Annotated in this window: 55 protein-coding genes (1 of these 55 cut by a window edge); 14 read left to right on the top strand and 41 right to left on the bottom strand. The window is 59.6% G+C overall.

Going from position 1 to position 55,933, the window contains the following annotated elements:
* From ACK5JN_RS07855 to ACK5JN_RS07845, 3 genes are all read left to right on the top strand, one after another.
* Positions 1-998, top strand: the 3' portion of a protein-coding gene (locus ACK5JN_RS07855; protein ID WP_416869642.1) for an NADH:flavin oxidoreductase/NADH oxidase. Its footprint begins 118 nt before the window's first position; 998 of the gene's 1,116 nt are visible here — the last part of the coding sequence; the start codon falls outside the window, past its left edge; the stop codon is at positions 996-998.
* Positions 995-1,324, top strand: a complete 330-nt coding sequence (locus tag ACK5JN_RS07850) for an NIPSNAP family protein (RefSeq protein WP_416869641.1) — start codon at positions 995-997, stop codon at positions 1,322-1,324. The genes ACK5JN_RS07855 and ACK5JN_RS07850 overlap by 4 nt, the downstream gene beginning before the upstream one ends.
* Before the next feature lie 184 nt (positions 1,325-1,508).
* Entirely contained in the window at positions 1,509-2,408 is a 900-nt protein-coding gene (locus tag ACK5JN_RS07845) for a helix-turn-helix domain-containing protein (protein WP_416869640.1), read from the top strand.
* A gap of 17 nt (positions 2,409-2,425) precedes the next feature.
* On the opposite strand, the gene ACK5JN_RS07840 is transcribed toward ACK5JN_RS07845, so the two are convergent.
* From ACK5JN_RS07840 to ACK5JN_RS07780, 13 genes are all read right to left on the bottom strand, one after another.
* The gene (locus tag ACK5JN_RS07840; protein ID WP_416869639.1) at positions 2,426-3,241 is read right to left on the bottom strand and encodes an SDR family NAD(P)-dependent oxidoreductase; all 816 of its coding nucleotides are present in this window, start codon (positions 3,239-3,241) and stop codon (positions 2,426-2,428) included.
* A gap of 145 nt (positions 3,242-3,386) precedes the next feature.
* Positions 3,387-4,376 carry an ABC transporter permease gene (locus ACK5JN_RS07835; protein WP_416869638.1) on the bottom strand — a complete coding sequence of 330 codons (990 nt, stop codon included), beginning with the start codon at positions 4,374-4,376 and terminating at the stop codon, positions 3,387-3,389.
* A gap of 2 nt (positions 4,377-4,378) precedes the next feature.
* Complete coding sequence (locus ACK5JN_RS07830; protein ID WP_416869637.1) at positions 4,379-5,308, bottom strand: ABC transporter permease; 930 nt, start codon at positions 5,306-5,308, stop codon at positions 4,379-4,381.
* The gene (locus ACK5JN_RS07825; protein ID WP_416869636.1) at positions 5,286-6,926 is read right to left on the bottom strand and encodes a dipeptide ABC transporter ATP-binding protein; all 1,641 of its coding nucleotides are present in this window, start codon (positions 6,924-6,926) and stop codon (positions 5,286-5,288) included. The genes ACK5JN_RS07830 and ACK5JN_RS07825 overlap by 23 nt, the downstream gene beginning before the upstream one ends.
* A gap of 9 nt (positions 6,927-6,935) precedes the next feature.
* Positions 6,936-8,690: an ABC transporter substrate-binding protein gene (locus ACK5JN_RS07820; protein WP_416869635.1), complete on the bottom strand. Its 1,755-nt coding sequence runs from the start codon at positions 8,688-8,690 to the stop codon at positions 6,936-6,938.
* A gap of 21 nt (positions 8,691-8,711) precedes the next feature.
* The gene (locus tag ACK5JN_RS07815; protein ID WP_416869634.1) at positions 8,712-9,920 is read right to left on the bottom strand and encodes a GNAT family N-acetyltransferase; all 1,209 of its coding nucleotides are present in this window, start codon (positions 9,918-9,920) and stop codon (positions 8,712-8,714) included.
* A gap of 10 nt (positions 9,921-9,930) precedes the next feature.
* Positions 9,931-11,151 carry an acyl-CoA dehydrogenase family protein gene (locus ACK5JN_RS07810; RefSeq protein WP_416869633.1) on the bottom strand — a complete coding sequence of 407 codons (1,221 nt, stop codon included), beginning with the start codon at positions 11,149-11,151 and terminating at the stop codon, positions 9,931-9,933.
* 27 nt (positions 11,152-11,178) lie between these two features.
* Positions 11,179-12,330 carry an LLM class flavin-dependent oxidoreductase gene (locus tag ACK5JN_RS07805; RefSeq protein WP_416869632.1) on the bottom strand — a complete coding sequence of 384 codons (1,152 nt, stop codon included), beginning with the start codon at positions 12,328-12,330 and terminating at the stop codon, positions 11,179-11,181.
* A complete protein-coding gene (locus ACK5JN_RS07800; RefSeq protein WP_416869631.1) occupies positions 12,327-13,733 on the bottom strand; it encodes an LLM class flavin-dependent oxidoreductase in 1,407 nt (468 codons plus the stop codon). Before ACK5JN_RS07800 ends, ACK5JN_RS07805 begins: the two co-directional genes overlap by 4 nt.
* Before the next feature lie 21 nt (positions 13,734-13,754).
* Positions 13,755-15,395 (bottom strand): dipeptide ABC transporter ATP-binding protein, encoded by a 1,641-nt coding sequence (locus tag ACK5JN_RS07795; RefSeq protein ID WP_416869630.1) that lies wholly within the window; start codon positions 15,393-15,395, stop codon positions 13,755-13,757.
* Positions 15,396-15,407: 12 nt separating this feature from the next.
* Positions 15,408-16,244 carry an ABC transporter permease gene (locus ACK5JN_RS07790; protein ID WP_416869629.1) on the bottom strand — a complete coding sequence of 279 codons (837 nt, stop codon included), beginning with the start codon at positions 16,242-16,244 and terminating at the stop codon, positions 15,408-15,410.
* 2 nt (positions 16,245-16,246) lie between these two features.
* A complete protein-coding gene (locus tag ACK5JN_RS07785; RefSeq protein WP_416869628.1) occupies positions 16,247-17,200 on the bottom strand; it encodes an ABC transporter permease in 954 nt (317 codons plus the stop codon).
* The gene (locus ACK5JN_RS07780) at positions 17,197-18,819 is read right to left on the bottom strand and encodes an ABC transporter substrate-binding protein (RefSeq protein WP_416869627.1); all 1,623 of its coding nucleotides are present in this window, start codon (positions 18,817-18,819) and stop codon (positions 17,197-17,199) included. The genes ACK5JN_RS07785 and ACK5JN_RS07780 overlap by 4 nt, the downstream gene beginning before the upstream one ends.
* A gap of 233 nt (positions 18,820-19,052) precedes the next feature.
* Here ACK5JN_RS07780 and ACK5JN_RS07775 point away from each other — a divergent pair, with 233 nt between their 5' ends.
* Both ACK5JN_RS07775 and ACK5JN_RS07770 read left to right on the top strand, forming a co-directional pair.
* Entirely contained in the window at positions 19,053-20,420 is a 1,368-nt protein-coding gene (locus ACK5JN_RS07775) for an LLM class flavin-dependent oxidoreductase (RefSeq protein WP_416869626.1), read from the top strand.
* Positions 20,421-20,696: 276 nt separating this feature from the next.
* Positions 20,697-20,936: a hypothetical protein gene (locus tag ACK5JN_RS07770; protein ID WP_416869625.1), complete on the top strand. Its 240-nt coding sequence runs from the start codon at positions 20,697-20,699 to the stop codon at positions 20,934-20,936.
* Here the strand turns inward: ACK5JN_RS07770 and ACK5JN_RS07765 are convergent.
* The 3 genes from ACK5JN_RS07765 to ACK5JN_RS07755 form a co-directional block, all read right to left on the bottom strand.
* Complete coding sequence (locus tag ACK5JN_RS07765; RefSeq protein WP_416869624.1) at positions 20,933-22,498, bottom strand: EAL domain-containing protein; 1,566 nt, start codon at positions 22,496-22,498, stop codon at positions 20,933-20,935. The two genes, ACK5JN_RS07770 and ACK5JN_RS07765, sit on opposite strands and share 4 nt — an antisense overlap.
* Before the next feature lie 179 nt (positions 22,499-22,677).
* The gene (locus tag ACK5JN_RS07760; RefSeq protein WP_416869623.1) at positions 22,678-23,454 is read right to left on the bottom strand and encodes an SDR family NAD(P)-dependent oxidoreductase; all 777 of its coding nucleotides are present in this window, start codon (positions 23,452-23,454) and stop codon (positions 22,678-22,680) included.
* Positions 23,432-25,216 (bottom strand): sodium:solute symporter family transporter, encoded by a 1,785-nt coding sequence (locus tag ACK5JN_RS07755; RefSeq protein ID WP_416869622.1) that lies wholly within the window; start codon positions 25,214-25,216, stop codon positions 23,432-23,434. The genes ACK5JN_RS07760 and ACK5JN_RS07755 overlap by 23 nt, the downstream gene beginning before the upstream one ends.
* Before the next feature lie 316 nt (positions 25,217-25,532).
* Between ACK5JN_RS07755 and ACK5JN_RS07750 the strand changes: the two genes are divergently transcribed.
* Positions 25,533-26,228 carry a FadR/GntR family transcriptional regulator gene (locus tag ACK5JN_RS07750; protein ID WP_416869621.1) on the top strand — a complete coding sequence of 232 codons (696 nt, stop codon included), beginning with the start codon at positions 25,533-25,535 and terminating at the stop codon, positions 26,226-26,228.
* On the opposite strand, the gene ACK5JN_RS07745 is transcribed toward ACK5JN_RS07750, so the two are convergent.
* The 22 genes from ACK5JN_RS07745 to ACK5JN_RS07640 form a co-directional block, all read right to left on the bottom strand.
* The gene (locus ACK5JN_RS07745) at positions 26,229-28,316 is read right to left on the bottom strand and encodes a heparinase II/III domain-containing protein (RefSeq protein WP_416869620.1); all 2,088 of its coding nucleotides are present in this window, start codon (positions 28,314-28,316) and stop codon (positions 26,229-26,231) included.
* A gap of 175 nt (positions 28,317-28,491) precedes the next feature.
* The gene (locus ACK5JN_RS07740; protein WP_416869619.1) at positions 28,492-29,778 is read right to left on the bottom strand and encodes a TRAP transporter large permease; all 1,287 of its coding nucleotides are present in this window, start codon (positions 29,776-29,778) and stop codon (positions 28,492-28,494) included.
* Between the two features lie 28 nt (positions 29,779-29,806).
* Complete coding sequence (locus ACK5JN_RS07735) at positions 29,807-30,316, bottom strand: TRAP transporter small permease (protein ID WP_416869618.1); 510 nt, start codon at positions 30,314-30,316, stop codon at positions 29,807-29,809.
* A 61-nt stretch (positions 30,317-30,377) separates the two neighbouring features.
* Entirely contained in the window at positions 30,378-31,355 is a 978-nt protein-coding gene (locus tag ACK5JN_RS07730) for a TRAP transporter substrate-binding protein (RefSeq protein WP_416869617.1), read from the bottom strand.
* A gap of 355 nt (positions 31,356-31,710) precedes the next feature.
* Positions 31,711-33,234, bottom strand: coding sequence for a diguanylate cyclase (locus ACK5JN_RS07725; protein ID WP_416869616.1), 1,524 nt, complete (start codon positions 33,232-33,234; stop codon positions 31,711-31,713).
* 590 nt (positions 33,235-33,824) lie between these two features.
* Positions 33,825-34,154, bottom strand: coding sequence for a DMT family transporter (locus ACK5JN_RS07720; protein ID WP_416869615.1), 330 nt, complete (start codon positions 34,152-34,154; stop codon positions 33,825-33,827).
* 17 nt (positions 34,155-34,171) lie between these two features.
* Positions 34,172-34,582, bottom strand: a complete 411-nt coding sequence (locus tag ACK5JN_RS07715) for a DMT family transporter (protein WP_416869614.1) — start codon at positions 34,580-34,582, stop codon at positions 34,172-34,174.
* Positions 34,583-34,601: 19 nt separating this feature from the next.
* The gene (locus tag ACK5JN_RS07710) at positions 34,602-35,282 is read right to left on the bottom strand and encodes a hypothetical protein (RefSeq protein WP_416869716.1); all 681 of its coding nucleotides are present in this window, start codon (positions 35,280-35,282) and stop codon (positions 34,602-34,604) included.
* Between the two features lie 11 nt (positions 35,283-35,293).
* The gene (locus ACK5JN_RS07705) at positions 35,294-35,914 is read right to left on the bottom strand and encodes a phosphate propanoyltransferase (protein WP_416869613.1); all 621 of its coding nucleotides are present in this window, start codon (positions 35,912-35,914) and stop codon (positions 35,294-35,296) included.
* Complete coding sequence (locus tag ACK5JN_RS07700; RefSeq protein WP_416869612.1) at positions 35,911-36,324, bottom strand: BMC domain-containing protein; 414 nt, start codon at positions 36,322-36,324, stop codon at positions 35,911-35,913. Before ACK5JN_RS07700 ends, ACK5JN_RS07705 begins: the two co-directional genes overlap by 4 nt.
* A gap of 11 nt (positions 36,325-36,335) precedes the next feature.
* Positions 36,336-37,283: a choline TMA-lyase-activating enzyme gene (gene cutD / locus ACK5JN_RS07695; RefSeq protein WP_416869611.1), complete on the bottom strand. Its 948-nt coding sequence runs from the start codon at positions 37,281-37,283 to the stop codon at positions 36,336-36,338.
* A gap of 51 nt (positions 37,284-37,334) precedes the next feature.
* Positions 37,335-40,721 carry a choline trimethylamine-lyase gene (cutC, locus tag ACK5JN_RS07690; RefSeq protein ID WP_416869610.1) on the bottom strand — a complete coding sequence of 1,129 codons (3,387 nt, stop codon included), beginning with the start codon at positions 40,719-40,721 and terminating at the stop codon, positions 37,335-37,337.
* 25 nt (positions 40,722-40,746) lie between these two features.
* Positions 40,747-41,901, bottom strand: coding sequence for a 1-propanol dehydrogenase PduQ (locus tag ACK5JN_RS07685; RefSeq protein ID WP_416869609.1), 1,155 nt, complete (start codon positions 41,899-41,901; stop codon positions 40,747-40,749).
* Between the two features lie 15 nt (positions 41,902-41,916).
* The gene (locus tag ACK5JN_RS07680; protein ID WP_416869608.1) at positions 41,917-42,174 is read right to left on the bottom strand and encodes a EutN/CcmL family microcompartment protein; all 258 of its coding nucleotides are present in this window, start codon (positions 42,172-42,174) and stop codon (positions 41,917-41,919) included.
* A 26-nt stretch (positions 42,175-42,200) separates the two neighbouring features.
* On the bottom strand, positions 42,201-43,793 hold the full coding sequence (locus ACK5JN_RS07675) for an acetaldehyde dehydrogenase (acetylating) (protein ID WP_416869607.1): 1,593 nt from the start codon (positions 43,791-43,793) through the stop codon (positions 42,201-42,203).
* 53 nt (positions 43,794-43,846) lie between these two features.
* Positions 43,847-44,125 (bottom strand): BMC domain-containing protein, encoded by a 279-nt coding sequence (locus ACK5JN_RS07670; RefSeq protein WP_015585230.1) that lies wholly within the window; start codon positions 44,123-44,125, stop codon positions 43,847-43,849.
* Positions 44,126-44,139: 14 nt separating this feature from the next.
* Positions 44,140-44,424 (bottom strand): BMC domain-containing protein, encoded by a 285-nt coding sequence (locus ACK5JN_RS07665; protein ID WP_006821084.1) that lies wholly within the window; start codon positions 44,422-44,424, stop codon positions 44,140-44,142.
* A gap of 16 nt (positions 44,425-44,440) precedes the next feature.
* Positions 44,441-44,719: a BMC domain-containing protein gene (locus ACK5JN_RS07660; protein ID WP_001540796.1), complete on the bottom strand. Its 279-nt coding sequence runs from the start codon at positions 44,717-44,719 to the stop codon at positions 44,441-44,443.
* Positions 44,720-45,267: 548 nt separating this feature from the next.
* Positions 45,268-45,786, bottom strand: coding sequence for a FidL-like protein (locus ACK5JN_RS07655; RefSeq protein WP_416869606.1), 519 nt, complete (start codon positions 45,784-45,786; stop codon positions 45,268-45,270).
* A complete protein-coding gene (locus ACK5JN_RS07650) occupies positions 45,786-46,574 on the bottom strand; it encodes a winged helix-turn-helix domain-containing protein (RefSeq protein ID WP_416869605.1) in 789 nt (262 codons plus the stop codon). The genes ACK5JN_RS07655 and ACK5JN_RS07650 overlap by 1 nt, the downstream gene beginning before the upstream one ends.
* A gap of 19 nt (positions 46,575-46,593) precedes the next feature.
* Positions 46,594-47,160, bottom strand: coding sequence for a TetR/AcrR family transcriptional regulator (locus tag ACK5JN_RS07645; protein ID WP_416869604.1), 567 nt, complete (start codon positions 47,158-47,160; stop codon positions 46,594-46,596).
* Positions 47,161-47,348: 188 nt separating this feature from the next.
* Positions 47,349-47,753: a Spy/CpxP family protein refolding chaperone gene (locus ACK5JN_RS07640; RefSeq protein WP_416869603.1), complete on the bottom strand. Its 405-nt coding sequence runs from the start codon at positions 47,751-47,753 to the stop codon at positions 47,349-47,351.
* Positions 47,754-48,165: 412 nt separating this feature from the next.
* Here ACK5JN_RS07640 and ACK5JN_RS07635 point away from each other — a divergent pair, with 412 nt between their 5' ends.
* The 4 genes from ACK5JN_RS07635 to ACK5JN_RS07620 are packed head-to-tail and all read left to right on the top strand — an operon-like array spanning position 48,166 to position 51,265.
* Positions 48,166-48,993, top strand: coding sequence for an ABC transporter substrate-binding protein (locus ACK5JN_RS07635; protein WP_416869602.1), 828 nt, complete (start codon positions 48,166-48,168; stop codon positions 48,991-48,993).
* A gap of 1 nt (position 48,994) precedes the next feature.
* Positions 48,995-49,813 carry an amino acid ABC transporter ATP-binding protein gene (locus ACK5JN_RS07630; protein ID WP_416869601.1) on the top strand — a complete coding sequence of 273 codons (819 nt, stop codon included), beginning with the start codon at positions 48,995-48,997 and terminating at the stop codon, positions 49,811-49,813.
* Complete coding sequence (locus ACK5JN_RS07625; RefSeq protein WP_416869715.1) at positions 49,813-50,595, top strand: amino acid ABC transporter permease; 783 nt, start codon at positions 49,813-49,815, stop codon at positions 50,593-50,595. Before ACK5JN_RS07630 ends, ACK5JN_RS07625 begins: the two co-directional genes overlap by 1 nt.
* A complete protein-coding gene (locus tag ACK5JN_RS07620; protein WP_416869600.1) occupies positions 50,585-51,265 on the top strand; it encodes an amino acid ABC transporter permease in 681 nt (226 codons plus the stop codon). Before ACK5JN_RS07625 ends, ACK5JN_RS07620 begins: the two co-directional genes overlap by 11 nt.
* A 48-nt stretch (positions 51,266-51,313) precedes the next feature.
* Here the strand turns inward: ACK5JN_RS07620 and ACK5JN_RS07615 are convergent, their stop codons facing one another.
* Positions 51,314-51,541, bottom strand: a complete 228-nt coding sequence (locus ACK5JN_RS07615; protein WP_416869599.1) for a YccJ family protein — start codon at positions 51,539-51,541, stop codon at positions 51,314-51,316.
* A gap of 16 nt (positions 51,542-51,557) precedes the next feature.
* Positions 51,558-52,163, bottom strand: a complete 606-nt coding sequence (gene wrbA / locus ACK5JN_RS07610) for an NAD(P)H:quinone oxidoreductase (protein WP_416869598.1) — start codon at positions 52,161-52,163, stop codon at positions 51,558-51,560.
* A gap of 287 nt (positions 52,164-52,450) precedes the next feature.
* Here wrbA and ACK5JN_RS07605 point away from each other — a divergent pair, with 287 nt between their 5' ends.
* The 3 genes from ACK5JN_RS07605 (at position 52,451) to rutR (ending at position 53,934) form a co-directional block, all read left to right on the top strand.
* Positions 52,451-52,753, top strand: a complete 303-nt coding sequence (locus ACK5JN_RS07605) for a hypothetical protein (RefSeq protein ID WP_416869597.1) — start codon at positions 52,451-52,453, stop codon at positions 52,751-52,753.
* Positions 52,754-53,000: 247 nt separating this feature from the next.
* Positions 53,001-53,177 carry a general stress protein gene (locus ACK5JN_RS07600; RefSeq protein ID WP_416869596.1) on the top strand — a complete coding sequence of 59 codons (177 nt, stop codon included), beginning with the start codon at positions 53,001-53,003 and terminating at the stop codon, positions 53,175-53,177.
* Between the two features lie 118 nt (positions 53,178-53,295).
* Positions 53,296-53,934: an HTH-type transcriptional regulator RutR gene (rutR, locus tag ACK5JN_RS07595; protein ID WP_416869595.1), complete on the top strand. Its 639-nt coding sequence runs from the start codon at positions 53,296-53,298 to the stop codon at positions 53,932-53,934.
* On the opposite strand, the gene ACK5JN_RS07590 is transcribed toward rutR, so the two are convergent.
* On the bottom strand, positions 53,931-54,326 hold the full coding sequence (locus tag ACK5JN_RS07590) for a lysozyme inhibitor LprI family protein (protein ID WP_416869594.1): 396 nt from the start codon (positions 54,324-54,326) through the stop codon (positions 53,931-53,933). The two genes, rutR and ACK5JN_RS07590, sit on opposite strands and share 4 nt — an antisense overlap.
* Positions 54,327-54,524: 198 nt before the next feature.
* Between ACK5JN_RS07590 and ACK5JN_RS07585 the strand changes: the two genes are divergently transcribed.
* Positions 54,525-55,865: an MATE family efflux transporter gene (locus ACK5JN_RS07585; protein ID WP_416869593.1), complete on the top strand. Its 1,341-nt coding sequence runs from the start codon at positions 54,525-54,527 to the stop codon at positions 55,863-55,865.
* The last annotated feature ends 68 nt before the right edge of the window (positions 55,866-55,933 follow it).

Here is a 55,933-nt window from a genome sequence, read left to right as displayed (position 1 = left end):
CGCAGCATATTGGCGGCCTGGCCATCTCCGGGGCCGGGATGGTGATTTGTGAAGCGAACGGCGTGACGGCGGACGGGCGCATTACGCCGCACTGTCTCGGGCTGTGGAACCGCGAACAGGCGCAGGCGCTGCAAACGCTGCTGGCCGATATCCGCACCTACAGCAACACGCCGATTGGCGTCCAGCTCAACCACGCCGGGCGTAAGGCGGGCACTAATGCGCCGTGGCGCAATCAGGGCGCCTCGCTGGCCGATGACGAGGGCGGCTGGCCGACGGTGGCGCCTTCGGCTATCGCTTACAAGCCCGGCTGGCGCGTCCCGCAGGTGCTGGACGAAGCCGGAATGGCGCGCATTACTCAGGGCTTCGTTGACGCCGCACAGCGGGCTTTGAACGCCGGGGTGGATTTTATCGAACTGCACGCGGCGAATGGCTATCTGCTGAACCAGTTCCTCTCGCCGCTTAGCAACCAGCGCGAGGATGAGTACGGCGGCAGCCCGCAAAACCGTATGCGCTTTCCCTTGCAGGTCGCCCGCGCGCTGCGGGAGGTGTGGCCGAAAACCCGCCCGCTGGGGGTACGCTTTAACGGCGGCGAATTTGCCGACGGCGGGCTGTCGCTCGACGAAGCGGTACAGTTTGCCCGCGAACTGCACGCGCTGGGCTATGATTACCTCCACGTTTCCGGCGGCTATAACATCTATAATCAGACGCCCAACGCCGACCAGCCGGGCTATATGGTGCCGTTTGCCGAAGCGGTGAAAAAGGCGCTGCCGGAGGCGGTGGTGATTACCGTCGGGCTGGTTTATGAAGCGCCACAGGCGGAGGCGATCGTGCGCGAAGGGCGGGCGGATCTGGTGGCGATTGGCCGCGGGATGCTTGACGACCCCAACTGGCCGATTCACGCGGCGATTGCGCTGGGCGAAAGCGCGCCGTGGCCAAAACCGTACGACCGTTTTGGGCCGCTGGGCTGGCCGACGCACCGTGCGCAGGAGGCCAAATGATCCATCTGCCGATTATTGACCATCGTATTTACACCATTCGCCTGCGTAAAATGAACGACTTTATTGAGGTGTTCGACCGCCTGGCGATGCCGGTTTTGCGCGAGACGCTGGGCAACCCGCTGGGGTTTTACACCAGCTTCGTCGGGCCGCAGAATCAGTTTGTGCATCTGTGGGGCTATGAGAGCCTGGCGGAGTACGAGCGTCGCAGCCAGCTGCGCGACGCGCATCCGGATTTCGCCGCCTATCTGCAAGCGTCAGAGCCGTATATTGTCGCTCAGGAGACGCGGCTGATTCGCGCGACGGCGATGCCGTCGCGGGCGGAATAGTTTAGTGCGGCGATAACCCACACCCCGGCCCTCTCCCTGGAAGGGAGAGGGAGAAAACCCGCGCCGCTCTGTTTCCCTGGATGTTGGGTGGCAGGGAGACAAACCGCGCCGAACTGTCCCCTCGCCCCTTTGGGGAGAGGGCCGGGGTGAGGGGAAAACCGCGCATCACACTCACGGAGGCACCATGAACCTGACCAACAGCATCCCGGTGTTCAAGCTCTACGGCGAAAGCTGGCACTGGCCGACGCCGGATCTCCTGCACTGCGAATCGATCCAGAGCCGCAGCAGCCTCTACGACTGGAGCATTCGCGCCCATCAGCATACCGATCTGGTCCAGATCCTTTACGTCCAGCAGGGGCAGGGCGAGATTGAAATTGAAGGCGTCCGCCAGCCGTTCGCCGAGGCCTGCGTGCAGATTATCCCGGCGCTGTGCGTCCACGGCTTTCGCTTCTCGCCGGGCACACAGGGCTTTTCGCTGTCGCTGGCCGCGCCGCTGGTGGCGCAGTTTGAACAGCAGTTTGGCCGCTCGCTACAGGTGCTTAATCGGCCTTTCCGCGTGCCGGTAGGCGAGGCGGGCGGGCAAGTCCACACCCTGTTTCAGACGCTACAGCAGGAGTATCAGGCCGAGAATGAAGCGCGCGATATGATGCTGCATTCGCTGCTCAGCGCGCTGATGGTGTGGCTCAATCGGCAGGCCGCGCTACCGGCGGCGGTGAGTGATAAAGTGGAGCGCAAACGCGCCGCGATTCGCCGCTTTAATCAGCTGGTGGAAAATCACTACCGCGAACACTTCCCACTGGCCCATTACGCCAGCCAGATTGGTATGTCCGGGGTGCATCTCAATACCCTGTGCCGCGAGTTTCACGGCTGTAGCGCACTCAGCGTGCTGCACCAGCGGCTGCTGCTGGAGGCCAAACGCAGCCTGCTGTACACCAGCATGACCGTCAGCCAGATCTCCGACTATCTTGGTTTCAGCGATGCCACCTATTTTTCGCGTTTTTTCCGCCGCAGCACCGGCTTTTCGCCGCGTGATTTCCGCGATAAACCGACGCAAGCCTGCGCCGAGCCTGCCCACGCGCTATAGCCGGGCAGGCTCGTTGCCTAACGGGTAAAGCCTGGACGCGGCAGCTTGCCCATCAGCATGGTCGGCAGACCGCCGTCGACGCCAATCTCCGCCCCGTTGATGTAGCTCGATTTCTCGCTCAGCAGGAACAGCACCGCGTTGGCGATATCCTCCGGTTTACCGATGCGCTGGCTGGCGGTAAACGCCTCGCGACTCTCGCGCACGCCCGGCTGAGCGTAGTACTCGGCGGTCAACGCGGTTTCAATCATCCCCGGCGCGACCAGATTGCTGCGAATACCATCCTGCCCCCATTCCACGGCGATCTGCTGCGACAGCAGGCCGACGGCGGCTTTGCCGGGGCTATAGGCTCCGCTCCACGGCTGGGGAATACGCCCGGAAATCGAACCGATGTGCACGATGCTGCCGCGTTTTGCCGCGCGCATATCGTGGGCAAATTCGCGCGCGCACAGCAGATAGCCGGTCAGGTTGACGTTGAGCTGTGCCTGCCACTGCTCGAGGCTGATCTCCGCCAGCCCCGCGGGGCGTAAAATGCCCGCTGCATTGACCAGCCCAGCGCACGGTCCGAGCAGCGTCCGCACGCTCAGCGCCGCTTCCTTAACCTGCTCTTCGCGACTGACGTCGCAGGCCACCGCCACGCGTTTACCCGGCAGGTGTTCCAGCTTCAGGCGCACCGCGTCGCAGCGCTGCGGGTTGCTGTCGAGCAGGGCGACGTTGGCGCCTTGCTGCGCCAGCGCGGTGGCGATGGCTTCGCCAATACCGCTCGCCGCGCCGGTAACGGCAAATACCTGGCCGCGCAGGCCCAGCCAGTCCGGGGATGCTTGTCGTTCTGTCATGGTTATCTCCACGTTTTATAGGGTACGGATGCCCTGACATTGTTTGATGCGCGGCGGGGAAAAGGAAGGCACGAACGGAAAGCAGACGGGGACTTTTGGATGTGATTTTGCCGCCCCGCGCTGGCCACGGGGCGGCGGCGAAGCGCTAATGGCTGCGCAAAAACAGACGGTGAATAACGTCGGTCAGCAAATTGCAGACGATAAACACGCAGGCGGCGAAAACGGTGGTGCCGATCACCACCGGGAAATCGCCGTCCAGCGCCGCGTCAATCGCCAGCCGCCCGACGCCGTCGAGACCAAACATTTTCTCCGTGACAATGGCCCCGCCCATAATCGCCGCCAGCTCGAGGCCGGTCAGCATCAGTACGGGGCTAAGCGCGGGCTTCAGCGCGTGGTCGAAATAGACTCGCCATTCGCGTACCCCCTTCGCCCGCGCGGTGCGGATATAGTCCCGGTGCAACACGTCGAGCATACTGCTGCGCAGCACGCGCTGGAAAATCCCCATCTCCGCCAGCGCCAGCGTTAACCACGGCAGCGCAAGATGACGCGCCCACTGCCACGGGTCCTCGCGCAGAGCGACATAGCCGCCTGCCGGAAACCAGCTAAGGTTGTGCAAAGAGAGCTGATAAAACAGGAAAAAGATAATCAGCATACCGCTCAGGAAGGTGGGCAGCGACAGCGCGATATAGGCGAAGAACGCCAGCAGGCGGTCAACGAAACGATCGCGATAGCGCGCGGCCAGCACGCCGGTGAGCAGCGATATCGCCGTCCAGATGACCAGCGCGCCCAGCGCCAGCGACAACGTCACCGGCACTTTTTCCAGAATCAGCTGGGTGACCGGCGTCTGGAAGCGGAACGAGTAACCCAGCGCGGGAGGCCAGTGCAGCAGGCCCACCGGCGCACCCTGAATCTCCGGTCCGCGCAGCAGGAAATAGCGCAACTGCTGGTACCAGGGATCGTTAAGATGCAGCGCCCGGGCGATGGCGGCGATGGCCTCCGGCGTGGCGTTGCGCGGCGCCAGCATGACTGCCGGATCCTGATAGGCGATGCGAGTGAGCACAAAGGCGACAATGAGCACCAGTAGCAGCGTCAGGGCGCTACGCAACAGGGTGTTAACGAGCGTAGAAAAAGTCATGACTATCGGCGCTCCAGATGAGGGTCCAGGACGTTACGCAGGCCGCTGCTCAGGCAGTTAAAGCCCAGTACGGTGAAAAACAGCGCCAGCGCGGGGGCGGCTAAAAACCACGGCTGCACCTGATACATCGCCGAACGCTGGACGTCGGCAATCATATTGCCCAAGCTGGCGGCGGGGGCCGGAATACCGACGCCGAGGAACGAAAGGGTGGCCTCGGCGATAATATTGGTCGGTAGCTGAATGGCCCAGTAGATGCCCATCGTCGGCAGGACGCCGGGAATGATATCGCGCCACAGAATGCGCCACTGGCTTTCTCCCATCAGCGTGGCGGCGGCGACGAACTCCTGCTGGCGGATATCCAGCACCAATCCCCGGCTCAGGCGGGCGAAATAGCCCCAGGAGAAGAAGGTAATGACGAAAATCACCACCCACAGCGGATCGACGCGCGGCCCGCTCTCGCCGCCCTGGTTGAGCGCCAGCAGACTCAGCGCCGTCACCACGAAGGGGAAGGAGAGCACCAGGTTGATCGACTGCTGGCACAGCGCATCAATGCGTCCGCCGCGATAGCCGCCAATCAGCCCGACGAACAGGCCGATTACCATCGCCAGCGTGGTGGCGGGGACGGCAACCAGCAGCGAGATACGGGTGCCGTACAGCGTGCGCACCAGCACATCGCGACCATTATCGTCCGCACCCAGCGGGAACGCCGCCGTGGGGCCCACGGGAATGCCCATATCCGACAGCGCGCTGTCGCGGAACTGCTCGGTTTCACCGTGACCGAGCCATGCCGCGACCAGCGGCGCGGCCAGCGCGGCCAGCACCATCAGCGCGACAATCACCAGCCCGCGGCGGGCGCTCGGTTCATGCCATAATCGTTGCCAGAACGACGACGGCTCGAGGGCTAATGGCTCAGAGAGCAACGGCTGGCTCATGGCCGACCTCCTCACTAAAACGGTAGGCGGCGCCGGGAATAGCCGCCAGCAGTTGCCGGGTCCACGCCTGCTGCGGCCGCTGGAAGATCTGTTCAGTACTGCCCTGCTCAATAATTTGCCCCGCCTGGAGCACCAGTACGCGGTCGCACAGCGCCGCCACGGCGTCGAGATCGTGGGAAATAAACAGCAGCGATAGCCCATAGCGGCCGCGCAGACGGGTAAACAGCTGGATGATGCGGTGCTGGGTGGTGATGTCCAGCGCCGACACCGCCTCGTCGGCGACAATCAGTTTCGGTTTCATGGCTAGCGCACGGGCAATCACCACCCGTTGACGCTGGCCGCCGGAGAGCTGCGACGGATAGCGCGAGGCGGTGGCTGCGGGAAGTTCCACCTGCGCCAGCAAATCGTCAATCGCCGCCCGTAGCGCCGTCGGCGACAGCGGCCGGCCGCGTTCGCGCAGGGCGGTGAGCTGTAGCGGCTGGGCCAGCGTGTCATCAATACGTCGCCGTGGATTCAGGCTGCTGTACGGATCCTGAAACACCATTTGCACCGCATGGCGATCCGGATGATGGTTCCCCGGATCCCGCCACGGCTGGCCTGACAGCGTCAGCGTACCGCTATCCGGGGCGTCCAGCCCGACGACAATACGCCCCAGCGTGCTTTTCCCCGAGCCGGACTCGCCGACCAGCCCCAGGATTTCTCCCTTGTGCAGACGGAAGTTCACGTCATTCAGTACCGGCGCGGCGGTTTTTCCCGACAAAAACAGCGAGGGTTTAACGAAGCGGCGCGAAACCTGACGCACCTCAAGCAGCGGCGTCGCGTCGCCGTGGCTAAACGGCGAGGGCGCGCGCGGATGCCAGCCCGCCTGCAGCAGCGAGCGGGTGTAGTCGTGCTGCGGTGCATCGAACAGGGCGCGCGTGGCCCCCTGTTCAACCACGCGACCGTGCTGCATGACCACGATCCGATCGGCGATGTCCGCCACCACTCGCAGGTTATGGCTGCTAATCACCAGCGCGCAGCCGTGCTGGCGCTGGCGCCGTTTTAACAGGCGCAGAATCGACGCCTGAACGGTGGCATCCAGCGCGGTAGTGGGTTCATCGGCGATAATCAGCGCCGGATTCAGCGCAATGGCGATGGCGATCATCACCCGCTGGCGCTGGCCGCCGGAGAATTTTGCCGGACGCTCGTGATAGCGGCGGGCGGCATCGGCAATGCCCACTTCCGTCAGCAGCGCCAGCACCTGCTCGCGCAGGGCTTTACGCCCCACGCGGCGGTGAGCGAGGATCGCCTCCTCGATCTGTCGCCCCACGCTTTTCAGCGGGTGCAGGTTGCTGAGCGGATCCTGCGACACGTAGCCAATCTGCGCGCCGCGCAGCTGACGCTTCTGTTCGGTGGTGAAGGTGTGCAGCGGCTGGTCGTTAAAGACAATCTCTCCCTGCACGCGCATCGGCGTCGGCAGCAGGCCCAGCACCGCCAGCAGGCTGAGGCTTTTCCCGGAGCCGGATTCACCCACTACCGCCAGCGTTTCACCCGGTTCAACATGAAAACTGACGCCGTTAACCAGCGTGCTGTGCGGGTCAAGGCTAATCGTTAAGCCGCGTACATTGAGTAATGGCATCACGCCCCCTTAAGGCTTCAACGCAATATTGGTGATATCGGCCTGCGTGGCGAGGGAGGACCACGTCCAGTGGGTCACGCGCTCGGAGGTCACCGCGATGCGGCGTTTCTCAAACAGCGGGATCCACGGCAGGTCGGCGGAGACCAGGCGGTCAGCTTCTTGCCAGATAGGGCCGGGGTTATCCGAGCCGTACGCCTGTTTCGCCAGCTGGTTCAGTTTGGGGTTGCTATAGCAGATGGCATATACGTTGCCGCGCCCGCACGGCGAGGCGTCGGAGTTCAGCCAGCCGCCGAGCAGCATGCGCGTCGCCGGGCCCTGCCAGTCCGGCGAGGTCTGACCGAGCGCCAGATCCCAACGGTTTTCCGGGCTTTGCAGATAGGCCATAAACTGCGGCGGCGGCACCGGGATCAGGTTCAGGCGAATTCCCGCGCGCGCCAGATCTTCTTTGAGGATCACCGCCAGCGTGCTGAACTGGTTGTTGGCGCGATAGACCAGATCCAGCGCCAGACCGTCCGCCAGCCCGGCCTCTTTCAACAGCGCTTTGGCTTTTTCCGCATCGCCTTTGCTATCGGGAGTGGCATAAGGATCGAACGCCTCATGGCCGAGCAGGGTGCTGGTGATAATCTGCCCCAGCGGCAGGGCGGCTATTTTCCCGCCCTGCGCCTGCACCAGGTGCGCCTTGTTCACCGCGTAGGCTAACGCCTGGCGGACGCGCAGGTCGCGCAGCGCGGTGGCACCCGCGCTTTTGGCCTGCGGCTGGGCGTTGATGGCGATAAAGTTTGCCGCGCCGCTGTTGGCGGCGTGCAGATACGGGCTTTTCTGCACCAGATACTGACGCACGGCAGCCTGCGGCGGCACGTCGAGGTACAGCGACAGGTCCGCATCCCCCGCCTGAATGCGCTGCATCACGCTATCTTCGTTATTGCCGGTAAAGCTCACCTCGATCGCGTCAACCCACGCTTTACGCGCCGGATCTTCCGCGTGGTTATAGTCTTTGACCTTCGTCAGCAGCAGCTTCTGGCCGCTGACGTAGCTGGCGACTTCGTATGGCCCGCTGGACGGGAAATTTTTGCGGAACTCCTGCGAGTCCGGGAAGTAGCGCGAGGCCACTTCTTCCGGCAGCGGGGTGACAAAGTTCATCGACAAAATATTGAGGAAGTCATAGTTCTTGCTGTCAGACCGCAGGACCAGAGTTTTATCGTCCGGCGCGCTGACGCCCGCAATCTCATGGCTGTCGATGAACGCTTTGCTGGCAGCCAGGTCGCCGGTTGCCACCTTACTGAAGGCCTGGCAATAGTCGGCAAATCCGGAGAACGCGAGGTTGAAGTAGTTGACTGCCGCCACCTGCTTGTTGGGGTCGCAGAAACGCTTAATAGCGTAGACGAAGTCCTTCGCCACAATGGGCCGGGTGGTAGGGCCCGCGTAGCGAATGCCGTCGCGCAGGTGGAAGGTATAGGTTTTACCGTCGGCGCTGACGTCCCATGATTTTGCCAGATCGCCCACCAGCGTGGTGTCGTCCTTCAGGCTCTGCGGCGATCCGGGGTAGGTAACCAGCTGGCGGGTGACCGCGCGCAGAATCTCCCACGAGTCTACCGAGTAGCCGGTCAGCGGATCGAAGGCGTCGAGGTCCGGCTGCAATGAGGCGATTTTTAAGGTACCGCCGGGCTGTGGGGCAGCCTCTTCGGCGAATGCCGGAACCATCACGCCTGTGAGCATGGCGACGAAAAGGGCCTGGCCCGCCAGGGGCCAACGAATGCTGTGCATCAAAAAAGTCTCCAGAAAATGTTAGAAGAAGATCCCCGACCAGGGATGTTCATGACAGGCCAGCAGGCACATTAAACGCGCGGCGGCCTGTGGATGGTGCGGTTGAAGGCGGCGTGCGGCGGCGAGCTGCTGCGCGGTGTATTCGCCGAGCAGCAGCATGGCGAGCGCGTCGATGCCCAGCGTGATATCCGGTCGGCTCGCGCTGCGCTGAATGCCGTCCGACGATAGCCGCCAGACGCCGTGGTTCTCCGCCAGCAGCGGATCGTCAATCGCCAGCGTGACCGCTTCGCCGCTCGTGTAGCGTCGGGCGTTAAGCGTCTGCTCGACGTTGATGATCCGCAGCCAGCTCTCGTCGATGCGCCCCGTTTGCTGGACCGCGCGCGGGTTGGCCAGCAGCAGCGGGAGCGGGTCATCCACCGGGCGGTGCGGCAGTTCGATATAGCGCGCGATATCCAGCTGTAGCAGATAAGCAAACAGCTGCGCGGCAATCTGCGGATCGGCGGCGTGCAAATCGTCCACCACCAGCGTGCGCTCGCGGCTGTAGAGCCAGTTGTCGTCGGGTTTGGCGTGATAGCGCACAAACCCCTGCGGTTCGCCATCCTTCAGCGCCAGCGCCACATAATGGTTGAGGCTGCTGTGCGCCAGTCGGTGCTGCTGAAGCGCCCACCACTGCGGCCAGCGGGTCAGCGTGCCGGCGTGAGGGTGCGGATAGCGAGCGACGATGACTTGCTGCACTTCCCAGGCGTCGGCGGCGGGCAGCAGACGAATGTCGCCTTCCGCCGCAGGCAGCGACGGCAGTTCACGTTTATCGATACGCAGATCCTGAATCGCGGTGGCGATACCAAAGCCGAAGCGCCCGTAAATCGTGCCCTGCGAGGCGCGCAGCGTGGCGACGGCGACGCCCTGCTGATAGAGATCCGCCAACTGTTGGCTGAAGAGCGCCCGCAGCACGCCGCGACGGCTGAAGTGCGGCAGCACGCCAACGTGAGTAATCGCGGCATGTGGCACGCGCTGGCCGCCCGGCAGCGTCAGTTCGCCGGGAAAGCTATTGCTGGTGCCCGCCAGTTGGCCGTCGAGCGAGGCGGCGTAAACGCGCCCCGGCACCACGTAGCGTTCAGCCCACGCATCGACCGGCGTAACGCCGCCCGGCAGGCCGAACATCGCCTGGCGGAACAGCGTCGCGGCGGCGAGCAGTTCGTCGGGATCATGAAGCGTCCGAATCTCTGGCATCGCGGCGTCCTTAGCGTTTCGGCGGCGCGTAGACGCGCGGCGTTGGCAGCTTGCCGCTCAGCACGTAGTCGCCCACTTCGCGCGTTCGGTAGGCCACCGGGTCGTGCAGCGTGTGGGTACGCACGTTGCGCCAGAAAACGTCCAGCCCGTATTGATTGCTGGTGGATCGCCCGCCGGTCAGCTCATAGATTTCGTTGCTGATTTTCAGCGCCACGTTGTTGGCAATCACTTTGGCCTGATCGGTTAACAGCGCCAGCTCACCCCACTGTGCTTCGGTCAGAGCGTCTCCTGCGTGGAAGGCATCCTGGAAGGCGTGGGCGGTTTTTTCCGCCAGCGCGATCCCGGCGGCGAGGTCAGATGCCAGCTCGCCCGCTTTCAGGCGATGGTACGGATCTTCCAGCGCGTGCTCGACGCCGGATTCCGGCCACGGGCGGACGGTGTCGCGGAAGTAGGCGGCAGCCTGCTTGAGCGCGCCTTCGGCAATGCCGAGGTAGAAGTGGACAAAAATGAGCTGGCTAAACTGGTTACGCAGGGCGTTACGCAGCAGCGCGCTCTCTGGCTTTTCTTCCAGACCGGTCAGGCGGTCTTTCTCCTGCAGGCGCAGGCGGTTGAACTCCAGCGTGCCGCTGGCGGTCAGGCGCTGGCCGAGGTTGTCCCAGTCGTCGTTAAAGGTAATGCCCGGCTGGTCGGCGGTGACCTGATACTGCACCAGTTCATCGCCCACCCATACGGCGATGGTCATTACCTGCGAAACGGCGGCACCGGTGGCGAAGGTGCGGCGTCCGGTGACGTACAGGTCGCTGCCATCCCATTCCAGCTGCAGACGCGGGTCGCGCGGGTTGCTGATGCTCGACTGGAACCAGCCTTTCTCCGCCACGCCGCGGGCGATAAACTCCCACTGTTCGCGATTGCCGAGAATGTAGCTCCAGACGCCGTTGGAATAGTGGTAGGTAATCAACTGGCCAAGGGAGCCGTCGGCCGCCGAGATAATGCGGCCAATTTCCAGCGCCTGAACCAGATTCGCGCCGCCGCCGCCCAGCGACTTCGGCACCGCTAATCTCAGCAGACCGCTCTGGCGCAGCCAGTCAATCTCCTCAAACGGGTGTTTATTGGCGCGATCGCGCTCCAGCAGGGTGGCGTACAGGCGATCCGCGACCTCCTGAGCCACCGCTTTCCAGTGGGCGAATTCCTGGTGGTTAAGTCCAGCATAAATGTCCTGAGCGTGGCTCATAGTTCCTCTCTTAGGTGCGATGTTTTTTTATGGTTGATGTGATGAATGCAGCAGTCCGCTGCGGCGAAGCAGGGCGCCTGCGCCCTCGGCGAACCAGTAAGCCTCTTCAAGATGCGGCTGGCCGGATAAAATAAAGTGCTCGATGCCCAGCGCGTGGAAGGCCTGGATTTTCTCCGCCACCTGCTGATGGCTGCCGACGATGGCGGTTCCCACGCCGCCGCGTACCAGCGCGTAGCCGCTCCAGATATGGGGGGCGACCTCCAGCAGACGTACGTTTTCCGGATTGACCTGCTCGGCCTGAATATTCTCCAGCAGCGCGCTCATGCGCTTTTGCCCGATCGATTCGGTGCGTCCCAGCAGCGACTGGGCGCTGTGGATGCGTTCCGGTGTAATGCCGTTGAGCAGGCGTGCGGCCTCGCGCCAGGCCTCCTCCTCGGTATCGCGGCTGATGACGTGAAAGCGAATGCCGAAGGAGGGCGTACGTCCCTGGGCGGCAGCCAGCGCGCGCACGGTTTCCAGCTGCGGCGCGACCTGCTCCGGCGGCTCGCCCCAGCTAATCCAGGTGTCGGCCTGTGCGGCGGCGACCTGCTGGGCCGCTGGGCTGGAACCGCCAAAGAACACCGGCGGCACGGGCCACGGCGACGGCAGTAGGGTGGCCTGCTCCAGCTGATAGTGCTCGCCGTGAAAATCGAACGGCTGGCCGCTATTTCTGGCGTGGCTGACGCCTTTAAACGCGGCAATAAACTCGCTGCTGCGGGCGTAACGTTGATCGTGATCCAGTCGGTCGCCGTAGCGACGTTGCTCAACCGGATCGCCGCCGGTGACGATATTGATCATCAGCCGTCCCTCGGTCAGCCGCTGGAAGCTGGCGGCCTGATGGGCCGCCAACGTCGGTGAAATAAAGCCCGGGCGGAAGGCGACGATAAATTTCAGCCGTTCGGTGTGCTGGCTGATGGCCATGGTGCTGAGCCACGCGTCTTCGCACCAGCTGCCGGTCGGCGTCAACACGCCCTCAAAGCCCAGACGTTCGGCGCTGCGGGCGATATCCACCAGATAATCGAGCGTTGCGGGGCGGAACTGCCCGCCGATGCCGCTGATGTGCTGGGAGTCGTCGCCCGCGCCGACGATCCCCCGGCTGTCGCCGTTGGTCGGCAGATACCAGTGCAGATGAATGCTCATGGCGCCTCCTGGATATAGCTCTCGCTCAGCTGGCGGAAACGCGTGCCGGGGTGATCGTCACGCAGCCGCCGTTGCCCGTTGCCCTGCAGGCGTTCGCGCAGGGTCAGGGATGACCCATCGGCGCGGCGCATGCGGCCTCGCGCCTGCAGCTCCGGCACCACCCAGCGGACAAAATCTTCAAAGCTGCCGGGGCTGATGGCGTAGGCGAGGTTGAAGCCGTCCACGCCGGAGGCGTCGGCGAAGGCTTCTAACTGGTCGGCGACGCTCTGCGGGCTGCCCACCAGCGTCGGATGAATGCCGCCAATGCCGATGTAATTGCTGATATCACCGACCGTCCACTGGCGCTCGGCATCAATGCGCGTCAGCCCGGTCAGCGCCGAACGGCTGGCATTGGTTTCGATGTATTTGAGCGGCGCATCCAGCGACCAGCCGGACCAGTCCACTCCGGTCCACGCGGAGAACAGCGCCAGCGCCGCCTCCTGGCTGGCGTAGCTGAGATAGTCCTGGAATTTGGCGTGGGCTTTGGCGTCGTCTTCATCCACCACCACGCTGATGGCGGTGATAAAACGAATCGCGTCGGCGGCACGGCCCTGCTCATGCGCCTGGGTGCGAATTTTGTCGATATTCTGCGCAATGGACTGCGGCGTGGTGCCGCCAAGGAACACCACTTCGGCGTTCTGCACGGCGAACAGACGTCCGCGATCCGAGGTGCCGGCCTGGAACAGCACTGGCGTGCGCTGCGGGCTGGGCTCGGCCAAGTGGGCATCCGGCACGGTAAACCAGCGTCCCTGATGGCGAATCGGGTGAACTTTGGCCGGGTCGGTATACACGCCCGCCTCACGGTCGCGTCGTACCGCATCGTCTTCCCATGAGCCTTCCCACAGTTTGTAGGTCACCTCCAGAAACTCCTGCGCCCGCTCGTAGCGTTCGTCGTGGTCCATCTGTTTTTCCAGCCCGAGGTTCCGTGCGGCGGACTCCAGCACTGAGGTTACGATATTCCACGCTATCCGGCCTTTGGTCAGGTGATCGAGAGTGGTGAACTTGCGCGCCAGCAGGTAAGGATGTTCGTAGGTGGTGGAGACGGTAATGCCAAAACCGAGCTGACGGGTGGCGGCGGCCATCGCCGAGACCAGCAGCAGCGGGTCGTTGACCGGCGACTGCGCGGCGGTTCGCAGCGCGGCGTCCGGCTTGCCCTGGTAGACGTCTATCTGCCCCAGCGCGTCGGCGATAAACATCGCGTCGAAACCCGCGTCATCCAGCAGGTGAGCAATGTGCAGCCAGTAGTCGAGCGTGGTGTACTCGCTGGCGCGGTCGTCGGGGTGTCGCCACAGCCCGGCAGAGACGTGGCCGACGACGTTCATCATAAAGCCATTGAATAACAGTTGTTTTTTCGCGGTTGTCATGGTATGTCCTTATTAAACTGGTCAGGCAAATCGTTTTAAGGCCGTCTCTGTCTCGCCCGGTGGCAGCAGATAATTGGCGGCCAGCAACTGCCGGGTGAGCGGATGACGCTCGGTGGCGTACAGCGCGTGGCGAGGGAAATCGTCAACGACTTCGCCGTGGGCCATCACCACAATGCGCTGGCAAAACTGCGCCACCAGTGCCAGGTTGTGGCTGATGAACAGACAGGTCAGGGCGTGCTGTTGATGCATACGGGTGAGCAGGGTCATCACCTGCGCCTGCACCGTGAGATCCAGCGCCGAGGTGGGTTCGTCGAGCAGCAGAAAATGCGGATTCACCGCCAGCGCGCGGGCAATATTGGCGCGCTGGCGTTGGCCGCCGGAGAGCTGGTGGGGATAACGTTGCAGCAGGGCGACGTCCAGCCCCACTTCGCCAAACAGCGCCTGGGCGCGAGCCACTGCCTGCGGGCGCTGCGTGGCGGTGCCGAGGCGAAACTGTGGGCGGACCAACTGCTCTTCCAGCGTCAGGCGCGGGTTGAATGAGGCCAGGCTATCCTGGAATACACACTGGAGCTGCCGGCGCAGGGCGGCGACACGCTGGGGATCTGCCGTTTGCACCGGTTCACCCGCAAACTGCATCTCGCCGCGATCGGCCGGGATCAACTGCGCCAACAGCCGCGCGAGGGTTGATTTTCCGGAGCCGGACTCGCCGATAATGCCGACAATCTCCCCACGTTGAATGCGCAGGTTGACGTTGTTGACCACCGTCACCGGCACCTTTTTTGGCCACCAGCCCTGCGCTTCGCGCCGCCAGAAATCTTTGCCCAGCGCGCGGGTTTGCAGCAGCGGCGCGCCGTCAACGAGGCGAGCGGCGACCGGAGAGATATTCGGCCACGGCACCGCCGCCAGCAGCGATTGGGTATAGGGATGCTGCGGTGCGGCAATAAGTTCTGATGTGGCAGCCTGCTCAATGATGCGCCCATGCTGCATCACCGCAACGCGGTCGCTTAATGCCGCCACCACGCCGAAATCGTGCGTAATGATCAACAGCGCCATCTGCTGCTGCTGGCACAGCTCTTTGAGCAACTGCAGCACCTCGCGCTGGACGGTGGCATCAAGCGCGGTGGTGGGCTCGTCGGCAATCAGCAGTCGCGGGCGGCACATGGCGGCGAGCGCAATCAGAATACGCTGGCGCATTCCGCCGGAGAGTTGATGCGGGAACAGCGCCATCACCTGCTCAGGCTGACGAATCTTCATGCGCGCCAGCCACGCGATCGCCTCTTCGCGCAGGGCGCGTCGCCCCAGCGCCGGGTGCAGGCGGCGCAGGTTGTGCTGTAGCTGTTTACCCACCCGCCATGAGGGATCGAGGGTGGAGAGTGAGTTCTGAAATACCATCGCGATATCGTGGCCGCGTAGGCGGTTAAGCTGTGCCGTAGACTGGTGCAGCAGCGGCTGGCCGTCGAAGGTGATGCTGCCGCTAACCGTCACCTGGTCTGCGCGTAACAGGCCGAGAATGGCGGCGGCGGTCACGCTTTTACCGGAGCCGGATTCACCCGCCAGCGCCAGTACTTCGCCGGGCGCAATGGTCAGGGAAACATCGTTCACCGCCTGCACGTTCTGACGGTGGAAAAGCACGTTAAGGTGGGCAATGTGCAGCAGGGTCATGGTTGCCGCTCCTTATTGGTAAGGGTCAAGGAGATCGCGCAAGCCGTCTCCCAGCCAGTTAAACGCCAGCGACAGCACAACGATCGCCACCGCCGGGGCGGTGGCCACATGCGGCGCACCGAGGATCATCATCTGCGCGCCTTCACCCACCATGCGTCCCCAATCCGCCTGGGGTGGCTGTACGCCAAGGCCAAGAAAACTCAGGCCGGCGAGGAACACCACCATGCCGCCGAGCAGCGAGGTGGTGTAAACCAGAAGCGGCGTGGCGACGTTGGGCATAATTTCGCGGAACAGGATGTCGGCAGTCGACGCCCCCTGGGCGCGCAGCGCTTCGACATACTCTTTCGCCACCTCGGTGCGGGTATCGCGGTAAACCACGCGGGTGAGGTAGGGGATGACGCTGCAAATCAGGGTAATAATGAGCGTGGGATAGCCGCTGCCCAGCACCGCCGACAGGCCGATGGCCAGCAGCACCATCGGGAAAGCGAACAGCATGTCCATGCTGCGCATAATCAGCTCGGAAAAGGCCGAGGCGCGAAAGCCAGCCAGCATGCCGAGCGCCAGGCTGACCAGCGCGGCAAAGATAATCGGCAGCACGGAGGCGGCGAGCAGGCTGCGTCCGCCCCAGATGATGCGGCTCAGCACGTCACGCCCCTGATTGTCGAGGCCCAGCAGATGGCCCGGCGTGCCCGGCGGTGCCAGACGCAGGCCATCGAAGGCGGCGAGCGGGTCGTACGGTGACAGCCATGGGGCCAGCAGCGAGACCAGCAGCGCGCAGAGCAGAATCAGCAGGCCGAGCAGCGCCAGCCCGTGTCGGGAGAGCCGACGCAGGAACAGGGTAGGGGTCATGGTTAACGGGCTCCTTCGTGGCGCGGATCCAGCCAGTCCTGCAGGATGTCGCTCAGCAGGTTGACGGCAAGGAAACAGGCGGCGATTAACATCACCCCGGTCTGGATGGTGGGGTAGTCCTGGCCCGCAGCGGCGTTGTACAGCTGGGTGCCGATACCGGGCCAGGCGAAGATTTTCTCAATAAAAATGACGCCGCTCAGCAGGTAGCCAATTTGCAGCCCGGTGATGCTCACAATCGGGGCCAGCAGATTGCGCCCAAGATGCCGCCATAGCAGCAGTGAGGTGGGGTAGCCCAGCGCCCGGTAGGTGCGGATGTAGTCAGCGTTCATGATGCCAATCACGCTGTTACGTACCTGACGAGCGAGAATCAGCATTGAGATCAGCGCCGTGGAGAGCGCCGGTAAAAACAGATGGTGCAGCAGGTCGCCCAGCCCGCGGTCGCCACGCATGTCATACATGCCGGAGACCGGGAACCAGCGCAGCTTTATGGCAAACAGCCAGATGAAAAACACCGCCAGCCAGAAGATGGGAATGTTGTGGCCGAGCTGGACCAGCAGCATCACCAGACGGTCACGTCGGGTTCCCTGCCACAGGCCGCAGATCGCGCCCACCGCCACGCCGGGGATCACGCACAGCAGAACCGCCGCCCCGGTCAGAATGGCGGTGTTGGCGAAGGCTCCGCTCAGGACCTCCACCACCGGTGCGCGTAGCGTCAGCGACGTGCCCCAGTCGCCGCTGAACAAATTTTTCAGCCACATCAGGTACTGCACCGCCGCCGGTTTATCCAGCCCGTACACGTGACGGATCTGCTCAATCGCCTCGGTGGAGAGCTGCCCGGCCAGCGCGTTAGCGATCGGGTCACCGGGCACCAGCTTGGCAATCAGAAATACCAGCAGCGAGATCACAAACAGCAGCGGTACGGCCTGCGCCAGGCGAAGCAGTATGATGCGGATCATGGCTTCAACCACACGCGGGTCAGGTCGTAGAAGTTTTGCGCCGGGACGTTAAAGCCCTGTACGGCAGGCGACGAGGTGAACACGCGGTTTAGCTCAAGCAGCGGAACGAACGCCGCCTGCTGCTGGAACTGCTGATTGACCTGGTGCCACAGCGTGAGCGCCTTCTGGCGGTCGGTGGTGACGCTGGCCTCGGCGATCAACGGTTCGACGTCGGTAATGACCTTTTCGCCTTTACCGCGTGAAACCACGTAGTTTTTCCACGCCACGTTTAGCCATTGCGGGGTGATCAGACCCCATTCCATGGTGAATAGGCCGGTGTCGTCGGCGAGGTTGGCCAGGTGCGAGCTGTAGGTGATCCACTCCTGCGACACCACCTTCACGGTAATGCCCACCTTGCTGAGATCGCGCTGGATCCACTCGATAACCGGCTGGTTCTGGTCGTAGGTGATAATGGTGAAGCTCACTTCACCGGGCTGGTATCCCGCATCGGCCAGCAGTTTTTTCGCCCCTTCCGGGTCGTAGGTATAGTCTTTCTGCTCGGCGAGGAAGGCTTCGTTAGAGCGGTTAAGAATGCTGTAGCTCGCCACCGCGTGGCCGTTCAGCAGTGACTTCACCAGCTCTTCACGGTTGATGGCTTTGATCACCGCCTGGCGCACGGCCAGCTGGCGGGTATATTTATTGGCAAAGTTCCAACCGAGGAACAGCTGGTTAGCTTCGGTGCTGTCATGCACCGTGTAGCCGCTCTGCGAGAGCAGGTCGACCGCGTCGGTCGGGGTCCGTGACAGGATATCCACCTGGCCGGACTGTAACGCGCTGACGCCGGTGCTGCCGTCGAGAATCGGGCGGAAGATCAGCCGTTCCATATACGGTTTATTCCCCCACCAGTCGTCGTTACGTACCAGTTCGGTGCGGTCGTTGCGAACCCGCAGCACAAAGCGGTACGGCCCGGTGCCGGTCGGGTGTTCCGCCAGGCCGTCCTGGCCCCATTTTTTCAGCGCCGCCGGGCTGAAAATGCCGGAAACCCAGTTGCCCTGCGGCAGGAAGCGCAGGAAATCAGGGAAAGGCTGGTTGAAGGTGTAGCGGACGGTCAGCGGGTCGATAACCTCAATCGCTTTCAGGTCGCGATAAACCTGAGCCATGGTGGCCTGCGAGCGGGCGTCGAAGTATTCAAACTGTGGGTCGGTAAAGCGGCGCACGTTAAAGCGGACCGCTTCGGCGTCGAACGGCGTACCGTCGTGGAATTTTACCCCTTCACGCAGGTGGAAGGTGTAGACGGTGGCGTCCTCGCTGACTTCCCAGTGGGTTGCCAGCCCAGGGACGATAGGCGGCGTTCCCTGCGCCGCCGGAACCGAGAGATCTTCAGCTACCAGCGACTCGTAAATATGCTTGTCTACCCGATAGGTTTCGTAAGAATACTGACGGTTAGGATCGTAAAGCGTTGGCTCCAGCGCCTGGCCAATAATTAATGTTTTGCCATAGCGGGCTTTTTCGTCGCTATCTTCAGCAAATGATAAACCGGGTAATCCTAATCCCATAATTAATGTGGTGGAAATGGCGGTGAGCTGTAATAGCTTACGGCGAGATAATGATATCCCGGATGCAAATTTATCATTTTTCATAGCGATGTCCGATGTGCAAATGCAGGTGTTTTAACTAGTTGCCTGAGATTTTTGTAGGCGTATCAGGTCTGACGGCGATACTAGCACTGGATAAAAAAGAGCATAAATACGCATTTGTGATTTTGTTTTCTGCTTTTCTTATTTGCAGTTTTTGGCTTTGGTTTGCCGGATTTAATCATTGTCGATAAAAATTGTTTTATTTATGGTCAGTTCTTTTTATTCCGGTAAACACTATGCGCAATAATATAATTCTCAGTGGGTTTACGATGGCGGCGGTATCCCATATCAACTACGGCATGTGGCGCGATCCGCAGGACCAAAGCTATCGCTACACCGATATTGAATACTGGGTGGGGCTGGCGAGGCTGCTGGAAGAGAACGGATTTGATTGCCTGTTTATCGCCGATGCGCTGGGGCTGATTGATAGCTGGCAGGGCAGCCCGGCGGCGTCACTGGCGCAGGGGATCCAGTCGCCGCTGATTGACCCGCTGCTGCTGGTTTCCGCCATGGCGGCACAGACTCAGCGGCTGGGATTTGGGATCACGGTCTCCACCACCTATGAGCAGCCGTACCTGCTGGCGCGCAAATTTACCACCCTCGATCATCTGACTAACGGGCGCATTGCGTGGAATGTGGTGACCTCGCAGCTGGAGAGCGCGGCGCGCAATCTCGGGCTGGATAAACAGATGGATCACGATGAGCGCTACGATCGCGCCGATGAGTTTCTGACCGTGAGCTATAAATTGTGGCAACGCTCCTGGGAGCGGGCGGCGCTGAAGCGCGATAAGGCGGCGGGGATCTATAGCGACCCGCAGAAAGTCCATGCGGTCAACCATCGCGGGCGCTGGTTTTCGGTGCCGGATGCCCATCTTTCTGAGCCCAGCCCGCAGCGCACGCCGGTCATTTTCCAGGCCGGCGGTTCGCCGCGCGGCATTGATTTTGCGGCCAGGCATGCGGAAGTGGTGTTTGTCGCCGGTCTGGACGCCAGCGGCGTGCGCCGACAGGTGGCGGCGATTAAGGCGCGGGCGGCGGAGCTAGGCCGCGCCCCAGGGGCAATTAAGTTTATCAGCGCGGTGACGGTGATTACCGGGGAGAGCGAACAGGATGCGCAGGCGCGCTATGCCGAGCGGCGCGCACGGTACGATTTACAAGGTGCGCTGATTCACTACGGGGCCAGTACCGGGGTTGACCTCTCCGGTCATTCGCTGGATGCGCCGCTGGCCTGGCAGCAGACTAACTCTAACCGTTCGCTGCTGAAAATGGTGACCGGCGAGGACGGGCAGCCGAGCAAAACGCTGCGTGAAGTCTTCCACCCCGAGCAGGGATTAGGGCGGCAAAAAACCTTTGTGGGCAGCGGTGACAGCGTGGCCGCACAGCTTGAACGCTGGCTGGCGGAGAGTGACACCGACGGGATCAATCTGGCGCAGTGGCTTTCGCCAGGATGCTTTGAAGATTTTGCCCGCTGGGTGATCCCCGCGCTGAAGCAGCGTGGTCTGTTAGGTAACCCAACCGAAGTCGCCACGTTGCGCCAACGGTTATTCCCTGATGGTGGCGCTGAACCTGCAACCGATCATCCCGCGAAAATTAATGAGCGGAAATAAAATTACTGTATATAGGTAATAAGCGGAAACTTTATTTCCGCTTATATTTAATTTTTTACTTTCGAGAGCTGTTTCTTCATTTTTATTGCGTCAGAGCAAATAAATATTATTCCTCGCAACGTTATCGTAATGTCTCATTTTGAGTCTGTTTGTTCTGAAATAATGAAGAATCTGCTGTTATTATTATCGTTTGTTTTTATTTCTCCCTCGGCCTTAGCGCTTAATTTTAACTCAACGGCATTGCATCTGAATTGCCCTTCGCGCGGCTTTATTGAAGTGACGCTTCACGTCTACGATCATGTTTCGGAACTGTGGCAGGGGCATTACGAAGTGGGGGCGGGCCATCGTACGCAAAATGGCGTCGAGGTGGTGAGCTTTAGCAATGGCGATAGGCTTATTCACCGCAGCCGTAGCGGCGAATTTTTCTATCGCTATGCGGGTACAGAGACGCTACAGCGCTGCCAGAAGCTTTCCGAAGGCCCGCTTCACGCCCAGACCCTGGCGTATCACCACTAGCGTGGGTGCTGCTGGAGGTTATCGTTCGCCCAGTGGATAAATTCCGTCTTCGGCAGCGCCGGGCTGTACAGCCAGCCTTGCCCGGACTGCACGCCGCGGGCTAAGAGCCAGTCGCGCTGGGCGGTGGTTTCTATACCCTCCGCGACCATCGTCAGCGCCAGCGATTTCGCCATCGCAATAATGTGCTCGGTCACCGGATTATGCCCCAGCGTATCGACGAATGATTTATCGATTTTCAGCGTGTCGACGTCCAGATCCTGCAAATAGCTGAGGCTCGAATAGCCGACGCCAAAGTCATCAATATAGATAGTGTGACCGATTTCCCGGTAGGCCTGAATCACCGGGCAGGCGGTTTTAGGCGTCACCAGTTCGCGTTCGGTAATTTCGATGGCAATCTGTTTTGGCGCCACCTGCCACTGCGTGAGCTTCTGCTGGAGCAGCGCAGGCAGGGGCGTTGAGCACAGGTCAGCGGCGGCGAAATTAATCGAAATATGCTGCTGCGGATGCGTCGCCAGCCAGTCGCCGAGATCGTCAAATACCGAGCAAATAATGTATTCGGTGAGCTGGTTAATCACGCCCGTTTGTTCGGCCAGCGGGATGAAAATATCCGGCGCCAGCCAGTTGCCGTCCGGCTGCTGCCAGCGGGCCAGCGCTTCAGCGCCGACGATACGACCGCTTTGCAGGTCGACCACCGGCTGATAGTGGACGGTTATCTCTTTCGCCTGAATCGCGTCAAGAATCCGGTAATGCGACGATCGCAGCCGCCGCAGGAGGCGCAGCATCAAAAACGCGGCGAATACGCTCAGAAGAATGCCCAGCGGTACCCACATGGCCAGCTGGCGGTGCAGGCTGGACTCCAGCGGCTGCTGGGATGACCAGGTGAGCAGAATCGCGCCGACCGTCGGCAGATGCTGCTGGCGGTACACCGTACCGTCTTTTTCGAGTTCAGAGGTAAAATAATGCAGATTTTTTAGCCAGAAATCGCGGTCGAGCGGGACGTTGCTGGCGAGCACCTGATGATCTTTTTCGCTGATTAACGCCGCGTGAATGGGGTAGTCAGGATGCGGCAGCACATCGATTAAGGAGTCGGGATCCACGACGGCCATATAGTGACCATTGCTGACGGCCATCATTTTGTCATCGGTTTGCAGATCGTGGCGTGAGATCAGCCAGACCTGATAGCCGCCGGGGGCGATGAACTCGGAACCCGGCACTTTTTCGGCCAGCGGGTTGTTCAGCATCGCGCAGGGATGGCTTGCGTTATCCAGGTAAAACACGCTCTGCACATACTGATGGATATAGGACACCTTTTGCAGCATCCGCAAATGCGCCACGCTACAGGTTTCGCCCTCAAAGCGGCTGACCTCCTCCAGCGCCGCACGCGTCTGCTGCCTGACGCGTTCAGAACGTGCGACCACGCGCTCGGCGTAGGCGTTCAGCTCCTGGTCAAAGAGTTCGTGGGCCTGGCGGTGAGCTAGCCAGAGGCTAAGCGTGATGGGCAGAACGATTAAGATAATCAGCACGCCCGTGATCAGGCTCACCAGACGCTGCGTGGTCATCATAATTCCCTGGCGTTTGATTGGGGTTAATAAGCGAGTTTACCGTCAGGGGGGATTATATCGTTGGTAAGGGCCTACAGACTATAGCAATATAAATATTACACCTATTCTTCAGCGAATTTCAGATGTTTGCTTGATGAGAAATACCCCTTCAGGATGAACTGAAGGGGCGTTTTTACCGATTATGGCGCCATCTGGCCGCCGTTAACGTCCAGAATCTGCCCGGTGATATAGCCGCTACAGGCGTGGGAAGCGAAGAACAGGAACGCCGGCGCGACTTCCTCGGCGTAGCCGAAGCGGCCCATCGGAATCGTGGCGGCGATTTTTGCCCGCAGCTCGTCGCTTTTACCGTCGTGAAATGCGGTGTCGATGGTGCCCGGCGAGACGATATTGAAGCGGATGCCGTCGGCGGTGAACTCTTTTACCCAGTTACGATGAATATCGTGCAGCCACGCCTTCGAAGCGGCATAAATTCCCGCGCCCACGCCGCCGCCTTCGCGCGCGGCAATTGAACCGGTGCCGATTACGCTGCTGGTTTTGCCGCTGGCCTTCACCGAGGCGCGCAGGTGCGGGATGGCGAATTTGGTCATCATCAGCGCCGAGCGGGCGTTGAGGTCCATCACGCGCTCGTAAAACGCGTCGTCAATGGCCTCCAGATTGGCGCGGCCTCCAAGGCCGCCCGCGTTGTTTATCAACACGTCAAGGCCGCCAAAGCGGGCGACAAACGCCTCCACCAGGCGCGCGCAGTCGTCTGAACGGGTGACGTCGGCCTGGAAGAATTCCACCTCGCCGCCGTGCTGGCGCAGCAGGTCCAGAGTGTCGGCAATTTCCGGCGACGCCGCGTGGCTGTTGATGCCGACTTTAGCCCCCTGGCGGGCGAACGCTAGCGCGGCGGCCAGCCCCATACCTGCGCTGGACCCGGTGATCAATACGCGTTTATTTTTCAGGTCGGTAAACATAGTTGCTCCCTTGGGTTGAAGAATCAGAAGAGGCGCTGCGCCACAGGACGTAGCCAAATAGCATGATGGCGGCAGCGCTGAGCAGGAACAGCAGACGTCCCCACAATGGATTTGGAATCAGGATCATCAGCAGCATGCACACGCCCATCGCCAGTGAAATTTTGCCGATTTTGCTGCGCTGCAGGCGGTCGAAGCCGTCCTGTTCATGGTCGGCATACACCGGCGTCTCCATGTTGCTGAAGAAGGTGGCGAGCACCGACGCGCGCGCTTTACCCGGTTCGCGGTAGAACAGGGTCGACAGGCAGAAGAAGCCGCCGGTAAACACCAGGTGACAGAAAATATTCCACACCGCCGACAGATCTTTCAGCTCGCGGTTGGTGAGCGTCAGCGCCAGCGCGTCGCTCACGTCTTTCACCGTGATCCAGTGGGTGATGACGTACGAGACAATCAGCCCAAAGACCACCGTGCCCCACGCCGACCAGTCCGGCGTTTTGCGGATAAACATGCCGAAGAACAGCGGCACGATAATCGGCGCGGAGGCCAGCGTTCCCACCTGAATCATCAGGTCGAACAGGCTCAATTCCTGCAGCGATTGCATATACTGCGCCACCAGAATCACCAGCACGCCGTTGACGATGCACGCCGTCTGGCCGACGCGCAGCAGGTAGTGCTCGCTTTTGGGTTCATTGCGGTTGACGACCGGTGTCCAGAAGCTGCGCACGAAAATCCCCGAGTTACGGTTAAGCGCGGTATCCATTGACGACATGGTGGCGGCAAACAGGCCGGCCATCAGCAGCCCGACGGTCCCCTGCGGCATGGCGCGCTCGGCAAAGACCAGATAGGCGGCGTCGGTGGCGTTTTTCCCCAGCTCCGGGTGCGACTGGGCCATGTCCGGGTAGAGAATGGCGGTCGCCCACGGCGGAATAAACCAAATCAGCGTGCCGAAGAACATCAATGCGAGCGCGAACAGCGCGGCTTTTTTGGCGTTGGCGCTATCTTTGGCGTTCAGGTAGCGATAGGAGTCCTGCAGGTTGTTGAAGCTTTGCAGCTGCTTCACAAAGAAGAAGGCGAAGCAGACGATGAGGATCAGGATGTAGTGCGGGCCGGTGTCCGGGCCGGTAAAGAAGCCGGACGGGAAGTCGTTGACCATTCTGACCGGGCCGCCGACCTTAAACAGCGCCACCGCCGCGCAGACCACCGAAATAATGGCGACAATCAGCGTCTGCACGAAGTCGCTCGCCACCACGCCCCACGATCCGCTGAGCAGTGAGATCAGCAGCACCACCAGCCCGGTGATCCACAGCGTTAGGGTTAAGTCATACTTAAAGACCGCGCTGGCGAACACCGCCAGGCTGTTAAGCCACACGCCGGCGTTGAGGATGCTCAGCGGAATCAGGATCCAGGTGAAGAACTGTTCGTTCTTTGGGCCAAAGCGCTGGCTGATGGCCTGAGTAGGGGTATCGACGCGCAGCTGGCGAAAACGGGTGGCGAACCACCACCAGCCGACGATGTAGCCGATAATGTTACCGGCGAAGACGCCGATGGCCGTAAAACCGTAGCGATAGGCCTGACCGGCGGCGCCGGTGAAGGTCCAGGCGCTGAACTGCGCCATGAAGGCCGTCGCGCCCACCATCCACCACAGCATTCTGCCGCCGCCGCGGAAGTAGTGGCTTGCCGAACCGGTACCCATCTTCTTGAACGCGTAGCTGATGGCGATCATCAGTACGAAGTACACCACCATCACAATAATGTTGATATCCATTCTGTCCACACTCGCTTGTTGTATCAGGAGATGAGGCATTATTTGTCATTTAGTATGACTAATAAAATCGGCGTAAGCCGTTTTGCGATCCACTTCAATGTTTGGCGTTTTATACGGCGTTACTTGTGATCTTCGTTGGATAATTAAACAAACTGGCGTAAAAGCGATCTTTATTAGTATGACTAAATGCGATATTGGCGGCGTGAGTGATGGTTAAATGTACGGAAAAACCCGATAAAATTGCGCTGGATGCGCTAATCGACGCGCCTGGCTATGTTACACTGAGCCATAATTCTTGTTCAGGTATGACAAAAGCATGAACTTCACGACGATTACGACGACACAGCGAGGCCTGGACGGCCTGATTGCCAGCGACATTGCCCGCAAGATCTTTTCCGGACAGCTTCAGCCCGGCACCGTATTACCGGCCGAAGTTGAGCTGTGCGAACAGCTCGGTGTGAGCCGCACCGCGCTGCGCGAGGCCCTGAAGCTGGTGTCGTCCAAAGGCCTGCTGGAATCGCGGCCGAAAACCGGCACTCGCGTTCGCGCCCGCACCGACTGGAATATTCTTGATGTACAGCTGCTGGAGTGGCTGAGCGGCATGGAAGGCACGCTGGAAATGTACCAGCAGTTTCTCGAGTTCCGGCGGGTGATTGAGCCGCACGCCACGCGGCTGGCGGCGATTAACGCCACCCGCGAGCAGTGCATTGCGCTGTCCCAGACGTGGGAAGAGATGTGCCGCATTGCGCAGGATTTTGACGCCGAACAGTGGGTCGATGCCGATACGCGCTTTCACCGTATCATCTTTATGTCGTCCGGTAACTGCTTCTATCAGCCGTTTGGCAACGTGCTGACCACGGTGTTCAAATGGTTTATCAGCCACTCCTCAAAAGAAGGCGGCATGTGTCTTGACGACCATGAGCGCATCTATAAAGCGATTATGGCCGGCGATGCGGAGGCGGCGTTCCAGGCGTCCCTCGGTATGATGGACGCCAGTAAACACCGCCTCTGATTACGCCACGCTAAACCCGCCGTGCCCGCGGCGGTTATCCACCGTTATCCGGCAGGGCTCGCCTTGATGGAAAGCGATCGCCACCACCGTTTGCGTCGCGCTGTGCTCCTCAATCACCACCTCCCTTACGTTCCCCCGCGCCTGGCGCGAGACTTCCCGCGACTCGTCAAACTCGCCGTGGCACTCCAGCACGTTGGCAAACAGCGTGTTTTGCGCGTGGGTACGTAGCAGCCACGCGGGTTCTTCGCGCAGGTTGAACGCCGGATCGCTGGCGCCGCTGCGGGCGATAATCAGCTCGCCGGGCTGCAGCATGGCGCTGGTCAGCGTGTAGAAGCCGTCGCCGTAAAGCCAGCTTAACTGCGCGCTGGCGGCGGCGGGGAGCCCGGCGGCGGCGCAGCGCCAGAGGTGCTCATAGCCCTGCGATGCGCCCAGCGGCGCGCGGGTGCGTTCCGCCGTCAGCTCGCGGCTGCAGTGGATGATTTGCCCCAGCGTGTGCAGGCAATAGTCATACTGATGGCGATTGTCGCTGTACAGCGCGAACAGATCGACCAGCAGCGGGCGTTCGCACTGCGGCAGCGTCAGCAGCAGTACAGTGCGCTGCTGGTTAACCCCTGGCCAGTAGTCATCGGCAAAGGCGCTCATCGCCTGATGCGGGCCGCTGCCGCTAAAGAAGTGGGTGTGGCCACAACGCGCCGCCGCCCGCTCTTTATCGCCCAGATTCTGGCAACCTTCATCCACCACCACGGTGTTGTGGGCCACGGTTTTCTTGGCGTAGCCGTTATTCTCCGGCACGTAGCGGCCGCCGAATTTTGGCTCGACGTTAACCCAGCGGGCGAAACCGTAGTCCTGCAGGATTTCGTGCCCGCGGGTGAAGTAGCTCAGGTGCAGGCCGTCAAAATGGCCGTGGTTGAGGGCGCTGTGCATCCCGGCAATATTGCCGTGGCCGCCCCACCAGAGTAGCGCCATGCTCTCTGACTGTGCCTCGGGCTGCGCGCGCAGAATGCCGCCCGCGCCGCACTCGCCGTCGACGCCGTCGCGTATCAGCTGTGAAGGGCGGGGCGCGACCTCTTCCGGCGCGTCTTCACTGAGCAGCAGCGCGCCCCGGCACGGCCAGCAGGCCTGCTGATAGCGCGCGATGGCCGACAGCTGAGGCGATGGGCCATAGTGCTGGCGGCACAGGCTGACCGCCATCAGCGCGCCTTCATCGCGCAGGTTCATGGTTTTGGACGCATCATTCAGCGCGGGCAGGGTGCCGTCCGGGAAGGCCATCTCGAACAGGGTGGTGCAGGCGCGCTGGATCAGGCGGTCGCGGTAGGTCCAGATTTCCCGCTCCGGCTGGCAGCGGTCAAGCGCCGCGGCCAGCAGCAGCATGGGGCGCAGCGCGAAACGCTGGTAGTAAAGCCCCTCGGTATAGTAGCCGTCGACAGAAAACAGCTGATTAATCTGGGCGTAAAAGCCGCCGCTGACATCGTCGCGCCGCTTGCCGTGCAGGGCGATTTCCACCCACTCGGGGTGATCGGTCGCCAGGCCGCACAGCGCGATGGCGGCCACTGACCACATGCCGTGGTTGTGGACGATATCGAACGTCTCACTGTGGACGGTGATGGCTTCGCGCACCATCAGACACAGCAGATTCTCCTCGATATGCGCGCGATCGTCGGCGCTGGCCGCGCCTTTCACGCAGGCCCACGCCCCGGCAGCGTAGAGTAAAAACATATCTTCGTTGAGCGTTTGATGGAACAGCCTGCCCGGCGGGTTGCTGTCGCGGCTGGTGGCGCTGCCCAGCGTAGGATAGATGTCGGCATAGCCGCGCAGCAGCGCGAGCAGCCCGTCGCGGTAGCGCACGTCGCCGCTCAGCAGCCAGTGCAGCCCGGCGAGATCCATCATCTGGTAATTGTATTTGTGCTGGGCATGCTCCGGGCCGCCGCCTTCACCGTGGTCGGGGATCCACTGCGGGCGCGCCAGCCAGGCTTCCAGCTGCTGGCGCTGGTCGCGCAGCGTGATGCCGGGCGGCGTATCGCGCGTAAAGTGCGCCTGTAGCGCGGTGATATCAGAAGGTGAGAGGAACAGGGAGCGGTCGAGCGTCATCAAGCATCTCCGTATTTTGTCTATTAGTATGACTATTTGCGGGGGAAAATAACGCGATTGATTGGCCGTCAGCCAGTGGTAAGGTCATAAGTTGTTCGCGAGGTCACAAAATAAACATAATTTGTCATACTATATGCGGAGGGGAGGGAGCAGGCGTTCTGCTCCCTCGGGGGCGTTACATCACGCCGAAGAGTTTCGGCAGGAACAGCGAAATGGCGGGAATATAGGTCACAAGCATCAGCACCAGGAACAAGATAGCGTAGAAGGGCAGCATCGCCTTCACCACCTGCTCAATTTTCTGTTTACTCACCGCGCTGGCGACGAACAGGACCGAACCCACCGGCGGCGTAATCAGGCCAATGCCGAGGTTAATCAGCATAATCATACCGAAATGCACCGGGTCGATGCCCAGGGCGCTGGTCACCGGCAGCAGGACCGGGGTGAGGATCAGAATCAGCGGCGCCATGTCCATCAGCGTGCCGATCAGCAGCAGCATGATGTTGATGCACATCAGGATCACGTATTTGTTGTCGGAGATGCTGGTAAACGCCTCGGTGATGCGCGCCGGCAGCTGCATGTAGGTCATGATCGCGCCAAAGGCGGCGGCAAAACCGATCAGGATCATCACGATAGTGACGGTCTTAACCGTGCGGTACATCAGCTTCGGCAGCTCGGACCATTTGTAGTCACGGTAGATAAACATGGTGACGAAGAAGGACCACAGGCAGGCGATGGCCGCCGACTCGGTGGCGGTAAAGATGCCGGAGAGGATCCCGCCCATAATGATGACCACGGTCATCAGACCCCACAGGGTGTCGACGAAAATCTTCAGCGCCTGACGGAACGGCACGCGTTCGCCTTTCGGGTAGCCGCGCTTGTGGGCGAAGCCGACGCACATCACCATCAGGGTAAAGCTCAACAGCAGGCCGGGGAGGATACCGGCAATAAACAGCGCGGCGATGGAGACAGTGCCGCCGGTCGCCAGCGAGTAGATGACCGAGTTATGGCTGGGCGGCGTCAGAATTGCCTGAACGGAACCGCTGGCGGTGACCGCGGCGGCAAAGTCGCGCGGATAGCCTTTTTTGTCCATCTCCGGAATCATCACCGACCCGATAGAAGCGGTATCTGCGACCGACGATCCGGAAATGGCGCCGAAGAAGGTCGAGGCCACGATGTTAACCAGCGATAGCCCGCCGCGAATAAAGCCGACGAAGATATAGGCAAAGTTCACCAGTCGGCGAGCGATGCCGCCTTCCGCCATGATGGCCCCGGCCAGGATAAAGAACGGGATGGCCAGCAGGGAGAACTTGTTGACCCCGTTGGTGAGCTGAATCATCACCGCTTCCAGCGGGATATCAATGTACCAGGCGCCGATAATCGCGCTGATGCCTACCGCGAAGGCCACCGGTACCCCAATTGCCAGCATAATGCCGAGCGTAAAGACCAGAATAAATGCGTCCATCTGCTTTCCTTTTCTCGTGTTTGGGGAGTTAACTGGTGGAGCCCAGCATGACGACAGGGCGCTGATACTGCGGGCCGCGCCACAGCTTTTCGATGATAAACAGCAGCGTGATAGCGGAACCAATCGGTAGCGGCAGGTAGTTTTCTCCGGCGGTTAGCAGCGGGAATTCGGCCACCGGCTGCTCCCACAATTCGTAGCACAGCAGGCTGCCGTACCAGAGAATGAACAGGCTAATAGCCATCAGCATCAGGTCGGCGAGGATCAGGCACACGCGGCGCGCGCCTTCGCTCAGACGGTCGGTGACCATGCTGACGGCAATATGCGAACCGGCGCGATAGCTGACCGCCGCGCCGATAAAGGTAAAGGTCACCATGCATAAAATAGCCACCGGTTCCGGCCAGGACAGCGCGCTGTTCATCACGTAACGGGCGAAAATACCGACGGGGATAACAGCAACCATGACCAGCAGCGCCAGCCCGGCAATCCACATGGAGAGACGATAGATAATATCCATCGCTGACGAATAGCGTTCATCCATAATCGTAACCTCGAATTAATACGAAGGCGCAGGCGGATGAATGTATCATCCGCCTGAAGTATTACTTCACATCCTGAATTTTCTTGATCAGATCCTGGTGGTCTTTACCGTATTTATCGCGCACGGATTGAGTGGCGTTATAAAAATATTCGGTATCGATATTATGGAACTGAACGCCGTTGGCCTTCATGGTTTCAAGAGATTTTTCGTTATAGGCTTGCCACAGCTCGCGCTGTTCGGCCTGGGCTTCTTTGGCGAGCTTGAGAATTAATTCCTGATCTTCTTTTTTCAGCTTATCCCATTTTGGTTTAGAGAATAAAAACAGTTCAGGAATAATAAAGTGTTTACTCCAGGTATAGTTTTTCGCTACCGGTAAATAGTTATGAGCGACAAACGTTGGCGGGTTATTTTCAGTCCCGTCAATCACCCCGGTCTGCATACCGCTGAAGACCTCGCTGGTGCCCATCGCCACGGCGTTAGCGCCCATCGCCTTCAGCGTATCCAGCGCCACCGGGCTGGTCTGCACGCGAATTTTCATGCCTTTCAGATCGTCCGGTTTGGCGACCGGCTGTTTGGTGATGAGGTTACGGGTGCCGGCATCCATCCAGCCGAGGAACACCAGCCGCGATTTGCTGTTACCGGTCAGACGGTCGCCAATTTCCTGGCCAATCATGCCGTCCAGCACCTGGTGCATATGGTTTTCATCACGGAAAATATAGGGCAGAGTGAAGACGTTGATCTCCGGCAGAATGGCGGCAACCGGCGCCATGGAGACGCGGATGATATCAATCGCGCCGAGCTGCGCCTGCTCAATCATCTGCTTTTCATCCCCCAGCACGCCGCCGGGGAAGGTTTTAATATCCAGCCGTCCCTGGGTGGCGCTGCTGAGTTTTTCACCCATATGCTTCACCGCCACCACGTTGGGATAATCTGCCGGGTGGACGTCCGCGGCGCGCAGCGTTTGGGCGAGGGTTGAACCCGCCGTCAGTAATAACGTCGAACCAATACACAGACTTAACAGGGTTTTCGTCAGCTTCATGTTCCTTCTCCAGACACTTATTAATATCCATTAATACGAATAAAAGAGTAATAACCGTCCGAGGTTAAAAGACGGCGAATAATGACTTTAACGATGTTAGGTTAATTGGTGTAACAAGTTATTTCGACGACGACGTTCACAAAAAGACATTCAATTTATCAATAACTGGCACGATGTTTCAAAGTTGTCGTAGGGATCGGCTTATTGATAAAAAGAAAGGTAAGGAGCGGCTTATGGTGTGATTGTAATCACTGTTTAGTGTTTTACTAAAAATAAAACAATAAAACCTGCTACAAATACGTAATAGAAAAATACGATATTAATAGCAGGCTATTTTAGGGAAACGCGGATACGATCAGGCGTACGCCTCCGCGCCGTCAACGATGCGATTCTTGCCGCCGTGTTTGGCTTCATATAGCCGTCTGTCGGCCTGAATCAGCGTATCTTCCACGCTCATAGTGCCTTTTGTCGCGATACCGCCGCTAAAGGTTACGCGCAGGTTGGCTTCACGGAAGCGCCGCTGTTCGCAGGCGACGCGCCAGCGCTCAAGGAACGCTCGCGATTCCTCCATGCCCATGTTCTGAAATAGCACCGCGATCTCTTCGCCGCCGTAGCGGTAGAGCGTAATGTTATCCAGCCCGCGCAGGCGTAGCCCGATATCGGATACGGTTTTGAGCACCATATCACCCACCGCGTGACCGTAGGTGTCATTGATAGCCTTGAAGTTATCAATATCGACGATCGCCAGGCGTAGATCGCTGGACTGCTGCAGGAATTCAATATCGTTGTCAAAAGCCCGCCGATTTTTCAGCTCGGTTAAGCCATCGGTTAGCGCTTCGTTTTTAATCGTCTCCTGCTGCACGCTGGTGTTGTGGATCTCTTCATACAGCAGCACCTCCGCGGCTTTTTGTTCAATTGAACCGTTGCGGATGCCGTTAGCGATACGAATGTACAGCGCGTTGAGGGACAGCCGCACCATCCACCAACACACCAATAGCGCCAGCAGGGCAAAGATCAGGCAGTAAATGACGTTCAGGCTGCGGGTGAGCACCAGCGAGTTTAAATCGCGATTGTGTACCTCATGCACCAGAATCCAGTCGGTATCGCCAATGGCGCTGTAGAAATACCATTTGTCGGTGTCGGGTAGGTAAAAGTAAGGGTTCGGGTGATTCTGTCTGCGCGCCACTTCGGCCAGCGCCAGCGGATTGATGGCCCCGTCCTCGCTGGCTATCAGCTTACCGTTAACATCAGTGATCCACTTCTTGCCCGGTAGCGGAGAGCGTGCGGAGCTGAGGATGTCGGTTGTGGACTCCCGATTCAGGCGCACCGCCAGCACGCCAAGCTTTTTCCCATCCTCGCCGTTAATCAGCGCTTTTGACAACGTGAGGGTACTGATACCGTTATCAAAAATATCCCGGCTGCTGGTGTAGTGCGTGCTATCGAAATCATCGCGAATGGCTTCGGTGAACCAGATCTTATCGCGTGGATCGAGCTCTTTTTGGGTGTGCTCGTTCAGCACCACGTTGGGCAGGCGCACGAAGCGCCCCTCAAGATCGGCATAAACCAGTGAACGGGTGTCAGGCATGGTGTTGTAGCGTTCAAATAACCAGTGGCGGAGCACGTCATCCCCGCGAATCTTCCCCTGGGTATGGCTGGCAAGCTGCCTGATGGTTTCATCCAGTATGCTCTCATAGCCGGCAAGATACTTCTCGGTATAGGAGGCCAGATTTTGCAGGTAGCGCAAATTCTGCCGTTGCGAGGTCGTTTTGACCTCATGCCACTGAATGGCCAGCACCGAAGCGCAGGCGATCGAGAGAACAATAGCCGTTATCAGGAAGCAGGTATTGATGGGACGGCGGAAATTCAGGTTCCGGATCACAGCTTTCTCCAAAAGCAAAAACGATAATTCCATTCGTGCAAGAACAATATTTTATTCGTTCAATGAATGCATTAACCAGGGCGGAAAGACTATTTTCCGCTTCTTCTATGTAGATTGATGGGGCCGCGAGAATACGGCCATTTATTAACGGTGGCGAATGTTACAACCTGTAAATATCATTGTCAAAGGCGATTGAACTAATTCCTATTGATCGTTCAAACCGATCGTAAGTGATATTTATGATAAGCCAGGCGAGAACGATCGATATCCAATTATTGATTGGTGAAAACGATCTTTTATTACCTTGTTGAGTGTTGCTGATTCTTTTTAAAACAGTGAGTTATCTTGTTTTTTAGTGCGAGGTTAAATTCTATTTCGTTATAAATTAAAACTATAAAAAATGAATTTATTTCATCGATGATGATGTTGCGCAAGAATGTTTCGTCGGATTTACATATTGCCGTCAATGATTTTTTTGGGGAAGGATAAATTCCGAATTAATAGGAAGTGTTGTTTCCTTTATGTGCTGGGAATAATTGAGGAGGGTAATGCGGTAATGGCCTTCCCGCAGAAGGGAAGGCCGGGGAATATTACATGCCGGAGAAGACGTTCATAATAATGCCGCCGCTGATGATCAGCAGCATGGCGAAGATAGCCGGGAGGTCGGGCTTCTGCTTATAGAGGATCATCGAGCAGATGGTGACCCCCACGATGCCAAAACCGCACCACAGCGAGTAGGCTACGCCGACCGGGATGGTGCTCATGGCGCGAGTCAGCGCGAAATAGCACAGCGCGTAGGCGCAAACGACCAGTACCGACGGGCCCAGCTTACTGAAACCATTTGTTTTTTTGATCATCGAGGTGCCGGTGATTTCGGAGCCGATAGACAGCGCCAGCCATAAAAATCCGAGATTAAACATGAGCGATTCCTTTTGCGTTAGTTGGCGATATTTTTATCAAGGGTGGAAACCGGCGTCGGCGGCGTCTCTTCCGCCTCCTCGTGACCCATTTTTGAGAACAGGTTCATGATAACGATGCCGCTGGCGATGATCGCCATGCCGATAATCGCGGCGGTATCCGGATGCTGCCCGTAGAAGGCCATGCCCAGCGTCGAGACCACCAGAATGCCGGTTCCCGACCAGGTGGCATAGGCCAGACCGACCGGGATATCTTTCACCGCGCGGGAGAGCGAGTAGTAGCAGATGCAGTAAAGCACCACGATCAGCGCCAGCAGCAGGGTTTTGGTCATCCCTTCGCTGGAGTCGAACATCTTAAGCGTTGAGGTGGCCGAGGTTTCAGACAGGATAACCAGCAGCATCCATAGCCAGCATTTTGTTTTTGAAGACATATCTACACTCCAGGGTGTGTTATCGAGGTAAGGTTATTTTTTTCTGTGCTTTCATAAAATCGACGGCGGCATCGGTCAGCAGCGCATCGGGTGAATCGGCCAAACCGGGATTATTCACGATATCTGTGACGGTCAGATAACGCCGCGCGCTTTCACCGGCGGCCTGCGGCTTCGCGCTAATTGCCAGCCTGTCCAGCAGCTCGTTCAGCGTGCCGAGCGTCACGCCGCAGGCTGCCAGCCGCTCCAGCGTTGCGCTGGCCTGCGCCGCATAGCCCGGATGCGCGACGCCGCGCAGCGCGTTCAGCTCGCTGTGGGGGTCACAAAGATAGCGCAGCGCCAGCACCGGAATGCCCGCCAGCAGCGCGTCGTGCACCCTTTGAGCCACCGGGCTGTGCAGCGTACCGTTGAGCAGATCGTGTGCCAGCGGGACGTCGAGAAACGGCAGCAGCAGCGCCTTGTAGGGCGCGGAGGGTAACGCATGCTGCCAGATCTCCGCAGGCTGCGCTTCGCCGAGGGCCAGCCAGCGCTCAGCGTCATGCAGGTTGCCGTCCAGCGCCAGATGCAGCCGCTCACCGCAGCGCGCCAGACGCTGGCAAATCTCATGGCGATACCCCTCCGCCGCCGTTACCATCACCAGCACCGGTGGCTGTATGCGTTGGAGGATGTACGCCACCAGGCGCTCGGTCTGTTGCTCGGTCATCATGGCCTCCGTTAACGAATCAGCGTGACCTGCGCGCCGTTTTTCAACCCGGCGGCGTTGGCCTCTTCGGTATCGATGTGGAACTCAAGGGCGAAATCTTCGCGCACCCGCACCACCACTTCATCAAACGTTAGCTGGCGCTCGCCGTGGCTGCACACGCGCACCTTCTGGCCGTTGCTGACGTTCAGCTGGCGGGCGTCCTGCGGCGACATATGAATGTGCCGCCAGGCGCAGATCACCTGTGAATGTAGCTCAACGTGGCCTTTCGGCCCGACCAGCAGCGCGCTGCCCGCGTTCTCCAGCTGGCCGGATTCGCGGACCGGCGCTTGAATGCCCAGCGCGAAACAGTCGGCGCGCGACACTTCCAGCTGGGTGGTCGGGCGAGTGGGGCCGAGCACGCGCACGTGGGTGAGCGAACCTTTCGGGCCCACAATCGTCACGCACTCCTCGGCGGCAAACTGCCCGGGCTGGCGCAGCGGCTTAAACGGCGTCAGCGCATAGCCTTTGCCGAACAGCGCCTCAACGTCCGGCTGCGACAGATGCACGTGACGGTTAGAGATGCCGACCGGGATGGCGGGCGCAGACTCGGTCAGCCGGGCGGTGATTTTTTCCTGTAGCACGGCGTCAATCATGCCTTTTTCCCTTTCTTGTTGGCGGCGTTTTTCTCATCAATGGCCGGTGCCGGCGCAGCGGGCTGAGCCTCCGTGGCGGGGGCCGCGACGACGGGTTCGGACACGGTGGCGGCCGGGACGGCGGCGCGCGGCGGGTGGCCCTTCAGGTTGCTGAGGGCATCCACCACGCAGCGTTCCGGGCGGGCAATCACCAGCGATGTGGCCTGCGGGTCGCTGGCTTTGGCCACCGCGACGCCGCGCTCAACGGCGGTATGAATCGCGCTGATCTCGCCTTCAAAGCAGACGCTCACCAGCCCTGAACCCACCTTGCGATAGCCGATACAGGCCACGCCCGCGGCTTTACAGGCGGCGTCGACGGCCTGAACGGCGGCGACTAATCCTCGTGTTTCAATGACGCCTAAACTTTTCATTATCGGCTCCTTTAATGACGAACTAAGCGAATATCAAAATCAAACTGGGCGAAGAAATCTTCGAGCTTATTCAGCTCTTCCACGCTGTAGGTCGGGTCCTGGAGAATCGGGTAGGGCATTTCCAGACGCTCGTATTTTTTGCGCCCCAGCTGGTGGTACGGCAGCATATCGATACGGCGAATATTGCCGCGCTTCGCCAGCTTCTGGACGTAGTCGATGGCCCCGGTAATGGCTTCCCACGAATCGTTATAGCCGCGCACCAGCGGCATACGCACAATCACATTGGCACCGGAATCGACCAGCCACTCCAGGTTGCGGCGTACCCCTTCATTGCCAATGCCGAACAGTGTCTTGTGGTGATCGCTGTCGATCTGCTTGATGTCGAACAAGAAGGTGTCGGTCACTGGCGCCAGCTTCTGGTAGTTCGCCAGCGGGGTGGTGCCCTGGGTCTCTATGGCGGTGTTGATCATCATTTTTTTGCATTCGCTGAACAGGGCGACGGCAAAGTCGGTTTGCAGACTCATCTCACCGCCGCCGATGGTCACGCCGCCGCCGGAGGAAATGTAAAAGTCATAGTCCTGCATGATGATGTCCATCAGTTCGCTGACGGTGACGTCTTTGCCCATAATATCCAGCGCGTGCTGGGTACAGATTTCTTCACACTTGCGGCAGCCAATGCAGTCTTTGTTGCGGTTGACGAAGTGCTTCATGGCACCGTTTTCTTCCGCGCGATAGTGAATGCCTGCCGGGCAGACGCTGACGCAGTCGCCGCAGTTAATGCATTTATCCTGCGAGAACATCACCTGAAACTGGCTGCTCAACCCTTTCGGATTGGCGCACCACGGGCAGCGAATATTGCAGCCTTTGAAAAACACCAGCGTGCGGATACCGTCACCGTCGTAGATGGAGTATTTCTGGATGTTAAAAATGCGCCCGGTTAATTCTGTCGTTGCTGTCACGCTTGCCTCCTGAAAACACTGGACTTCCTTGTCCTGCTGCGGTCCGTCTTATCAGAACTTCTCAATCACCGTACGGCTGATGATCTCGTCCTGAACTTCCTTACATAATTCAACGAAATAGGCGCTATAGCCCGCGACGCGGACGATCAGGTCGCGGTATTTCTCCGGCTCCTGCTGCGCTTTTTTCAGCACCTCGTTATCGACGTAGCTGAACTGCATCTGGCCGTTGCCCAGAATCGACGCGGTGCGCAGCAGCGTAATCAGACCGTGGCGGCCTTCCGGGGTATCCAGCAGCCCCTGCAGGAACTTGAAGTTGTGCACCATGCCGATGTTCATGGTTTCAACGTTCATTTTGCTTACCGACTTGATGATCGCCGTTGGGCCTTGCTTATCCGCGCCCTGGGTCGGGCTGATACCGTCAGACAGCGGCATCCATGCCAGACGACCGTTCGGCGTGGCGTTGGTCAGCTCGCCGATCGGCGTGTTGTTGGAGATCGATAGGGTGCCGTGGCTCAGGGTGGAGTAGAGCATCTTGTACTTACGGCACTCGCGCTCGGTCCATTCGGTGATATCCAGCGCGTACTGGTCAACGTAGTTGTCATCGTTGCCGTACTTCGGCGCGTTCAGGCAGTCGCGGCGCAGCGCTTCAAAGCCTTCAAAGTTCGCCAGCATCGCGTCGCGCATCTGCTCGAGGGTGTATTTCTTATCCTCGAACACCAGTTTGCGGATCGCGGCCATGGAGTCGACGTAGGTCGCCAGACCGGAGAAAATCAGCCCCGGGCCGTGGTTGACCATCGCGCCGCCCGCCGACACGTCTTTGCCTTTTTCCATACAGCCTTCCACCAGCAGCGACATCAGCGGTTTCGGCGCCACGTCGCGGTGTACGCGCTGGCTGATAACCGTGCCGATGGCCGACAGGCGGACGATATGGGCAATCTGTTTTTTCACCGCCGCGTCAAACGCGTCGAAGGTGTGCAGATCTCGCAGGTCGCCGGTGTCCAGACCCTGATAGCTATCGAACAGCACCATGCGGCCACGGTTTAAAACGAACTCGATGGCAATCGGCCACTGGGTATAGCCGGTAGAGGTCCACTGGTAGATGCGGCCCGATTTCTGCGGTTCCACGCAGCCCATCAGGCAGTAGTCGCGGGCGTCTTCAAAATCGAAGCCTTTACGCAGCATCATCTTGATGTGTGAATCATCGAAGTGACAGGCCGGGAAGCCCATGCCCGCTTTCACCACGTCGACGATTTTTTCCATGTACTTCTGCGGCGACTGGTTGTGAATACGGCAGGCCAGCGACGGTTGATACACCTTCACAAAGCGCACGGCGTCCATAATCAGATAGGTCAGGTCGTTACAGGCGTCGCCGCCGGAACGCTTCTGACCGCCGACGGTCAGGTTGATAAACGGCTGGTAGCCAGCGAAATATTTCGCCCCCAGCTCGCTGGACATCCACATCAGTTCGGCGCACTTGATGATGAACGCCTGCACCAGCTCCAGCGCGGCGTCGTGGGTCAGGCGGCCTTCGCGGATATCGGCTTCAAACATCGGGTAGCAGTACTGGTCAACGCGGCCCAGCGACAGGCCGGTCTGGTTCTCTTCGATTTCAAACAGTGATTCCACCGTCCAGATGCTTTGCAGTGCTTCCTGTAAGGTTTTCGGCGGATTGGCCGGAACGTTCTGGTTCACTTCCGCAATGGTCAGCAGCTCGGCGCGACGCTGAGGATTCTGCTCCTGCGCTGCCAGTTCACGGGCGCGGGCGGCGATGCGGTGGGCGTAGTTAACCACCCCTTCGCAGGTTTCAATCGCCGCCTTGTAGTAGTAAATGCGGTCGATATCGTCCGGATTCTCCATGCTCAGACAGGCAAGATGCGCCTCGGCGTCGGCTTTAATGCCGTTCATGCCTTTGGTGAACAGCAGCACGTCGTAGCCCGGGCAGGTATCGCCGCCGCCGTTGATCTGGTGGTAGGAGAGGTCGCTGACGAAGGTTTCGCCGCTGAACGCCCAGACGCCGGCTTCGCGGTACTGCGCTTCGCAGATCTCATCCAGCGAGCGGCCTTCCCAGAACGGCACGATCTCTTCGCGGATGGTTTTTTTGTCTTCTTCGCTGATCTCAAACGGATCCTGCGGGCGGGTACTCATGGTATCCAGCTCGTCGCGCACCCAGCGCCAGGCGATATCCGGCGAGAAGGCCCCGGCGCGCGGCTTGCCGCACGGATGGCCGACGATCAGCTCGTCGTCCTGAATCAGAATCGGCGCGGTTTCGCAGGCGTGGCGGAAGGCTTTGGCGCGCAGCAGAATGGTCGGCATGCCCGGGTTGGCTTTCACCACTTCGGTAAAGGCCAGCGCGCGGTAGATGGAGACGCTCGGGCGCACGGTCAGATAGTGGTTGCGCAGGCGCTGCATGCGCGGCGTCAGCCCTTCAACGCTGGCGGTTTCACAACTGGCGGCGAACGGTGCGGCGGCGACTTTCTGCTCGCCGCTGAACAGACGCACCGGGAGGTGCAGGGCGCTAAGGTTTTGCTGCGCGCTGAGGAACATGGCGGAGAGTTCATTGATACGCGCGTTTTCCAGGCTCGCGCCGTGGAGCAGGGCGTCGAACATCGGATAACCGTCAACCGCGCAGGCGGCGCGAACTTCACTCAGCTCCGCCAGCTTGAACCACAGGCATTCGACGATCTCGTAGGCCTGCGCTTCGGTCAGGGTGCCGTTGGCGATATCGTGCTGATAGTACGGCAGCAGCGCCTTGTCGGCCCCTTCCGGGTTGACCGCGTAGCTGCCGTTGTCCAGCTGGAGCGCCAGCTGGAACAGGTAAAACGCCTGGCAGGCCTCTTTAAAGCTGCGCGCCGGATGTGCCGGAACGTGGTGCAGAATGGCGGCGCTGTCGAGCAGCTCGGCCTTGCGGTAGGCGTTGGTTTCTGCGGCGGCGAGCTGTTCGGCGCTGTTGGCCAGATTCTGCGCCAGCGCCATCAGCGCATCGCAGGCGTAAATGGCGGCGCGGCAGCCGTTCACTTCATCTATGCCGCTGCGGCTGACCGCGCTGCCCAGCGTACGGGTTTTCTCTTCCAACTGGTGTTTAATCGCCAGCACGCCTTTTTCCACCACCAGCTTGTAGTCCGGGGAGTCGAGGTCGCTGTTCAGATTCAGGAACTGAAATGCAGAAGGGCGGCGCGCGGCGCTTTCATCGTGGAAAATCGCGCCGTGCGGCTTGCGGGTCTGGTTGCCGACGATCAGCTCATCGGCGCTGATGGTCAGCGGCAGCTGGCGCATCAGTTCATAGAAGCGGCGCGCCGGTTTCACCGCGGCAGGAACGCCGGCGATATCGCCATCCAGCGCGCTCAGCACGGCGGCGTGCTCGGTACACAGGGTACTTTTTTGCGAGAGTAAACGTTCAGCCAGCACTTTGACGCGCGGCGTTAAGCTGTAGTGTGCCATAGGTAAGGTTCTCCAGTTCTTGTTCTCAGCGGCAGTGGGCGGCGTTGCCGCGCCACGCCTGGCGATAGAGTTCGGTTAGCGCCTGCGCGTCGGGCGCACGCGGGTTGGTTGGCGTGCAGCCATCGCGCAGCGCCTGGCCAACCATCTCTGTCAGCCGTTGTTCGAAATCGGCCGCATCGACGCCGGTGGCGCAAATGCCCGCAGGCATCTGCATCTCTTCTTTCAGCGTCTCGATGGCGACCAGCAGGCTGGTAACGCCTTCGCGCGGGCTGCTCGCCGGCAGATCCAGCAGGTGGGCCAGCCGGGCGTACTTGCGCGCCGCGGCGGTGTCGCACTGGCCCTGATAGTCGGCGTTCCAGGCCACCACGGCCCCCATCAGCAGGGCGTTGGCGCGGCCATGGGGCACGCGGAATACGCCGCCCAGCGCGTGGGCGAGGCTGTGGGTGATGCCGAGCGACGCGTTGGTAAACGCCATACCCGCCATGCAGGAAGCGTTGTGCATTTTTTCCCGCGCCAGCAGGTCGTGGCCGTTGCGCCAGCAGGTGGGCAGATAGCCAAACACCTGCTGCACCACTTTCTCGGCCAGCGCGTCGGAAAAGTCGCTGGCGGCGGTAGAGACGTAGGCCTCCAGCGCGTGGCATAGCACGTCCATCCCGGTATCGGCGGTGATGGCGGGCGGCACCGAAGCCACCAGCGTAGGATCGAGGATGGCGATATCCGGCAGCAGCGACGGGTCGACCAGCACCAGTTTTTCCGCGTGGGCCTTCACCACCGAAAAGCTGGTGACTTCCGAGCCGGTACCGCTGGTGGTGGGGATCGCCACAAACTGCGGGCGTTGGCGGCCTGCGTCCGGACGGGTTTGCGCCAGGGCGAAAATAACCGCTTTGGCGGCGTCAATCACCGAACCGCCGCCCAACGCGACGACCAGATCCGGCGCGCAGCTGTCCATCTGCTTCATACCGCGCACCACCGTGGCGATATCCGGGTCGGCCACCACGTCGTCCCAGATCTGGATGTCGATACCGCGCTGACGCAGGATGTCGGTGACCCGGGAGGCGAGGCCAAACTTAACCATCGCCTGGTCGGTGACCAGCAGCGCGCGCTGAGCGGGCACGTCGTTCAGGGCGGCAAGGGCGTCCTGACCAAAACGGATCCGGGGTTTCAGCAAAAATTCACTCATTGGGTTATTCACTCCTCAGGCGTCCCGAAAGACGTTCTCGACAATGGCAACCACCGACATCGCCTTGTAACGATCCTTGTTAAGCGCGAAGTACTCTTCCGCCAGCACCACATCGTGCATGCCTGCGCCGACGCTATCGACGGCCACCCAGGTACGGTTCTTCATGAGCTGCTGGTCGTCATCCAGCTGGGTTATCATCAGCAGGTTGCTGCCGCGTAGCTCATCGCATTTCTGCGTGGCGACGACATGTCCGGTTACCTTTGCGAGAATCATCGTTTTTATCGCCTTATATCAATGCGTTACTTGCCTAAGCGCTCAAGCACCTGGCGGATGACGCGCTCCACGTTTTGTTCGCTGATGTCGCCTTCGACGTCCGCCGTCGCGCTGGCGAAGCGGTTATCGCTCGCGGCGCTGGCCGGGGTCGGAGCAGGGGAGGTGAAGCGCGCGTCGTCGAGGATGCTGCGGCGCGGATCGACCGACTGGCTGGCGATGGTCGGCTGCGGCTCGACGCGGCTACCCGGTGCGCGAAGCTCGTCGATAGAGCGCACGCCGTAGCCCACTTTGCGGACGTTCAGCAGGTTCATCGGCCCGACGTTATCGGAGCTGGAGCCGCCGCCGACCGCACCGCAGCCCAGCGTCAACGCGGGAGAGATGTTGGTGGTCGCGCCAATGCCGCCAAGCGCCGCCGGGGTGTTAATCAGAATGCGGTTCACCGGTTTTTCGAGGCAGAACTGGCGAATCACGTCCTGGTTACGGGTGTGGATCACCAGCGTATGGCCGAGGCCTTCGTTGGTCAGCAGCTCCATCACGCGGTGACAGGCCGCCTTCCAGTCCTCTTCCACGTACAGACCCAGTACCGGGCACAGCTTTTCGCGGGAGTAGGGGTTGGTATGTGAAACGGTGGTCTGCTCGGCAATCAGCACGCGGGTGCTGGCCGGGACGCAGAAGCCCGCCATCTGGCTTAAATAGAGCGCCGTTTTGCCCACCACTTTCGGGTTGATGGTGCCGTTCGGGCGCAGCAGCAGGGCCGCCATCTTCGCCGCTTCACCTTCGTTCATAAAGTACGCGCCCTGGGCTTCCAGCTCGCGGTGAACGTCGTCGTAAATGCAGCGTTCGACGATGATCGACTGCTCAGAGGCGCAGATCACGCCGTTATCGAAGGTTTTACTGGTGATGATATCTTTCACCGCGTGGTGAATATCGGCGCTGCGCTCGATAAACGCCGGGCCGTTACCCGGGCCGCCGCTGATGGTTGGGGTGCCGGAGGCGTAGGCCGCGCGCACCATGCCTTCACCGCCGGTTGCCAGAATCAGCGACACGTCTTTGCTGTGCATCAGCTCGGAGGTGGCTTCCAGCGTCAGCTCAGTGATGCCGTCGACGATTCCCTCCGGGGCACCTGCGGCCTCGGCCGCGCGTTTCACAATCTCGATGGCCTTCCAGCTGCACTGACGCGCCCCCGGATGCGGCGAGAAGATAATCGCGTTACCGGCCTTCAGGGCAATCAGCGTTTTGTAGATAACCGTCGAGGTCGGGTTGGTTGACGGCACCAGCGCGCAGATCACGCCGAGCGGCACGCCCACGTCCATCACCTTTTTTTCTTGATCGTCATGAATGATGCCGACGGTCTTCATATCTTTGATGGCGTCGTAAACGCGCAGCGAGGCAAAACGGTTCTTCAGGACTTTATCCTGCCAGTTGCCGAAGCCGGTCTCTTCCGCGGCCATTTTCGCCAGCGCTTCGGCGTGGTGCGCCGCTTCCTGGGCCACGTTCTTCACGATGGCGTCGATTTGCTGCTGCGAAAAGGTGGCCATTACCGCTTGCGCTTTTTTGGCGTTGCGCACCAGCTCTCGCGCGTTCTGGCGAGAGAGCAAATCGGTATCCAGTTCAATCATGAGTCTATCCTTCATCAGACGAAAAGAGTGCAGACGGGGCGCGCCCTGTCAGGTCATGCTTTATGCTGCGACGCGATTTTTTCGATATCGTTGTGCGGGCGTGCAATCACGCGGGAGGTGACCACTTCACCGATGCGTTTTGCCGCTTCGACGCCGGAGTCCACCGCGGCGTTGACCGCGCCGACGTCGCCTTTCACCATCGCGGTGACCAGCCCGGAACCGACGTTTTCATAGCCAATCAGTTCAACGTTGGCGGCTTTACACATCGCATCTGCCGCTTCAATGCAGGCCACCAGGCCTTTGGTTTCGATTAAGCCAAGCGCTTCTTTCATCATGTTCTCTCCGGTTATTCGGCAATTTTGTAGTGAGCGACAATCTTGTTGATGTCGTTATGCGGGCGGGCGATAACCAGAGAGGTCACCACTTCGCCAATGCGCTGCGCGGACTCAACGCCGGAATCCACCGCCGCTTTCACCGCGCCGACGTCGCCTTTCACCATCGCGGTGACCAGCCCGGAGCCGACGTTTTCATAGCCAATCAGTTCCACGTTGGCGGCTTTACACATCGCATCCGCCGCTTCGATACAGGCCACCAGACCTTTGGTTTCAATCAGACCTAATGCATCACCCATTTGCGTTCTCCTGGCCTTAAGCCTTGTGTTTAATGACGATTTTGTTGATGTCGTTATGCGGACGCGCAATGACCAGCGACGTCACCACTTCCCCGATGCGCTGCGCGGACTCGACGCCGGAATCCACCGCCGCCTTCACCGCGCCGACGTCGCCTTTCACCATCGCGGTGACCAGGCCGGAGCCGACGTTTTCATAGCCAATCAGCTCGACGTTAGCGGCTTTACACATCGCATCCGCTGCCTCAATGCAGGCCACCAGACCTTTGGTTTCGATAAGCCCTAATGCATCACCCATGGCTGTCTCCTCAGAACAGGTTGTGATTTAAGGAAAACCGGCCGTGTCACGGCGTTAACCCACGGCTGCGGCGTTCGAAAGTCACTATAGGGGCTGATTGCTGTGGTGGAACTTAAATCTGATTGTTTGATGTATTTAGGATATAGCTCTGACATTTAGTCTTTTTAGTCGTCATTTTTATCTATATATGCTGATTTTCTGGGGTGGATTTGGTCTTCGATAAGGCTGCGTTGAGTGGTTTTTTTCGTCGCGCGGGAAATGTTTTTTAATTGTTAAATCATTACAGGAAAGGGGTAACATAGTGCGGGGCGAAGTGTAGCAAGGCTCAGGTTTTATCACCCAGCCTAAACGCAAAAAATGCGCTTTTTAGCCGATGAATCGGTGAGGCCAAACGCGCATGCGCGGCAGATCACAGTTTGCCGCTGGGGTTGAACGACTGGAGGACAAGCGATGTTGAGCGGCTTGAATCATTTGACGCTGGCGGTGAGTGATCTGGCAGCCTGTCGGGAACGTCCCTACAAAGGGATGGTCTTTTTTGATTAACGGCGTTAGTTCAGCTTACTGCCGGATTTCAACGTGCAAATCCACAGCGGCGAGTTGATGGAGCTGAGCAGTATGGCCTTCTCGTTAAGCTTTTGGGCGTTGAGGAACAGCCCGTCGTGGCTGTCGGACATCTCGCGCATAAAGTAATCGAAAATCACGTTCGGCGATTCGTCAATGGAGGAGGCGCTCGACGCCCACTGGCTGATGCGGTAGTGGCGTTCGGTGGCGGAAATCCGCTTGCTGCTGTAGGTAAACTTGACGTAGCGTTGTAGGTACAGCCAGCCGGCGGCGGAGTCGGTATACCCTTCGACCACCATCGAGCCCTTACCGTGCGCGCCGAAGTTGAAGTGGATGTTGCCGTTGACGTTTTCTTTATCCATGTTCTCAAAGCGCATGATGCCTTTGGTGGAGCAGCTCATCATTCCCGCGTGGTCGTCAGGCAGCAGCCGCCAGGCGCTGAACGCCGCGGCGAGGATAAACACCAGAACGCAAAGGGCAAAGAACGTACGCGGCGCGAGTCTCATTACGGCTTCCAGGAGTAGTAAAAGTAGTTATCGCAGTAGCTGAACGGATTATCCTCGTGCATGGCGCAGTGGGCGAGGAACACGCGCCCCAGACCGTTGGTTTCCAGCCGATCGCCGTAGAAGAAGAGAAAACGTTCGCCCGGTTTACAGGCCACGTTCAGCCGCTGGCGCACCTCATCGAAGTTTTTGCCGTAGGCTTCGCCGCTGACCGAACGCAGCATTTCATCGCTGGCCAGCAGCTCGCACTGGCTATGGCTGATGCGGGTTAGCGCGATAGGCCGCGTTTCCGTCACGCCCACCAGGCTGAACGCCACCAGCAGCAGCGCAATGGCCAGCAGGCAGGCCCCGGCCATGTACCAGCACATCCCGCGGGCGTGGGCGCTACGCGGGGCGACCGCTTCGGGTTCTACGGGCGCTGGCTCGGCAACGATGTCCGGCGGCAAGACGGGCGGCGCGTCGTCCAGCGGTTCGATAATGACGTCGGGGTTGCGCTGTAAATAGCCGCGCGAGACGCTGACGATAATGTTATCGACGCCGTAGTGACGAAAAGTTTTGCGCAGCATGCTGAGATACTGATTGAGGTTGCTGTTGGATGAGGTCAGGCCGTTGTCATCCCACACCTTTTTCAGGACATCCTCGCGGCTGACAACCTCGCTATGGCGCAGAAAATAGTTAAACAGGGCGCTGGCGGTGAGGGATAGCTGGCTGTCCGGTTCATCGCTTTGCGGCAGCGTCAGGGTGCCGTCGGTGGCATCATAGATAAAACGGGCATTGATGTTGTAGCGCATCGCGGCCTCAGTCCGTGCTTCACGCGGGAAGCGTCATCTTATTAAGCGAGTCAACCAGCGCGCGGCGGTGGTCGGCGCTCATGGTGATCCCTTCCGTCAGCTCCGACAGCCAGATGCCGTCGGCGGCGTAGCGCACCAGCGTACCGGTGGGGCTGTTATCCAGCTCGTCGCCCTGCGCCAGTTTTTCCAGCATCCAGTCGCGCCAGCACTTGCGCAGCACCGGCTCATCGGGCATGGCCAGCGACAGCACCATCAGCTGGCGGCTTTCGTGGGTATCCGTCAGGTCAGCCAGATAGTTCAGATAGGCGCGGGTAAACCGGCCATAGCTCACGCCGTCCTGCTGCATCAGCGCGGTGATGGCCTCTTCCATAATCGCCAGTAGGCGGGCGAACAGGGCGAAGATCAGCGCCTGTTTGTTCGGAAAATGGTGAATCAGTCCCCCTTTGCTGACGCCAGCCTCGCGGGCAACGGCGTTGAGCGACAGGGCGGCGATGCCGTCGCGACCGGCAATCATCGCGGCAGATTCCAGCAGCTGCTGATGTAAACGGACCGGGTCTTTTTTGCGGTGTTGGGGCTCTATATTCATGGCCGGATCATACCGACCAGACGGTATGATTATTTTTGACGGCGATCAAGGCGCACGGAATGTCCATGGATTGAATGCGGGTAATGCGTGAGAGGTCACAATTTATCGTATGAATAAGACATTGTATTGTCGGCCATAAACGGCGCATCACATCGCGGCGGGGGCCCGCCGCGTGAACGGAAACGACGTTACTCTGCTGCCGCCTGCGCCAGGTCGTTCTGCACCTGCTTGCGCTGTTCCGGGGTCAGTACCTGACTTAAATCAAAGTAGTATTTCACCTTGTAGTAGCGCACCTGCTGATCAACCTTGCTGAAGGCGGTGAGCTGCTGCTTGACGGCGGCGTCGTTCCATTTGCCGGACTGAATCATGTCGATAATGACGCCGTCTTTGACATCTTTCATCGAGATACCTTCCACGTTTTTCTCCAGCTGCTGGTGCAGAGTCTGGATTTTCGCCACCTGGGCATCGCTCAGCTTCAGATGCTGAACAATCGGGTCCTGCGCCGGTGCCGGTGCGGTCGTAGCGGCCTGAGCGCTAAAGGCGGCGCCAGCCAGCGTGGCAACCAGTAATGCAGTGCGGGTAAATTTGATCATTGTCTTCTATCCGTTAAGCAAGCAAATACGTCCGCCGTTGGGCGGTGTTAATGGGGAAACCCCTAAGCTTTTAGCGGACTTATCATAGGGCGGCGACGGTGGATGACGCTTGCGGATTGTTGTGTCAGCGGGTAACCATCCGCAACAATCCCCTTACGAAATCATATTTTCTGCTGCGGAGAACCCCTCCCATCACAGCAAAAAATGGCGGCCAAAGGAAATGCGAAAACAGGCTTAGCATTGCCATTTTCCGGCAAATGTAGCCAGATTCGGCCTTATTTTACCTTTAGATAACAAACAGTAACGTTAAATCCCTTTTCGTTATAAGGAATAAGCAATGGTTATTTGTTCCGGCGAAGCGGCTGTGGGAGCGTAAAAAGACAAAACAAAAACAGGGGTATCAAGAATGGCAATGGCAAAACAAAAACAGACGTTCACACGGCTCGCGCTGCTGGTTGGCCTGGCGGCCGCCGGGTTGAGTACTTTCACCGCGCAGGCTGACCAACTGGCGGACATTAAGGCGAAAGGGGTGGTGAAAGTCGCCACCTTCGACGCCAACCCGCCGTTTGGTTCGGTCGATGCGAAAACGCATGAACTGGTCGGCTATGACGTCGATTTCGCCAAAGCGCTGGCCAAATCGCTCGGCGTTAAGCTGGAGCTGGTGGCGACGAACCCGGCGAACCGCATTCCGCTGCTGCAGTCCGGTAAGGCGGATCTGATCGTGGCGGATATCACCATCACCCCGGAACGTGCGCAGGTGATTGATTTCTCCACGCCGTATTTTGTGACCGGGCAGCAGTTCCTGGTGCCGGCGAACGGCGGCGATAAGCTCGACGACTACAGCAAAGCGCGCATCGGCGCGGTGAAGGGCACCACCGGCGAGCAGACGCTGCATCAGCGCTTCCCGCAGGCGCGGGTGCTCTCCTATGACGATATTCCGCTGGCGCTGACCGCGCTGCGTAACGGCAACGTGCAGGCGATCACTCAGGACAGCACTATTCTGGCCGGCCTGCTGGGCGAAGCGCCGGATAAAGCCAAATTTAAAATTCTGCCGGACCTGCTGAGCAAAGAAGAAATTGGCGTCGGCGTGAAGAAAGGTGAACCGGCGCTGCTGAAAGCCGTCAACGACGAGCTGGTGGCGCTGGAGAAATCCGGCGAGGCGGCGAAAATCTACGATGTCTGGTTTGGTCCCGCTACCAAAGCCCCGCAGCCGCGTTCATTTACCATAGAAGCAAAATAAGATGCTGTCGGCTTTATTCTCTCATTCCGCGGCAAAGGCCGCGGATTTTTCACATCTACAGAACGCCAGCGTGGAGTTCCGTCAGGTGGTGAAAAATTATGGTAGCCATCGGGTGCTGAACGGCATTGATCTGACGATTAACCCCGGTGAAGTGGTGGCGATCCTTGGGCCTTCCGGTTCGGGAAAATCGACGCTGATTCGGCTTATCAATCAGCTGGAAAATCTGAGCGGCGGCGAGATTCTGGTGGACGGCAAACCGACCCGCCAGCTGAGCGGCAAAGCGCTGCGTCAGCTGCGCAGCCGCATTGGCTTTGTTTTCCAGCAGTTTAATCTTTACGCCCACCTGACGGCGGCGCAGAACATCATGCTGGCGTTGCAGTCAGTACACGGCTGGACGCGGGATGCCGCGCAGGAACGCGCGCTGGCGCTGCTGCATAAAGTCGGGCTGGCGGAAAAGGCCGACGCGATGCCCTCGCAGCTCTCCGGCGGCCAGCAGCAGCGGGTGGCGATCGCCCGGGCGCTGGCCTCATCGCCGCAAATCATCCTGTTTGATGAACCCACCTCCGCGCTGGATCCCGAAACCATCGGCGAAGTGCTACAGGTGATGCAGTCGCTGGCGCACAGCGGGATCACCATGATCGTGGTGACGCATGAAATGCAGTTCGCCCGCGAAATTGCCGATCGGGTGGTGTTTATCGATGGCGGAGAGGTGCTGGAAATCGCGCCGCCGACGGCGTTCTTCGCCCGGCCGCAGCATCCGCGCGCGGTGCGTTTTTTGCAGAAGGTTCTCGACCCGCTGCATCAGGAGCGGAGCGCGTGATGATACCTTTTGACTGGCAGGGGGTGCTCAGCGGGCAGCCCCTGCAATGGATCCTCTCCGGCTTTCTGACCACCCTGTGGGTGACGATCGCCGGGATGGCGCTGGCCAGTGTGCTGGCAGCGCTGTTTCTGCTGCTGCGGCTGGCGGGCGGGCGCGTGGGGCAGGGCATCACCGCCTGCTGGGTGTCGCTGTTTCGCAATACCCCGCTGCTGGTCCAGCTGCTGTTCTGGTACTTTGCCGCGTGGAATTTTTTGCCGCTCGGGCTGCGGGATTTTGTCAACGATGCGCACGACTGGTCGATTCTGCCGGGCAACGTCTGGTGGCTGACGCCGGAGTTTCTCTGCTCCGCGTGGGGGCTTGGCGTCTTTACCTCGGCGTTTCTGATTGAGGAAGTGGCGGCGGGGCTGCACAGCGTGCCGAACGGGCAGCGGGAAGCGGCGCTGGCGCAGGGGTTTTCGACCGCCGGGCTGCTGCGCCACGTGCTGCTACCGCAGGCGCTCGCTAACGCCTGGCAGCCGGTGGTGGGGCAGTATCTCAACCTGATGAAACTGTCGTCGCTGGCGAGCGGCATTGGCTTTGCCGAGCTGACCTATCAGGTGCGGCAGATCGAGAGCTATAACGCGCACGCGCTGGAGGCCTTTGCCGTCGGCACCGTGCTGTATCTGTTCACCGGCGTGGCGCTTGGCCTGCTGCTGAACCGCCTTGGTCCAACGCCGGTCGGGCAGGCGAAGCGGCGGGGCCCGCTCGCGGGCGCGCAGGGGGGGATCCAGCATGAACGCTAATCTGGCGGTGATTGTTGATAACCTCGACTATCTGCTGTGGGGGCGACTTGCCGACGGTGAACCGGGCGGCGTAGCGCTGACGCTGATGATGGCGCTGGGGGCCGGGGCGCTGGCGCTGCCGGGCGGCATTTTGCTGGCCTGCGCGGCATGGCGTTTTCCCGGTGTGGTGCGTCGCGTGTTGTATCTGTGGGCTGAAATTATTCGCGGTATCCCGCTGATTTTCGTGATCTTCTGGCTGTGGTATCTGTTGCCTATGCTGACCGGCAGTGATTTGCCCGGTGCGGTCACGGTGACCTTAGCGCTGGCGTGGTTTACCGCCGCCTCGGTGATGCACTCCGTGCTGGCCGGGCTGCGGGCGCTGCCCGGCGGGCAGTATGAAGCGGCGCTCACTCAGGGATTCAGCGCGGGCCAGAGTCTGCGGCAGGTGCTGCTCCCGCAAACCCTGCGTAACGTGCTGCCGTCGCTGGTGGGCATTTTTATCGGCCTGCTGAAAGACACCTCGCTGGCCTTTATCGTCAACGTGCCGGAGCTGACCACGGTGGCGGGGCAGGTCAATAACCGGGTGCAAATCTACCCGACGGCGATCTTCGTGTTTATCGGCGTGGTCTACTATGTGCTCTGTTTCGGGCTGGAAAGGGTGGCGAAAGGCTGGCAGCGGCGGGTGGCATAACGACAACGCCGACGCCGGGAGACCGGCGTCGGCGTGGGTGGGTTTCAATCAGACGTTTTTACGTTCGATGGTTTGCTCGCCCCAGAACAGCGAGTCTTTATCCGTTTTGCTGAAAGCCAGCTCGAGAACGGCATCGCTGCCTTCTTCCCAGATTTTCTCCGCGACTTTTTCGTCATACTTTGCGAGCTCAAAAATTGCTTCGGCAATTTCCGGTGAGGTATTACGCAAGCTCGCCCATTCACCAATATGATGTGCTTTACCTTGTTGTGTGGGCATCTCTCTTCTCCCTTAATTAGCCTTTGAATTTAACGGCCAGGCCCGCGACGTATTCGCCCTGGTAGCGGGCAATCGCCAGCTCTTCCTCGCTTGGCTGACGTGAACCGTCGCCGCCAGCAATGGTGGTCGCGCCGTACGGAGTACCGCCGCGCACCTGCGAAATATCAAACAGCTCTTGCGCCGCATAGCCAATCGGCACGATCACCATGCCGTGGTGGGCAAGCGTAGTCCAGGTGGAGGTGATGGTCTGCTCCTGGCCGCCGCCGGTACCGGTTGAGCTAAACACGCTGGCCAGTTTGCCGTACAACGCGCCGGACGCCCACAGGCCCCCGGTCTGGTCGAGGAAGGTGCGCATTTGTCCGGCCATATTGCCGAAACGGGTTGGCGTACCGAAAATAATCGCGTCGTAATCGGCCAGCTCTTGCGGGGTGGCGACCGGAGCGGTCTGCGCTTTACCGCCCGCTTTGGCAAACGCTTCAGCTTGCATGGTTTCTGGTACACGCTTGATGACCACATCGACGCCATCAACTTTATTTGCGCCTTCGGCAACGGCTTTAGCCATCGTTTCAATGTGTCCGTACATCGAATAATAGAGCACCAGAACACTTGCATTTCCACTCATCTTAACTCTCCTGTGTCAAATTCGTTGGTTACGTAACAAGCTCCATTAAGCATAGCCCGTGCTGGCAGATTCGCTGCATCGTGCCAGCAATAAATCACCAGTCTGACGTGGCTGCTGATTTTTTAAACGCCGGTCGCGCGTTTTTTGTGCGCCAGAAGACAAGTTATTAATAACAATGATAAATAATACTGAGCGTTAACTATTTATTTGGTTGATTGTTATCAACGCCGCCCGGGGGCCATTTGGGGAAAATAGGCGCTGGACGGAACAATCACGACGGTAGGTGAATGAACAAACGGATAGGGGCGGCAATATTGATGGGCGCGAGTCTGCTGGCGATGTCGCTGGCCCCCGCGCAGGCGGTAACCCACTACGCACAGATTGCCAAAAAGCGTGTTTATCACGGTTTCGACGTTACGGTCACCCGTACGGGCGACAAGGTGACGGTGAACGGCGCGATGGCAGCGAAAGAAGAATATAATGCCGATGCCGACGTGTTTGTTCACGGGCCGTATCGAGTTGTGTTCCATAAAAGGACGGGCAAGGTCAGACTGATGAAAGAGGGCCGCTATATTGGCGTGCTGAAATAGCGCCTGGAGTGACTGACGCATAATGACACATTTTTTCCCCGCCGATTTTCCCCCGCTATAAGAGTCGATTAGGGCGCCGCGTGGTTGCAGGCGCGCAAAACCTGACGGCAGATATGTCAAAATATGACCAGCTACCGTGCCGCGCCGCCGTGGCGACTACCCTTACTATTACCCGTGTGATATCGCGGGTTATGACGCTCAACGTCTACGTAATGCACGATGTCGTTCTCTCAACTGGAGGTCAGTAATGGCAAACCATCGCGGAGGTTCAGGTAATTTCGCTGAAGACCGGGAAAGAGCATCAGAAGCAGGTCGTAAGGGGGGCCAGCATAGCGGCGGGAACTTTAAAAACGATCCCCAGCGCGCCTCGGAAGCGGGCAAAAAAGGTGGGAAAAACAGCCATGGTAGTCAACGCGGCAGCTAGCTGCGCATGATAACCCCGTGTCTCACCTCACCGCCGGTTATGCCGGCGGTTTCTTTTTCCGGTTGAAGCAGGGCCGCGCTACCCGCAAAATAGGGGAGAAATCACAAGGAGAGGGCGTATGGCTCAGGATGCAGTAAAGAAAAGCGGCAAACGTTCTCAGGCGGTTAGCGCCAAAAAGCAGGCGATTCTCAGCGCCGCGCTCAATACCTTTTCCCAGTATGGGATCCACGGCACGCGGCTCGATCAGGTCGCCGAACTGGCCGGGGTGTCGAAAACCAATCTGCTGTACTATTTCCCGTCGAAAGAGGCGCTGTATGTTGCCGTGATGCAGCAGATCCTTGATATCTGGCTGGCGCCGCTGCGCGCGTTCCGCGAAGATCTGGCGCCGCTGGTGGCGATAAGCGAGTACATTCGTCTCAAGCTTGAAGTGTCGCGGGATTACCCGCAGGCGTCGAAGCTGTTCTGTCTGGAGATGCTCCAGGGGGCGCCGCTGGTGATGGACGAACTGACCGGCGATTTGAAAACGCTGGTGGCCGACAAGTCGGCGGTTATCGCCGCGTGGGTGAATAGCGGTAAGCTGGCCCCCATCGACCCTCACCATCTGATTTTTATGATTTGGGCCACCACTCAGCACTACGCCGACTTCGCCACCCAGGTGGAGGCGGTGACCGGTAAAACGCTGCGCGATGCGGCGTTTTTCCAGCAGACCGTCGAAAACGTCCAGCGGATCATTATCGACGGTATCCGCGTACGCTAGTTGCCCGGCGGCAGAGGGCAGCTCAGGTCGCCCTCTTCGCACTGCAGCAGCGAGGCGAGAAACGCTTCGCGCTCGTTGGTTTTATCGGTCAGGCACTGATTGTTGACCATCGGCTGCACGCTGCCGCCCTCGGTGCTGGAGCTGATAAACGCGCAGTCGGCGTCGCGCAGGGTGATCCACGCACTTTGCGCCTTCTTGAGTAAATCGCGCTGCGCCGGTTCGGCGCGCTTCAGTACGTCCTGCCAGGTTTGATTCAGCTTTTTATCCGCCGCCTGATACTGCGCGGCGCTGCAGGCGTTGAGATCCGCCTGCGTGCTGGCGTTGTCGCACTCGTCCGCCAGCGCGTAGCCGCTGGAAAGTAACAGGGCGAGAGCCGGTAATACAGGTTTCATTGATTCACTCCCAAAGGTGTTCATACAGAGCATAGGCTCAGGATATAACACGATTTTACCCCGGAATCTCCTCCAACCACCGTGCGTTTTTCTGATTTTGAAAGCCAGCGCAATGTTCGGATAGACGCCTTTGGTATAGAAGGTTGATGATCCCGCGTTGGGTGGGTGCGTGGTTTGAAAAAAGGGAGTGGGTCAGCGATGACGGGCACGGAAAGTCAGGTTCGGCTAGGGCTTTTTACTCTGGCATGGCCAATATTTGTCGAGCAGCTGCTGCGACTAATGCTGGGTTACGTCAGCGTTTTTATGCTGGGGCACTATTCGGATGAGGCGGTTGCCGCCACCGGGGGGGCAAACCAGATCCTCGCCATTTCGGTGATTTTCTACGGTTTTCTCACCGTTGGCGTGCAGATAGTGGTGGCCCAGCTGCTGGGGGCGAAGCGCTTTCGCCGCGTGGAGCGGGTGATCACCAACGGGCTGGTGGTGGCATTTCTGATCGGCGTTGCCATGAGCCTGGTGTTTGTGCTGTTTGGCGATGCCTTCCTGCGGATGCTGGGGCTGAGCGACGAGCTGGTAGCGGTCGGCTCGCCGTTTATCCGCATCATCGGCGGTATTTCGGTGATTATCGCCCTGTACTCGTCAATCTTGCCTATTTTGCGCACCCACGGCTTTGTGCGTCAGGCCATGCTGGTGCCGATCACCGTCAGCGTGGTGAACGTGGTGTTTAACTACCTGTTTCTCTACGGCAAGCTCAGTTTTCTTGGGCTGGGCGTCACTGGTGTCGGTATCGCGGTGTGTATTGCTAACGTTATCGGCATGCTGATGTCGGCGTGGATGCTGAAAAAATACATCGGCTACGTTTTTCGCTGGCAGAAGCTCCAGCAGTGTTCGCGCAAAATGCTGGGGGCCATTTTACGCTACGGGCTGCCGTCGGCGGGGGAAAACCTCTCTTACGCTGGGTCGCAGCTGGTAGTGACCGCCATTATCGCTTTTCTTGGCACCGAAGCGCTGACCACCAAGGTCTACGCCTCGACCATCAGCCAGTTTGTGGCGCTGTTTGCGATGTCGATTGGCCAGGCGTCGCAGATTATTATTGGCCGCGCGGTGGGGGCCAGAGAGATAGAGGCCGCCTACCAGCAGGGGGTGAAAAGCTGGCGGCTGGGGCTGCTGGTGGCCTTTTCTATCAGCGTAGTTATCTACCTCCTCGCAGCGCCGATTATGCAGCTCTTTACCCCGAATCAGGAGATTATCGCGCTGACCAAAAAGCTGTTTATGCTGTCGATTTTGCTCGAACTGGGCAGGGCGACCAACATCATCGTCATCAGCAGTCTTAACGCCACCGGCGACGTTCGCTTCCCGTTTATCTGCGGCATTATCGTAATGTGGATTGTCAGCCTGCCATTCTCATATCTGCTGGGCGTCTATATCGGCCTGGGGCTGGTGGGGGTGTGGCTGGCCTACATTATTGATGAAGGGCTGCGGGCGATGCTGATGTACCGCCGCTGGCGCAGCCGGGTGTGGACGACGAAGTCTGTTTTTTAGCCGGTGGGTTCCCGGGGTCGCTTGCGCTCGCCCGGGCTACAAATGTGCAAGAAGGTAGCCCGGGCGAG

The sequence above is a fragment of the Kluyvera sp. genome, assembly GCF_047971185.1.
Classification (GTDB): domain Bacteria; phylum Pseudomonadota; class Gammaproteobacteria; order Enterobacterales; family Enterobacteriaceae; genus Kluyvera.
Note: the sequence above shows the minus strand (reverse complement) of the source record. Positions and strands in the feature narration are given on the sequence as shown.

Excerpts from the sequence above, each read along its gene's own strand:
- ACK5JN_RS07705 (WP_416869613.1), bottom strand. The coding sequence starts at position 35,914 with ATGATTGACGCCGTGCTACAGGAAAAAATCACCGCCCGGCTGACCGAG.
- ACK5JN_RS07700 (WP_416869612.1), bottom strand. The coding sequence starts at position 36,324 with ATGAAAAGTTTAGGCGTCATTGAAACACGAGGATTAGTCGCCGCCGTT.
- ACK5JN_RS07635 (WP_416869602.1), top strand. The coding sequence starts at position 48,166 with ATGGCAAAACAAAAACAGACGTTCACACGGCTCGCGCTGCTGGTTGGC.
- ACK5JN_RS07745 (WP_416869620.1), bottom strand. The coding sequence starts at position 28,316 with ATGACGCTCGACCGCTCCCTGTTCCTCTCACCTTCTGATATCACCGCG.
- wrbA (WP_416869598.1), bottom strand. The coding sequence starts at position 52,163 with ATGAGTGGAAATGCAAGTGTTCTGGTGCTCTATTATTCGATGTACGGA.
- ACK5JN_RS07630 (WP_416869601.1), top strand. The coding sequence starts at position 48,995 with ATGCTGTCGGCTTTATTCTCTCATTCCGCGGCAAAGGCCGCGGATTTT.
- ACK5JN_RS07605 (WP_416869597.1), top strand. The coding sequence starts at position 52,451 with ATGAACAAACGGATAGGGGCGGCAATATTGATGGGCGCGAGTCTGCTG.
- ACK5JN_RS07735 (WP_416869618.1), bottom strand. The coding sequence starts at position 30,316 with ATGGATGAACGCTATTCGTCAGCGATGGATATTATCTATCGTCTCTCC.
- ACK5JN_RS07825 (WP_416869636.1), bottom strand. The coding sequence starts at position 6,926 with ATGCCATTACTCAATGTACGCGGCTTAACGATTAGCCTTGACCCGCAC.
- ACK5JN_RS07585 (WP_416869593.1), top strand. The coding sequence starts at position 54,525 with ATGACGGGCACGGAAAGTCAGGTTCGGCTAGGGCTTTTTACTCTGGCA.
- ACK5JN_RS07790 (WP_416869629.1), bottom strand. The coding sequence starts at position 16,244 with ATGACCCCTACCCTGTTCCTGCGTCGGCTCTCCCGACACGGGCTGGCG.
- ACK5JN_RS07840 (WP_416869639.1), bottom strand. The coding sequence starts at position 3,241 with ATGACAGAACGACAAGCATCCCCGGACTGGCTGGGCCTGCGCGGCCAG.
- ACK5JN_RS07665 (WP_006821084.1), bottom strand. The coding sequence starts at position 44,424 with ATGGGTGATGCATTAGGTCTGATTGAAACCAAAGGTCTGGTGGCCTGT.
- ACK5JN_RS07670 (WP_015585230.1), bottom strand. The coding sequence starts at position 44,125 with ATGAAAGAAGCGCTTGGCTTAATCGAAACCAAAGGCCTGGTGGCCTGC.
- ACK5JN_RS07820 (WP_416869635.1), bottom strand. The coding sequence starts at position 8,690 with ATGCACAGCATTCGTTGGCCCCTGGCGGGCCAGGCCCTTTTCGTCGCC.
- ACK5JN_RS07845 (WP_416869640.1), top strand. The coding sequence starts at position 1,509 with ATGAACCTGACCAACAGCATCCCGGTGTTCAAGCTCTACGGCGAAAGC.
- ACK5JN_RS07780 (WP_416869627.1), bottom strand. The coding sequence starts at position 18,819 with ATGAAAAATGATAAATTTGCATCCGGGATATCATTATCTCGCCGTAAG.
- ACK5JN_RS07800 (WP_416869631.1), bottom strand. The coding sequence starts at position 13,733 with ATGACAACCGCGAAAAAACAACTGTTATTCAATGGCTTTATGATGAAC.
- ACK5JN_RS07720 (WP_416869615.1), bottom strand. The coding sequence starts at position 34,154 with ATGTTTAATCTCGGATTTTTATGGCTGGCGCTGTCTATCGGCTCCGAA.
- cutC (WP_416869610.1), bottom strand. The coding sequence starts at position 40,721 with ATGGCACACTACAGCTTAACGCCGCGCGTCAAAGTGCTGGCTGAACGT.
- ACK5JN_RS07685 (WP_416869609.1), bottom strand. The coding sequence starts at position 41,901 with ATGAGTGAATTTTTGCTGAAACCCCGGATCCGTTTTGGTCAGGACGCC.
- ACK5JN_RS07645 (WP_416869604.1), bottom strand. The coding sequence starts at position 47,160 with ATGAATATAGAGCCCCAACACCGCAAAAAAGACCCGGTCCGTTTACAT.
- ACK5JN_RS07785 (WP_416869628.1), bottom strand. The coding sequence starts at position 17,200 with ATGATCCGCATCATACTGCTTCGCCTGGCGCAGGCCGTACCGCTGCTG.
- ACK5JN_RS07760 (WP_416869623.1), bottom strand. The coding sequence starts at position 23,454 with ATGTTTACCGACCTGAAAAATAAACGCGTATTGATCACCGGGTCCAGC.
- ACK5JN_RS07640 (WP_416869603.1), bottom strand. The coding sequence starts at position 47,753 with ATGATCAAATTTACCCGCACTGCATTACTGGTTGCCACGCTGGCTGGC.
- ACK5JN_RS07680 (WP_416869608.1), bottom strand. The coding sequence starts at position 42,174 with ATGATTCTCGCAAAGGTAACCGGACATGTCGTCGCCACGCAGAAATGC.
- ACK5JN_RS07750 (WP_416869621.1), top strand. The coding sequence starts at position 25,533 with ATGAACTTCACGACGATTACGACGACACAGCGAGGCCTGGACGGCCTG.
- ACK5JN_RS07765 (WP_416869624.1), bottom strand. The coding sequence starts at position 22,498 with ATGATGACCACGCAGCGTCTGGTGAGCCTGATCACGGGCGTGCTGATT.
- ACK5JN_RS07600 (WP_416869596.1), top strand. The coding sequence starts at position 53,001 with ATGGCAAACCATCGCGGAGGTTCAGGTAATTTCGCTGAAGACCGGGAA.
- ACK5JN_RS07775 (WP_416869626.1), top strand. The coding sequence starts at position 19,053 with ATGCGCAATAATATAATTCTCAGTGGGTTTACGATGGCGGCGGTATCC.
- ACK5JN_RS07835 (WP_416869638.1), bottom strand. The coding sequence starts at position 4,376 with ATGACTTTTTCTACGCTCGTTAACACCCTGTTGCGTAGCGCCCTGACG.
- ACK5JN_RS07655 (WP_416869606.1), bottom strand. The coding sequence starts at position 45,786 with ATGAGACTCGCGCCGCGTACGTTCTTTGCCCTTTGCGTTCTGGTGTTT.
- ACK5JN_RS07730 (WP_416869617.1), bottom strand. The coding sequence starts at position 31,355 with ATGAAGCTGACGAAAACCCTGTTAAGTCTGTGTATTGGTTCGACGTTA.
- rutR (WP_416869595.1), top strand. The coding sequence starts at position 53,296 with ATGGCTCAGGATGCAGTAAAGAAAAGCGGCAAACGTTCTCAGGCGGTT.
- ACK5JN_RS07715 (WP_416869614.1), bottom strand. The coding sequence starts at position 34,582 with ATGTCTTCAAAAACAAAATGCTGGCTATGGATGCTGCTGGTTATCCTG.
- ACK5JN_RS07795 (WP_416869630.1), bottom strand. The coding sequence starts at position 15,395 with ATGACCCTGCTGCACATTGCCCACCTTAACGTGCTTTTCCACCGTCAG.
- ACK5JN_RS07830 (WP_416869637.1), bottom strand. The coding sequence starts at position 5,308 with ATGAGCCAGCCGTTGCTCTCTGAGCCATTAGCCCTCGAGCCGTCGTCG.
- ACK5JN_RS07805 (WP_416869632.1), bottom strand. The coding sequence starts at position 12,330 with ATGAGCATTCATCTGCACTGGTATCTGCCGACCAACGGCGACAGCCGG.
- ACK5JN_RS07650 (WP_416869605.1), bottom strand. The coding sequence starts at position 46,574 with ATGCGCTACAACATCAATGCCCGTTTTATCTATGATGCCACCGACGGC.
- ACK5JN_RS07615 (WP_416869599.1), bottom strand. The coding sequence starts at position 51,541 with ATGCCCACACAACAAGGTAAAGCACATCATATTGGTGAATGGGCGAGC.
- ACK5JN_RS07620 (WP_416869600.1), top strand. The coding sequence starts at position 50,585 with ATGAACGCTAATCTGGCGGTGATTGTTGATAACCTCGACTATCTGCTG.
- ACK5JN_RS07710 (WP_416869716.1), bottom strand. The coding sequence starts at position 35,282 with ATGACCGAGCAACAGACCGAGCGCCTGGTGGCGTACATCCTCCAACGC.
- ACK5JN_RS07660 (WP_001540796.1), bottom strand. The coding sequence starts at position 44,719 with ATGGGTGATGCATTAGGGCTTATCGAAACCAAAGGTCTGGTGGCCTGC.
- ACK5JN_RS07740 (WP_416869619.1), bottom strand. The coding sequence starts at position 29,778 with ATGGACGCATTTATTCTGGTCTTTACGCTCGGCATTATGCTGGCAATT.
- ACK5JN_RS07815 (WP_416869634.1), bottom strand. The coding sequence starts at position 9,920 with ATGCCAGAGATTCGGACGCTTCATGATCCCGACGAACTGCTCGCCGCC.
- ACK5JN_RS07625 (WP_416869715.1), top strand. The coding sequence starts at position 49,813 with ATGATACCTTTTGACTGGCAGGGGGTGCTCAGCGGGCAGCCCCTGCAA.
- ACK5JN_RS07850 (WP_416869641.1), top strand. The coding sequence starts at position 995 with ATGATCCATCTGCCGATTATTGACCATCGTATTTACACCATTCGCCTG.
- ACK5JN_RS07590 (WP_416869594.1), bottom strand. The coding sequence starts at position 54,326 with ATGAAACCTGTATTACCGGCTCTCGCCCTGTTACTTTCCAGCGGCTAC.
- ACK5JN_RS07675 (WP_416869607.1), bottom strand. The coding sequence starts at position 43,793 with ATGATTGAACTGGATACCGATTTGCTCTCTCGCCAGAACGCGCGAGAG.
- ACK5JN_RS07810 (WP_416869633.1), bottom strand. The coding sequence starts at position 11,151 with ATGAGCCACGCTCAGGACATTTATGCTGGACTTAACCACCAGGAATTC.
- ACK5JN_RS07755 (WP_416869622.1), bottom strand. The coding sequence starts at position 25,216 with ATGGATATCAACATTATTGTGATGGTGGTGTACTTCGTACTGATGATC.